General features: G+C 65.9%; 56 protein-coding genes and 3 pseudogenes (2 of these 59 only partly in view). 26 read left to right on the forward strand and 33 right to left on the reverse strand.

The window, feature by feature from the left end; genetic code table 11:
• From ACFC4D_RS22310 to ACFC4D_RS22325, 4 genes and pseudogenes are all read right to left on the reverse strand, one after another.
• Positions 1-180 (reverse strand): annotated as a pseudogene (locus ACFC4D_RS22310) (DJ-1/PfpI family protein); its annotated part reaches 210 nt to the left of the window's first position; the annotation flags it as partial.
• Positions 181-218: 38 nt separating this feature from the next.
• Complete coding sequence (locus ACFC4D_RS22315) at positions 219-1,097, reverse strand: alpha/beta fold hydrolase (protein ID WP_376066090.1); 879 nt, start codon at positions 1,095-1,097, stop codon at positions 219-221.
• 237 nt (positions 1,098-1,334) lie between these two features.
• Entirely contained in the window at positions 1,335-1,622 is a 288-nt protein-coding gene (locus ACFC4D_RS22320) for a hypothetical protein (protein WP_376066092.1), read from the reverse strand.
• A 96-nt stretch (positions 1,623-1,718) separates the two neighbouring features.
• Positions 1,719-1,904, reverse strand: a complete 186-nt coding sequence (locus tag ACFC4D_RS22325; RefSeq protein WP_376066093.1) for a hypothetical protein — start codon at positions 1,902-1,904, stop codon at positions 1,719-1,721.
• A 446-nt stretch (positions 1,905-2,350) separates the two neighbouring features.
• Between ACFC4D_RS22325 and ACFC4D_RS22330 the strand changes: the two genes are divergently transcribed.
• The gene (locus ACFC4D_RS22330) at positions 2,351-3,442 is read left to right on the forward strand and encodes a serine hydrolase domain-containing protein (protein WP_376066516.1); all 1,092 of its coding nucleotides are present in this window, start codon (positions 2,351-2,353) and stop codon (positions 3,440-3,442) included.
• 5 nt (positions 3,443-3,447) lie between these two features.
• Here the strand turns inward: ACFC4D_RS22330 and ACFC4D_RS22335 are convergent, their stop codons facing one another.
• Positions 3,448-7,386 carry a hypothetical protein gene (locus ACFC4D_RS22335; protein ID WP_376066096.1) on the reverse strand — a complete coding sequence of 1,313 codons (3,939 nt, stop codon included), beginning with the start codon at positions 7,384-7,386 and terminating at the stop codon, positions 3,448-3,450.
• A 459-nt stretch (positions 7,387-7,845) separates the two neighbouring features.
• On the opposite strand from ACFC4D_RS22335, the gene ACFC4D_RS22340 reads away from it, so the two are divergent.
• From ACFC4D_RS22340 to ACFC4D_RS22350, 3 genes are all read left to right on the forward strand, one after another.
• Positions 7,846-9,507, forward strand: a complete 1,662-nt coding sequence (locus ACFC4D_RS22340) for a hypothetical protein (RefSeq protein WP_376066098.1) — start codon at positions 7,846-7,848, stop codon at positions 9,505-9,507.
• A 1,041-nt stretch (positions 9,508-10,548) separates the two neighbouring features.
• Entirely contained in the window at positions 10,549-10,785 is a 237-nt protein-coding gene (locus ACFC4D_RS22345; RefSeq protein ID WP_376066100.1) for a hypothetical protein, read from the forward strand.
• A gap of 136 nt (positions 10,786-10,921) precedes the next feature.
• Positions 10,922-11,215: a BON domain-containing protein gene (locus tag ACFC4D_RS22350; RefSeq protein ID WP_376066102.1), complete on the forward strand. Its 294-nt coding sequence runs from the start codon at positions 10,922-10,924 to the stop codon at positions 11,213-11,215.
• On the opposite strand, the gene ACFC4D_RS22355 is transcribed toward ACFC4D_RS22350, so the two are convergent.
• Together ACFC4D_RS22355 and ACFC4D_RS22360 are read right to left on the reverse strand one after the other, a co-directional pair.
• A complete protein-coding gene (locus tag ACFC4D_RS22355) occupies positions 11,209-11,421 on the reverse strand; it encodes a hypothetical protein (RefSeq protein ID WP_376066104.1) in 213 nt (70 codons plus the stop codon). The two genes, ACFC4D_RS22350 and ACFC4D_RS22355, sit on opposite strands and share 7 nt — an antisense overlap.
• A gap of 468 nt (positions 11,422-11,889) precedes the next feature.
• A complete protein-coding gene (locus tag ACFC4D_RS22360) occupies positions 11,890-12,048 on the reverse strand; it encodes a hypothetical protein (RefSeq protein WP_376066105.1) in 159 nt (52 codons plus the stop codon).
• Between the two features lie 365 nt (positions 12,049-12,413).
• Between ACFC4D_RS22360 and ACFC4D_RS22365 the strand changes: the two genes are divergently transcribed.
• From ACFC4D_RS22365 to ACFC4D_RS22380, 4 genes are all read left to right on the forward strand, one after another.
• Positions 12,414-13,103, forward strand: a complete 690-nt coding sequence (locus ACFC4D_RS22365) for a DUF3159 domain-containing protein (RefSeq protein WP_376066107.1) — start codon at positions 12,414-12,416, stop codon at positions 13,101-13,103.
• On the forward strand, positions 13,100-13,447 hold the full coding sequence (locus ACFC4D_RS22370) for a YidH family protein (RefSeq protein WP_376066110.1): 348 nt from the start codon (positions 13,100-13,102) through the stop codon (positions 13,445-13,447). Before ACFC4D_RS22365 ends, ACFC4D_RS22370 begins: the two co-directional genes overlap by 4 nt.
• 2 nt (positions 13,448-13,449) lie before the next feature.
• Positions 13,450-13,761, forward strand: a complete 312-nt coding sequence (locus ACFC4D_RS22375; RefSeq protein ID WP_376066113.1) for a DUF202 domain-containing protein — start codon at positions 13,450-13,452, stop codon at positions 13,759-13,761.
• 80 nt (positions 13,762-13,841) lie between these two features.
• Positions 13,842-15,746 carry an alkyl/aryl-sulfatase gene (locus tag ACFC4D_RS22380; RefSeq protein WP_376066116.1) on the forward strand — a complete coding sequence of 635 codons (1,905 nt, stop codon included), beginning with the start codon at positions 13,842-13,844 and terminating at the stop codon, positions 15,744-15,746.
• A gap of 25 nt (positions 15,747-15,771) precedes the next feature.
• On the opposite strand, the gene ACFC4D_RS22385 is transcribed toward ACFC4D_RS22380, so the two are convergent.
• Positions 15,772-16,533 (reverse strand): hypothetical protein, encoded by a 762-nt coding sequence (locus ACFC4D_RS22385; RefSeq protein ID WP_376066118.1) that lies wholly within the window; start codon positions 16,531-16,533, stop codon positions 15,772-15,774.
• A gap of 131 nt (positions 16,534-16,664) precedes the next feature.
• Between ACFC4D_RS22385 and ACFC4D_RS22390 the strand changes: the two genes are divergently transcribed.
• From ACFC4D_RS22390 to ACFC4D_RS22410, 5 genes are all read left to right on the forward strand, one after another.
• Positions 16,665-17,750 (forward strand): Lrp/AsnC family transcriptional regulator, encoded by a 1,086-nt coding sequence (locus ACFC4D_RS22390; RefSeq protein ID WP_376066121.1) that lies wholly within the window; start codon positions 16,665-16,667, stop codon positions 17,748-17,750.
• Between the two features lie 478 nt (positions 17,751-18,228).
• Entirely contained in the window at positions 18,229-18,534 is a 306-nt protein-coding gene (locus tag ACFC4D_RS22395) for a hypothetical protein (protein WP_376066124.1), read from the forward strand.
• Positions 18,535-19,226: 692 nt separating this feature from the next.
• Positions 19,227-19,388: a hypothetical protein gene (locus tag ACFC4D_RS22400; protein ID WP_376066127.1), complete on the forward strand. Its 162-nt coding sequence runs from the start codon at positions 19,227-19,229 to the stop codon at positions 19,386-19,388.
• Positions 19,385-20,572 (forward strand): MFS transporter, encoded by a 1,188-nt coding sequence (locus ACFC4D_RS22405; RefSeq protein WP_376066130.1) that lies wholly within the window; start codon positions 19,385-19,387, stop codon positions 20,570-20,572. The genes ACFC4D_RS22400 and ACFC4D_RS22405 overlap by 4 nt, the downstream gene beginning before the upstream one ends.
• Before the next feature lie 402 nt (positions 20,573-20,974).
• The gene (locus ACFC4D_RS22410; protein WP_376066132.1) at positions 20,975-21,262 is read left to right on the forward strand and encodes a hypothetical protein; all 288 of its coding nucleotides are present in this window, start codon (positions 20,975-20,977) and stop codon (positions 21,260-21,262) included.
• 656 nt (positions 21,263-21,918) lie between these two features.
• On the opposite strand, the gene ACFC4D_RS22415 is transcribed toward ACFC4D_RS22410, so the two are convergent.
• From ACFC4D_RS22415 to ACFC4D_RS22425, 3 genes are read right to left on the reverse strand one after another with little or no spacing between them, the layout of a single operon-like run.
• Complete coding sequence (locus ACFC4D_RS22415; protein WP_376066134.1) at positions 21,919-22,425, reverse strand: carboxymuconolactone decarboxylase family protein; 507 nt, start codon at positions 22,423-22,425, stop codon at positions 21,919-21,921.
• A gap of 35 nt (positions 22,426-22,460) precedes the next feature.
• Entirely contained in the window at positions 22,461-22,904 is a 444-nt protein-coding gene (locus tag ACFC4D_RS22420; protein ID WP_376066135.1) for a DoxX family protein, read from the reverse strand.
• 28 nt (positions 22,905-22,932) lie between these two features.
• Positions 22,933-24,105 (reverse strand): serine hydrolase domain-containing protein, encoded by a 1,173-nt coding sequence (locus tag ACFC4D_RS22425; protein WP_376066138.1) that lies wholly within the window; start codon positions 24,103-24,105, stop codon positions 22,933-22,935.
• 209 nt (positions 24,106-24,314) lie between these two features.
• On the opposite strand from ACFC4D_RS22425, the gene ACFC4D_RS22430 reads away from it, so the two are divergent.
• Complete coding sequence (locus tag ACFC4D_RS22430; protein WP_376066139.1) at positions 24,315-25,196, forward strand: sigma-70 family RNA polymerase sigma factor; 882 nt, start codon at positions 24,315-24,317, stop codon at positions 25,194-25,196.
• 85 nt (positions 25,197-25,281) lie between these two features.
• Here the strand turns inward: ACFC4D_RS22430 and ACFC4D_RS22435 are convergent, their stop codons facing one another.
• The 4 genes from ACFC4D_RS22435 to ACFC4D_RS22450 form a co-directional block, all read right to left on the reverse strand.
• Positions 25,282-25,452 carry a hypothetical protein gene (locus tag ACFC4D_RS22435; RefSeq protein WP_376066142.1) on the reverse strand — a complete coding sequence of 57 codons (171 nt, stop codon included), beginning with the start codon at positions 25,450-25,452 and terminating at the stop codon, positions 25,282-25,284.
• 89 nt (positions 25,453-25,541) lie between these two features.
• Positions 25,542-26,981 (reverse strand): short-chain fatty acid transporter, encoded by a 1,440-nt coding sequence (locus ACFC4D_RS22440; RefSeq protein WP_376066144.1) that lies wholly within the window; start codon positions 26,979-26,981, stop codon positions 25,542-25,544.
• Positions 26,982-27,060: 79 nt separating this feature from the next.
• A complete protein-coding gene (locus ACFC4D_RS22445; RefSeq protein WP_376066147.1) occupies positions 27,061-28,014 on the reverse strand; it encodes a pyridoxal-phosphate dependent enzyme in 954 nt (317 codons plus the stop codon).
• A gap of 55 nt (positions 28,015-28,069) precedes the next feature.
• On the reverse strand, positions 28,070-28,648 hold the full coding sequence (locus tag ACFC4D_RS22450; RefSeq protein WP_376066149.1) for a carboxymuconolactone decarboxylase family protein: 579 nt from the start codon (positions 28,646-28,648) through the stop codon (positions 28,070-28,072).
• 71 nt (positions 28,649-28,719) lie between these two features.
• Here ACFC4D_RS22450 and ACFC4D_RS22455 point away from each other — a divergent pair, with 71 nt between their 5' ends.
• The 5 genes from ACFC4D_RS22455 (at position 28,720) to ACFC4D_RS22475 (ending at position 35,254) form a co-directional block, all read left to right on the forward strand.
• The gene (locus ACFC4D_RS22455) at positions 28,720-31,698 is read left to right on the forward strand and encodes a BTAD domain-containing putative transcriptional regulator (protein WP_376066152.1); all 2,979 of its coding nucleotides are present in this window, start codon (positions 28,720-28,722) and stop codon (positions 31,696-31,698) included.
• Positions 31,699-31,970: 272 nt separating this feature from the next.
• Entirely contained in the window at positions 31,971-32,480 is a 510-nt protein-coding gene (locus ACFC4D_RS22460) for a carboxymuconolactone decarboxylase family protein (protein ID WP_376066153.1), read from the forward strand.
• 135 nt (positions 32,481-32,615) lie between these two features.
• Positions 32,616-32,963 carry a DoxX family protein gene (locus ACFC4D_RS22465; protein WP_376066155.1) on the forward strand — a complete coding sequence of 116 codons (348 nt, stop codon included), beginning with the start codon at positions 32,616-32,618 and terminating at the stop codon, positions 32,961-32,963.
• A 94-nt stretch (positions 32,964-33,057) separates the two neighbouring features.
• A complete protein-coding gene (locus tag ACFC4D_RS22470) occupies positions 33,058-34,071 on the forward strand; it encodes a hypothetical protein (protein WP_376066158.1) in 1,014 nt (337 codons plus the stop codon).
• A gap of 79 nt (positions 34,072-34,150) precedes the next feature.
• Positions 34,151-35,254 carry an FAD-dependent monooxygenase gene (locus tag ACFC4D_RS22475; protein ID WP_376066159.1) on the forward strand — a complete coding sequence of 368 codons (1,104 nt, stop codon included), beginning with the start codon at positions 34,151-34,153 and terminating at the stop codon, positions 35,252-35,254.
• Between the two features lie 144 nt (positions 35,255-35,398).
• On the opposite strand, the gene ACFC4D_RS22480 is transcribed toward ACFC4D_RS22475, so the two are convergent.
• Both ACFC4D_RS22480 and ACFC4D_RS22485 read right to left on the reverse strand, forming a co-directional pair.
• Positions 35,399-35,815 carry a DoxX family protein gene (locus ACFC4D_RS22480; protein ID WP_376066162.1) on the reverse strand — a complete coding sequence of 139 codons (417 nt, stop codon included), beginning with the start codon at positions 35,813-35,815 and terminating at the stop codon, positions 35,399-35,401.
• A gap of 74 nt (positions 35,816-35,889) precedes the next feature.
• Positions 35,890-36,228, reverse strand: coding sequence for a VOC family protein (locus ACFC4D_RS22485; RefSeq protein ID WP_376066164.1), 339 nt, complete (start codon positions 36,226-36,228; stop codon positions 35,890-35,892).
• An 83-nt stretch (positions 36,229-36,311) separates the two neighbouring features.
• Here ACFC4D_RS22485 and ACFC4D_RS22490 point away from each other — a divergent pair, with 83 nt between their 5' ends.
• The 3 genes from ACFC4D_RS22490 to ACFC4D_RS22500 all read left to right on the forward strand — a co-directional run bounded on the left by ACFC4D_RS22490 (position 36,312) and on the right by ACFC4D_RS22500 (position 37,702).
• Positions 36,312-37,157: a sigma-70 family RNA polymerase sigma factor gene (locus tag ACFC4D_RS22490; protein WP_376066166.1), complete on the forward strand. Its 846-nt coding sequence runs from the start codon at positions 36,312-36,314 to the stop codon at positions 37,155-37,157.
• A 93-nt stretch (positions 37,158-37,250) separates the two neighbouring features.
• Entirely contained in the window at positions 37,251-37,400 is a 150-nt protein-coding gene (locus tag ACFC4D_RS22495) for a hypothetical protein (protein ID WP_376066167.1), read from the forward strand.
• A complete protein-coding gene (locus ACFC4D_RS22500) occupies positions 37,400-37,702 on the forward strand; it encodes a DoxX family protein (RefSeq protein ID WP_376066519.1) in 303 nt (100 codons plus the stop codon). The genes ACFC4D_RS22495 and ACFC4D_RS22500 overlap by 1 nt, the downstream gene beginning before the upstream one ends.
• An 809-nt stretch (positions 37,703-38,511) precedes the next feature.
• Here ACFC4D_RS22500 and ACFC4D_RS22505 read toward each other — a convergent pair.
• The 5 genes and pseudogenes from ACFC4D_RS22505 to ACFC4D_RS22525 all read right to left on the reverse strand — a co-directional run bounded on the left by ACFC4D_RS22505 (position 38,512) and on the right by ACFC4D_RS22525 (position 45,290).
• Positions 38,512-39,549 carry a hypothetical protein gene (locus ACFC4D_RS22505; RefSeq protein WP_376066169.1) on the reverse strand — a complete coding sequence of 346 codons (1,038 nt, stop codon included), beginning with the start codon at positions 39,547-39,549 and terminating at the stop codon, positions 38,512-38,514.
• A gap of 284 nt (positions 39,550-39,833) precedes the next feature.
• Positions 39,834-41,358 (reverse strand): annotated as a pseudogene (locus ACFC4D_RS22510) (ISL3 family transposase).
• Between the two features lie 520 nt (positions 41,359-41,878).
• Complete coding sequence (locus ACFC4D_RS22515; protein WP_376066521.1) at positions 41,879-42,523, reverse strand: response regulator; 645 nt, start codon at positions 42,521-42,523, stop codon at positions 41,879-41,881.
• Complete coding sequence (locus ACFC4D_RS22520; protein WP_376066170.1) at positions 42,514-43,731, reverse strand: sensor histidine kinase; 1,218 nt, start codon at positions 43,729-43,731, stop codon at positions 42,514-42,516. Before ACFC4D_RS22520 ends, ACFC4D_RS22515 begins: the two co-directional genes overlap by 10 nt.
• A gap of 59 nt (positions 43,732-43,790) precedes the next feature.
• On the reverse strand, positions 43,791-45,290 hold the full coding sequence (locus ACFC4D_RS22525) for a nitrilase-related carbon-nitrogen hydrolase (RefSeq protein WP_376066173.1): 1,500 nt from the start codon (positions 45,288-45,290) through the stop codon (positions 43,791-43,793).
• Between the two features lie 164 nt (positions 45,291-45,454).
• Here ACFC4D_RS22525 and ACFC4D_RS22530 point away from each other — a divergent pair, with 164 nt between their 5' ends.
• Positions 45,455-45,661 (forward strand): hypothetical protein, encoded by a 207-nt coding sequence (locus ACFC4D_RS22530; protein ID WP_376066174.1) that lies wholly within the window; start codon positions 45,455-45,457, stop codon positions 45,659-45,661.
• A gap of 42 nt (positions 45,662-45,703) precedes the next feature.
• Here the strand turns inward: ACFC4D_RS22530 and ACFC4D_RS22535 are convergent.
• Positions 45,704-45,877, reverse strand: a pseudogene (locus tag ACFC4D_RS22535) (IS481 family transposase); the annotation flags it as partial.
• A gap of 4 nt (positions 45,878-45,881) precedes the next feature.
• Here ACFC4D_RS22535 and ACFC4D_RS22540 point away from each other — a divergent pair.
• Together ACFC4D_RS22540 and ACFC4D_RS22545 are read left to right on the forward strand one after the other, a co-directional pair.
• Positions 45,882-46,370, forward strand: a complete 489-nt coding sequence (locus ACFC4D_RS22540) for a helix-turn-helix domain-containing protein (protein WP_376066177.1) — start codon at positions 45,882-45,884, stop codon at positions 46,368-46,370.
• A 72-nt stretch (positions 46,371-46,442) separates the two neighbouring features.
• Positions 46,443-46,844 carry a GNAT family N-acetyltransferase gene (locus ACFC4D_RS22545; protein ID WP_376066180.1) on the forward strand — a complete coding sequence of 134 codons (402 nt, stop codon included), beginning with the start codon at positions 46,443-46,445 and terminating at the stop codon, positions 46,842-46,844.
• A 224-nt stretch (positions 46,845-47,068) separates the two neighbouring features.
• Here ACFC4D_RS22545 and ACFC4D_RS22550 read toward each other — a convergent pair whose 3' ends face one another.
• A complete protein-coding gene (locus tag ACFC4D_RS22550; protein ID WP_376066183.1) occupies positions 47,069-47,533 on the reverse strand; it encodes a hypothetical protein in 465 nt (154 codons plus the stop codon).
• Positions 47,534-47,788: 255 nt separating this feature from the next.
• Between ACFC4D_RS22550 and ACFC4D_RS22555 the strand changes: the two genes are divergently transcribed.
• Positions 47,789-48,112, forward strand: a complete 324-nt coding sequence (locus ACFC4D_RS22555) for a glycosyltransferase family 2 protein (protein ID WP_376066185.1) — start codon at positions 47,789-47,791, stop codon at positions 48,110-48,112.
• A gap of 12 nt (positions 48,113-48,124) precedes the next feature.
• Here the strand turns inward: ACFC4D_RS22555 and ACFC4D_RS22560 are convergent, their stop codons facing one another.
• The 9 genes from ACFC4D_RS22560 to ACFC4D_RS22600 form a co-directional block, all read right to left on the reverse strand.
• The gene (locus tag ACFC4D_RS22560; protein ID WP_376066187.1) at positions 48,125-48,799 is read right to left on the reverse strand and encodes a sensor domain-containing protein; all 675 of its coding nucleotides are present in this window, start codon (positions 48,797-48,799) and stop codon (positions 48,125-48,127) included.
• A gap of 265 nt (positions 48,800-49,064) precedes the next feature.
• Entirely contained in the window at positions 49,065-49,295 is a 231-nt protein-coding gene (locus tag ACFC4D_RS22565; RefSeq protein WP_376066190.1) for a hypothetical protein, read from the reverse strand.
• 78 nt (positions 49,296-49,373) lie between these two features.
• On the reverse strand, positions 49,374-49,850 hold the full coding sequence (locus ACFC4D_RS22570; protein WP_376066524.1) for a carboxymuconolactone decarboxylase family protein: 477 nt from the start codon (positions 49,848-49,850) through the stop codon (positions 49,374-49,376).
• A 1-nt stretch (position 49,851) separates the two neighbouring features.
• Positions 49,852-50,295 carry a DoxX family protein gene (locus ACFC4D_RS22575; protein WP_376066193.1) on the reverse strand — a complete coding sequence of 148 codons (444 nt, stop codon included), beginning with the start codon at positions 50,293-50,295 and terminating at the stop codon, positions 49,852-49,854.
• A 271-nt stretch (positions 50,296-50,566) separates the two neighbouring features.
• Entirely contained in the window at positions 50,567-52,126 is a 1,560-nt protein-coding gene (locus ACFC4D_RS22580) for a bifunctional 3-(3-hydroxy-phenyl)propionate/3-hydroxycinnamic acid hydroxylase (RefSeq protein WP_376066195.1), read from the reverse strand.
• A complete protein-coding gene (locus ACFC4D_RS22585; RefSeq protein ID WP_376066198.1) occupies positions 52,123-52,479 on the reverse strand; it encodes a DoxX family protein in 357 nt (118 codons plus the stop codon). The genes ACFC4D_RS22580 and ACFC4D_RS22585 overlap by 4 nt, the downstream gene beginning before the upstream one ends.
• Positions 52,476-54,392, reverse strand: coding sequence for an acyl-CoA synthetase (locus tag ACFC4D_RS22590; protein ID WP_376066201.1), 1,917 nt, complete (start codon positions 54,390-54,392; stop codon positions 52,476-52,478). Before ACFC4D_RS22590 ends, ACFC4D_RS22585 begins: the two co-directional genes overlap by 4 nt.
• Positions 54,389-55,327, reverse strand: coding sequence for a fumarylacetoacetate hydrolase family protein (locus tag ACFC4D_RS22595; RefSeq protein WP_376066203.1), 939 nt, complete (start codon positions 55,325-55,327; stop codon positions 54,389-54,391). The genes ACFC4D_RS22590 and ACFC4D_RS22595 overlap by 4 nt, the downstream gene beginning before the upstream one ends.
• Positions 55,324-56,288 carry the 3' portion of a VOC family protein gene (locus tag ACFC4D_RS22600; RefSeq protein ID WP_376066205.1) on the reverse strand. It continues 169 nt past the right edge of the window, so 965 of the gene's 1,134 nt are visible here — the last part of the coding sequence; its start codon lies beyond the right edge, outside the window — the gene reads right to left on this strand; the stop codon is at positions 55,324-55,326. Before ACFC4D_RS22600 ends, ACFC4D_RS22595 begins: the two co-directional genes overlap by 4 nt.

A 56,288-nucleotide genomic window follows, 5' to 3' on the forward strand; every position in this document is an offset into this window, starting at 1 on the left:
GCTCGCTAGTTCCGGACGCGCCCCGGCGGTGATCACATGCCACCACAGCTCCGGTGGCAGCTGGTCGGCCGACCGCTCGGCGATACCGTTGAGGAGGGCGAACACATCCATCGGCCCGGCCAGTTCGGAAATCTGCATGCCTTGGAAGACAACGAAAACGATGGTGCGAGGCGCCGACATCTCGCCATCATCGCAGTGGATGCGGTCGGCTGCCACGGTCAATGACTGATTGATTCCGCCGCGCTGCGGGTTGTGTGGCGGTCGAGGAACGGGATCATGAGTGCGGCGACACGGTCGGGAAACTGAGCGTGCGGATAGTGACCGGCCTGATCCACCACGGCGACCTCGCCCAGCCCGGCGGGCAGTGCGGCGACGATCCTGTTGCCCTCGTCCTCGGGATTCGGGTAGTCCGGATCCTCCGATCCCATGATTACCAATGCCGGACAACGGACTTCGGCAATCCGTGCCTGCGCATCCGCCGGTGAGGTCTTGCCGGTCTTGCGGAATTCCGCCCACCGGCCGGGCTGCCGGAGCAGGTCCCGCAATTGCTGGAGCTGCTGCTCGAAGTCGGCGGGTTTGCTCGGGTATGCCACGCCCCCGAGGTAGCGGAACCACAGCGAAGGCGAGTTGAACAGCTGCGTACCGATCAACTGCGCCATCCCGCGCCGATAACGACGGATCGTCCACAACGCACCGAGATCGAGCCCGTAAGTCAGGGTGAACGGATTGATCTCGACGATCGCCGACACCAGTTCCGGCGCCTCGGCGGCCGCGATGGTAGCCGACCCACCGGCCAGCGAATGCCCGACGATCACCGCCGGACCCCCGAAATGCCTTACTACACCGAGGATGTCGAGCGCGACATCGGTGCGGCTGATGGCGACCTTACCCGTCACCGACACCCAGCCCATGCTGGATTCACCATGCCCGCGCATATCCATGTTCACCACCCGATACCCTGCCGCCACCAAAGGCCCGACCAGATACCGGAAGTCCTGACGCCGACACCCCATGCCATGCACCAGCACCACCAGCGGACCGACCCCATCCACATCACACGCGATCTGCCCACCTTCGAGAGCCACGAACTCGGTCATTTGCCAATCCCTCCAAGCGATTTCGATCCCTGCCGCCGATGACGACATGCCGGAATTGAACGCCGCAAACCGTCCCCGGACGAGGCCCCTGGCCGGACCGATCAGCGGTCTGGCCGATCCAATCAGTCACTGACCATGGCCCTTCTTGCCAGTGGTACGGAAGTAGCAGCCGCCGTAGTCGGGCCTGTTCGGACAGCGCACCCACGCAGCCATGGAGGACGGTGAGGGCACCTGCCGCTAGTGCTCGGACACGCCGAGATTCTCGGCGTCGACAGCGGCTATTCCTGCCACGTTGCCGATCGCCGAGACCAGATTGCTCTTGGTGCTTGCGTACGGCACCGAGCCGGACAGCGTGACGATTCCCGTTGTGCCGTCGAATGTGATCTCCACATCGGACACATCGATCTGTTGGGAAGCAACATGAAATTTGAGGGCTCGAGCGAGTGCGGCGTTAGCCTGCGGACCTCTCAGCTTCGCAAAACTATCGATCTCGCCATCATCATTGGTGAAGTTGTACGAGGACATGGTCTTGTCTCCAGGCGTGCAGCGGATGTCTACAAGTCGTGCGCCCGAGGTTGTTACGGCGCCCCGGAACCGTGGCGATCGCCGGCCGGTGGCGGCCTACGAAGTCGAGGTGTGCGGTGCTCGGGCTTTGCGTTGTTCTGCGCGCAGAGCCCGGACGAAGACCACCACCACGGCCACCCCGAGAACCGCGAGCCCACCCAACGCACTGCCCGCGGCCCAACTCGCGAGCATGCTGAGCACCAGCACCGCGATACCGATCCAGGACGAACGCAGTCGTCTCATGACCAATCTCCCTCCACCCCTGTGGTTCTCGTGTTGAGACTAGCCGCGGGCCACACCGACCGACCAGCCATCGCGTGAGATCTCGCAAGCGCGGCCCCGATCGGTGATATTTGCGATCCAGATGCACAGACGTGCCCGAGTGCACCGATGCCACCGATTCCCCTTCCGCCAATTCGGTGGTGGCTCATTCAAGACCGCAGTGAGCCGATCACTGCCGAGAATCTCCGATCTCGGGCGGTGGTCGACGGCGAGCCAGGCGGACCGTCGGCCGCAAAGGGAATCTTGGCGTGCAGATTCGTGTGGTTCGTTGTGCCACTGCCGTATTCGCGTTTCGAGCGGAATTTCGCTGGCAAACATGACAATTCAGTATCCACCGGTGCGACGGCAATGCGTTCGGCGGGGGCACCAGGTGCGAAGATCAGCCTGTGAAGCGAGCCTTGGCCGGGATGGCAATCGTGGTGAGTGTGTGTGCGGCAGGGACGAATTCAGCCCACGCGGAACCGGTGGATGACGCGGTGCAGGTGCTGCGAGCCGCCCTCGGTGAGGGAGTGGGCGGGTTGGGGTATCCGGGGGCGATCGGGTTGCTTCGACGTGGGGACAAGGTCGTACGCGTGGGGGTAGGGGTGGGTGATCTCACCGCCGGAACCGCAGCGGATCCGGATGCACCGGTACGCATCGGGAGCATCACGAAAATGTTCGTGGCCACTGTTCTGCTGCAACTGATCGGCGAAGGCAAGGTGTCCCTCGATGACACCGTGGAGCGGTGGCTGCCCGGACTCGTGCAAGGAAACGGCCATGCGGGAGAACGGATTCAGGTGCGGCATCTGCTTGAGAACACCTCCGGAATGGTGAGCTATGACCAGGATCCGGTGTTCTCGGCGATGTATGCGGCCGATGTGGACCAGTATCGGGTGTGGGAGCCGCGCGAGCTGGTGGCGATCTCCACCGCGTTACCTCCGTATGCCGCCCCGGGAGTCAAGCAGGTGTACTCGAACACCGACTTCGTCCTGGCCGCAATGGTGATCGAAGCGGCCACCGGACACAGTGTCGAAACGGAAATCCAGTCGCGGATCGTGACGCCATTGGGGTTGCGGCACACCTTCTTTCCGCGCTCGCCGGAGGTCGGGCCCGACTGGATGCGCGGGTACTTTCTCGTGCGGGATGTGTCGGTATCGAACCCGACAATCCATGGTGCTGCCGGGGCGATGGTGTCCACCCTCGATGATCTGGCAGTGTTCGCAGGCGCTCAGCAGGATGGCCGACTGCTCGCGCCGGCGCAACTATCGCTGTTGCGCAGCACCTTTCACGAGCAGGGGCGCGATACCGGATTCGCGATGGGGATCTATCGCTGGGACAGCCCCTGCGGGCCGGTATGGCTGAAATACGGTGCTGTACTGGGGTATTTCAGCGCCGTGGCTACCTCGAGCTCAGGGGACAAACAGGTGGTATTGGTCGCGAACGAGTACCACCTGCTGTCGGATTCGCCGAGCGTTCTCCACCTGGCGGCTGCCCTGGAGCGGGTGTTCTGCACGTTCTGAGCCGGTCAGCACGGCGGATCGTACGCCCGGCCCGGCACATAGGTGTGCCATACCTCGGGGGTGAGAACATCGCGCGTCACCTGACAGATGCGTTCGACCGCGGTCGCGGGATTGAGGTCCAGTACCAGCAATTGGCTGAGCAGGCCGACCCCCACCACGAGCCCGCGCGCGGGGACCATCCCCGCGAACAACATCCCGGTGACGACTCCAGGATCCACGAGCGATGGCCCGATCGCGGTGGGATTGGATCGATCCCGCGTGTTGTAGAGGCGGATGCTCCCATCCGAGCCACTGATCACCATCAGTCGCCCATCGGGGGTCATATCGGCGTTGGTGACCGTGACGCCGTCGGGCGGAGCGATAGCACCGAGCTTGGTGACATTGTTGTGATCGCTGACATCCCAGAGCTGAATGGCCTTGCGGGTCACCGTGATCACGGTGCGCTGATCGTAGGGCAACGCGCCTTTGTAGATCGGTGCGGAGGGATCGCTCGGAACCCGCAGAATCTCCCGCTGCCGAGACGAGTCGGTGATCTCCCATACCTTGGCGACAGCCTCGAGCTCACCGGCCGCACTGCGATCTTGCCCGCCGGACAGAAGCAGACTCCCGTCGCTGTTCGATACCGTGCCGAGGGATTTCTCGGTAAACAGGGGTTCGGAGATCGGGGTGCCGAGCAGGCGTGGTTGTTCTGGGTTCGTGATATCCCAATACTGCACCCTGGTCACGTTGAAGATCGCGTCGTCACGAAACCGAATGTCGACGGTGACCAGGCGGGAGCCTTCCAGGAAACTCGCCGAGGAAGCCTCGGGGAATTCATGCAGGATCCGGTATCTGGCCGGGTCGGAGATATCGATGAGTTGCACGGGTTGTCGGCGGCCCTGTGGCGTGGCCACGATCATGCGGCCGTCGGCACTGATTTCTCCGGAACCGCCGGGCATGGTTCCGAGCTGGCGAGGCGTGGTGGGGTCCGACATATCCCAGACGCGCAGTTCGTTGCCGTCCCAGCCGGTGATCATGCGCTGTCCCGCGGAATCGAACATCGAGGGGATCAGATCGGTGGTCAATCCGCCCACGAAACCCGGTGCGGGTGACCAATATTGGACGATTCCGCTGGCATCACCGGCGATCAGATGCCGCCCGTCGACGGTGAACGTCAGCGACCGTGATCCGCTCAGACAGATGCCGGACGGGTCCAGGCACGTGTTCATGCCGTTGCGCAGAGCAGGCCCGAGTGCGACCGGGCGCGCCGGATCGGCGACGTTCCACAGCCGGGCGCCATCGTCGGTGCCGATCGCGAGCCTGCGCGCATCCGGGCTGAAGGCGAGCGACCACAGACCCGAGCGCACCGACAGTGAGACGGACGGTCCTAACGCCTTGGGTCCGGTATCGGTGAGCGACCACAACCGCACGCGGGCTTCGGTGAGCATGCCCATATCGATGGGGGTGCCACCATGTCCGATGGCCACGGTGGCACCGTCGGGGCTGAAGGCGACCGCGTCGACCCGGTGTGCGGTGTCCTCGACGGGAATCGCGACGGGCGCGGCGGGGCGATCGAGCTGCCACACCAGCACCGACGAGCTGACACCAGCGGCCGTGGTCGGTATGAACTGCGTTGGGCCGCCGGCGTCATTGCTTGCTGTGACGAGGCGATTGCCGCTGGGAGAGAAGGCCAGTGAGTGCACCGGGGCAGGAGTGTTCAGGACCTCGCGCCGGATCGGGGTGGCCGGGGTGGCCAGGTTCCACAGGGTGACGGTGTGGTCAGCGCTGGCGGCGGCCAGGATGCGCCGGTCAGGGCTGTATGCCAGGCGCAGGGGTCCCGTCCCGCTGGCGAAGGTGGGACCGAGCGGTTCGGGGCGTGCCGGATCGCTGATGTTCCAGAGCCGAATGAGTCCCGAATCCGTTCCCACCGCCAGGATTTCACCACTGATGAAGGTGACCGCGGTGATGGCGGCGTCGGCCTTCGGAAACGTCACCACCTCTCGCGGTTCGCTTGCGGCAGTCCAGAGTTTGACGGTGTGGTCCGCACCGGCCGAGGCGATCAGTGCTCCACGCGGATCGATCGCAACATCATTGACCAAGTCCTGGTGCCCGCGTAGGGGCATGGCCAGGGGCACTGTTTGCGTGCGCAGTATTCGTGTTTCGATGGCGGGATCGTCGGGGCGTAGCTGGTCGGCGACCAGTACCAACTGGGCGGCGAGCGAAGGGTTGGTGGTGTTCACACCGTCAGCGGCGGTGAGGATGTCCGCGACGAGTCTGTCGGTTTCGCGTTGGGCGGTGAGCCTGCTCTGAAAGTAGGCAAGTGAGGACAACGCGAGCAGAACCACCACCGCCGCAACCGCGGATCCGCGCAGCAGCAGTTCCCGTCGCCGGCTTCGCTGATGGGCAGCGGTAGCTGCGGTCAGGAATGCGCGGGCGGTCGGGGTGATCGGTGCGTGCTCGGTGTGTTCGAGCAGCACGGCCAGCCGAGGCCGGGGATACAGCAGGAGCGGATCGTGTTGCGCGTCAGCCCATTCCGTGGCATCGATTTCGAGTCGCTGGCGGTCGAGATGGGCAGCGCGGTCCTGCTCGATCAGCTCACGCAGCAGCGGCCAGACGTCGAGCACGATCTCATGGGTGAACGCCACCGAGGTCTCGTCCATGGTAAGTAGGCGACTGTGCACCAGCGTGTCGAGTGCGGCGCGAACCTCGGCCCGGTCGATGTCGGGGATCTCGGTGATCGCCCGGACTCGACGCGTGTCCCTGCCGTCATGTCCGACATTGACCAGCGAGTACAGAATCGCCGTGGCAGCGTGATGCTGTGCGGGATCGAGTGAGCGCCAGGCATGGTCGGCGGTCGCGGTGACCGATCCGGAGATGCCGCCGACCGCGCGGTACCCGGTGAAGGTGAGTACCCGGCCCTTTCGCTGTTCCCAGGTGGCGGCCATGACGTGGGACAGCAGCGGCAGCAAGCCCGCACTGTACTGGTGATCGTGGCGCCCGTAGTTCATGTCGCCCAGTTCACGGATCACCAGCTCGCGCAGTCCGGGTTCCAGTGTGAGCCCGCACATCTCGGCCGGCCGGTCGATCGCCTGCTCGAGTTCGTCTCGGGTCATCGGTCCCAGCGGATAGGTTCGCGTACCCAACGCGGTGAGCAGGATCGGGTGTTCCATGCACTGGGCGTAGAAGTCGGCGCGGATCGCGAGCAGAACCGTGACCGGTGGTGTTCCGGCGGTGGGTTCGGTGAGTGCGCGCAGGGCATCGATGTAGGCGACGCGGTCGGATTCGGTGGTGACCGCGCTGAACAGTTCCTCGAATTGGTCGATGACCAGCAGCCGCCGCTCACTGTCCCAAGCCAGTGTGCGCAGGGTGTCGCGGGTGGACCGTGCCGGGCTCAGCACCTGCGTCTGCCAGTGCTCAGCGGTGAGGACCGGGATCAGGCCCGCCTGCACCAGAGAGGACTTGCCCGCCCCGGACGCTCCGACCAACGCCACGATTCCGGGGCCCGCCGTGACGAGTTCGGCCAGCTCGACGATCGCGGCGTCGCGGCCTGCGAACAGCGCGGTATCCGCGCCGGTGTACTGCGTCAAACCTGGATAGGGGCACTTATCCGTGTCTGTGGAAGCAGTGACTGCTCGTTCGGCCACACACGATTTCCACAGGCTCCGCCATCTGCCGATCTGCAGCAGATTCGCATCAACCCCCGCGTCCTTGGGCACCTTGTCGATCAAGACCAACAGCACGCGATGCAGCGGATCCCATTTGGCCGGAACGTTTCTCCCTGACCGCCAGTCACTGATCCGCTGCTCGGAGACCTCGTACTGGCGCGAATCCTTCGGAAAGCGAGTGTTGGCCGTTGCCGCCAGCTGCTTGAGCGTCGGATTGCCCGCCGCGAGATAGAGCTGGCGGAGCCGTTCGGCGAACAATACCCGCGAGGACCGTCCCGCCCCTGTGGTCGTGGAACCCACTACACCCCTTGGTTTTACGAAGTGCCAAGCCTAGAACATTCGCGCCCGATCCGGCTCGGGCGGGACCTATTCCTCCGTTCCGGAGAACTCACATCCCTTGCGTGAGCTGCGAATTCGACCGATTCCGCAGGACAGCAGCTCGATCGCGACGCGGGCTTCTTCCTACAGTTCGCCCATGCCTACCGGACCCGGAAATCAGGCTCCGCGCGGGTCCGGAACTGGTGGAACAGAGCCAGGAAAGAGGTTGTGCGCGTGAAGGCTTCGATGACTCCCCCGCACCAGGACACCCCAGTGAGCGAGACGGGGACTCGGCTGTTCGTGCCACCGGCCCCTCTGGGGTGGGAGTTCATTGCCCCCACGCCGCCGTCGGCATCGCCGCTGCTGAACCACCGCCCACAGTTGACACCTGCGCGGGCCCCCATCGCGGGGGCCGCGGCAGGCTGGTTTATCGCCGTGCTGATGACGTGGTTCTGCTGGCCTCCGGCGTGGGGCAAGCACGTCTATCCCCCGGACCCCGGGGAACCGAACTACGAAGGATTGTTCGTCGCCCTGCCGGCCGTGCCGCTGGTACTGATGTACGGCATCTATGGGATCCGCCTGATGCTCTTCCGGCGGCAGCGGAAGGCGAACAAGGCCCTTTTCGAGTCCGCGCACCAGCACTGGGTACAACAGGTTGCCGCCCATGATCGCGCCGAATATCAGCGCGTTCTGCGCGCCCGGGTGTGGTTCCCGGTCTGTCCGACCAACGGCACGGCACGGCTCGACGTGTTCGGTGGGACCCCACGGGGGTGGTCGGCGATGGTGACGACGATGTGCGCTCCGTTGCGCACCACCGGTGGGCGGGCACTGATCCTGGACTTCGACAACCATCGCATCGCGACCGACCTCGAATCGCGCACTCACGCTGGCGGGCACTCGGTACACGCAGTCGCGTTCTCGGACACCACCACTCGCGTGGACAACGGTGATGTGAACACACGGAAACCACACATCGGCGAAGACCACCTGCTATATGGGCTCTCGGGTAAGGAGGTCGCGGACCTGGTGTCGGATGCGATGTATTCGCTGCGCGGATCGGTCCCGAACCCCGGAATCGGAACCCACAGTGCGAGTTTGGGCCTGGTCCAGGCGGTGTGTGAACGCCTCGAGGCTCCGATCACCTTCGCACGTATCGACGCCGGACTCGGTGTGCTGCTCGAGACCTACGATCCGCAGTCGCAGAACCTGCTCTCGGACAACGAATTCGCGCGGCTGACCACCCACGCGCACACAGTCGGCGGAACCGAGATGATCACCGATGAACTGCATCTGCTGGCTGAATTGACCGGGCTCGCCACCGGCCGATCATCGGCCGCAGAGCCCGCTGATGCGACGTCCGCGACGCTGTGGCCACCGGCCGGGCTCGCGATCGTGGCGAACGAGGTCACCGATCTCCGCCGCAAGAACTTCCTGGACCTGTTGGTGTTCCATCGGCTGCTACACGACATGCGACTCCAGGCCACCCCGGTCTCGTACCTGGGCAACCGGGTGGACCCCGATGTCATCGTCGTCGCGGGTGTGGCGAGCCTTCAGGTGAGCGATCTCGATGCCTTGTCCAGCCAGGCTCGTCGTCTCGGAGTTCGGCTGGTGTTGCTGATAGAGCGCCTGCGCGAGGATCTGCGCGCCTTTCTCGGTGGTCCGGACAGCGTCACCTGTTTCATGCAGTTGGGCAACCCGCACGAGGCCGCAGTCGCCGCCGAATTCATCGGTGCGGGAGTCACGTTCGTGTTGTCCGAGCTCACCGAACAGGTCGGCACATCCCACGGCACGAGCACCGGCGTGTCCCACAACCAGAGTGGGCCGGCACCGACACAGATCAATAATCTCGTCAATCCTGCACCGGCAGCGGCGGGTTGGGGCAGTGCGGTACCGACAAGCTATTCCCTGAGAGAGTCCAAGGACACCGGTCGGACAACCAGCCGCGTCCATGAATATCTGGTCGAACCTACTGTTATGCAAAGCCTTCCACCGACGGTGTTCGTGATGGTGGAATCGGGCACGCAGGGGCGGCGGGTGGCCGTCGCGGACTGCGACCCGGCGACAGTGCTGCGCGATGGTGTCGCGCTGAGTCCGCACATCTGAGGATCGCTCTGCCTCCAGAAGCCCCCTGCCGAGGTCGAGACGGGCGGTCGATCCGGCCTTCGTTCCCCGGACCGGAGAACTCGAATCATGGCCTCTAGCAGCGGTTTCGTGGGTCCGACGGCGCGATTCGCTTTCGCCGCCGCAGCATTGACGACTTCACTGGGACCCGCAGCTCGACACCCCACGGGGGTCGGACCGGCCGGAGAAAACACCCACGTGCTGGGAGCGACGTATCCGCTGTCCGGGGTCTGCACGCACGAGCGGATCGCTCACAGCGTGTGTCGGCGCCGGGGCAGCGCGCTCAGCACGAGATCACAGGGAGGAATGGAATGTTGAAGAAATCGATCGTCGCTCGTATGGGGGGTCTGCTCGCGGGTGTGGCCGCCGTCGCGGTGGTGAGCGCGCCAACCGCACACGCAGACTATCCCACTGGCGCATGCCTGGTGGTGGATAACCAGGGTCCTTCCGCTGTGACCCTCACGGTGAGGAATCCTCCATACCAGGGACGTCAGTGGACCGTGCCCGGGCACGCTCGATGGGTCCTCCTGGCAGGCACCGAGGCGATCAAGAATCCCGATCGCAGCTGGTCCATCCAAGCCCCCCAAGGCGAATGGGGCTACAACTCGTCGGTCGAGACTGGCCGTGGGTGCAATGGCAGCTGGATCTTCACTCTGCGCTGATCCACCAGGTTCGTGCCGAAGTTCGGTTGCCGGCAGAGGTGTTGCCGAGCCGCCATCGAGGTCGACAAGGGCGGTCGATCCGGGCTTTGTTGTCCGGACCGGGGAACTCGAATCATGGCCTGTAGCAGCGGCTTCGAGCGCCGGCGGGCATGAGTCGCTTTCGCCGCTCCGGCGTTGACGACTTCACTGGGACCCGCAGCTCGACGCCTCACGGGGATCGAGCCGGCCACAGGAAACACACACGTGCTGGGAACGACATATCCGCTTTCGGGGTCTGCACGCACAAGCGGATCGCTCGCAGCGTGTATTCGGCGCCGGTGTCGGGGAGCGCGCCCAGCACGAGATCACTTGGAGGAATGGAATGTTGAAGAAGTTGAGGATGGCGGGGATCTCGGCGGCCGTGCTGATCGGCATGCCGGTGGGGATCTCCATGCTGGCTGTTGGGGCCCCGGCGAACGCGGTAACCGCCGCTGAATACTGCTATGCGAGCGGTGGCGAGGTAGTGGTGCGGTACAACCAAGAAAATGGCAATCGGTACGAGCTGTGCCAGGGCGGCAACCTCGACGGGTGGATCCTCGGGCAGCCGCTGGCGCGATAGCTGATTCTCCGGGCCGGAGTGAGAACTCGGCATCTCTCTGCCGACCATGTGCTCCGGCCCGTCGTCCCACCGAAAACCACAGGCTTCGTCGCGGAGCCGAAGCTCCCGATCCGTTGTACGCCTGGAGGGGAAGGCCATGTCCTCGTTCAACTACACCAATGACGATGGCAAGAGAGTTGATGGCGCCAACCCGAAAGGAGCGCAGGCTGATTCGAATGCCATAGTCGCTCGAGCCCTCAAATTTCATGTTGCTTCCCAGCACATCGATGTGTCCGATGTGGAGATCGCATTCGACGGCGCAACAGGAATCGTCACGCTGTCCGGTTCGGTGCCCTACGCAAGCACCAAGAACAATCTGGTGTGGGCGATCGGCAACGTGGCAGGAGTAGCTGCTGTCGACGCCAACAACCTTGACGTGTGCGTTCAATAGCGGCGGTGCCCCAACGGGGGTGACCACTCACGACTGGTCGAACCGGCAATTCCCACCGCCGGTGCGTTAGGACACGATGACCCGCCGACCAGGTTGAAGTCCCAGGCACCGCGAATGCGGCATGCCCGGTCATCGGCGTTGCGGTCGATGCCGAACTTGGTGGCCAGCTGCACCTGATCCCGGCGGCCGTGGACGGCCCGACCCACCAATACCTCGTTGTGCCCGCTGCGTAGGCGCCGGCGGTGTCCAGGAACCTAATGCCCAGCTCGAGGGCTCGGTCGATGGTGGCCACGCCGCCATCCCAATCGGCGGCGCCGTGCTCTCGCTCATCCCCATGCACCCCAGACCCATCGCGCTGACGGTAAGACCGGGCGAGCCGAGCGTGATTCGAGGGATCATGCGCGGATACTCCTCCTGCCCGGCGGACCGAGCCGATACCTCGAGGGACGAGAACGCCTCCGACACTAGGACTTTGAGTGCACTCCAAGTCAAACCGGAGGACCAGCCCCGCCCGGCCGCAACCCGTAGCCGCGACGGCGTGGTCGGAGGGTCCGGGCGAGCCAGGATCGCTCAAACCGATGGGCGTGCATCGAGGACATCGCGGTCACCGCGAGGCGACCAAGGCGGCCGCGACGAGCACACGCTCGTCGGCAGTTCAGTGCGTGTGGTCGACCTCAGATGATCTCTGCCCATGGATCTTGCGCGGTGAGGGTCAGGATCACCGCGATGAGCGCGAGCGGGCTGATCGCGACGCCGAGCATGACCGAGGAACTGGCCCACGGCTTCGCCCATGACCGAGCCCCGGGCAGTAGCTGATCGAGTACTGATTGCAATTGTTGACCATCCGTGCGGCCGATCACGCGATTGAGTCGATGGTTCGAACACACGGACTCGCGGCGAGTGATTCAGGGCACACGCGGGGAGATTCGCCTATCAGGCCATACATGCATTGCTCGCCGCTCCGGGTCTTATTACAGTGAGACTGCAATAACGGACGAACAGAAGGCGATCACCATGAATTTCCCGATCATCAATCTCGGCTCCGCGACGCTCGATCTGGCCGCCACGGTCACGCAACTGGCAGCGAACTTCACCTACCTGATGCAGTCCTGGGGCTCGATGTGAGGCCGAATCGATATCGCGAGTCGTCCACTTCGGCGACCCGTTCCATGACAGCCTTCATAGCTAGAAGATAGCTATGACTTTGGTGACTGGGGTGACTATGCACGACACCGAACAGCGATCCACAGCGGCCGAGATGTGGGGCAAGTTCCGGGCGCTGGGTGGCCCGCAGCATCTGCTCGACGGGGCGGCACCCGCGATCGGCTTCCTGCTCGGGTACGCCGCGGCGAATGCCAAGATCGGGGTGCTGGTCGCGCTCGGGGTCGCCGGACTGATCTCGCTCTACCGGCTGGTGAAGGGGGACTCGGTCAAGGTCGTGTCCGCCTCGCTTGCCGTGGTCGTGGTGTTCTCGCTGTTCGTGGGGATCACGGGCGAGGGCCGAGGGTTCTATCTGCCCGACTTGATCGTCTGCGCCGTCGCCACGCTGGCGTTCGGTCTCAGCATGCTCACCGGCCGCCCGCTCAGCCATTGGGCATGCCGCAAGCTCGGGTTGGAACGTGCCTTCGAGCACGACCCCGCCGCCCGAGTCCGGCTGCACCGCAAGGTGTCTGCGGTCTGGTTCGCGTTCTGGGCCGTGCATCTGCTGATCATGGTGCCGCTGTATGTGGCCAACAAGGTCGTGGTGCTCGGCACCGTGGCCCTGGTGCTCGGAAAACCCGCGCTGGTGGTCATGCTCGCGGTCACGTGGCTGTGGGTGCGCCACCGCCCACGCGACCGAGTCCTGTCACCTTCGGGCGCGATGGCGGACGATCGGGTGATCTCGTGACCTCCGAAGCGGCGGACGCGCCGACCGTTCCGGTCGACTACCGCTTCACCCTCGCCAATGAGCGCACCTTTCTGGCGTGGATCCGTACGGCGCTGGGCTTGCTGGCCGGTGGTGTCGCGGTGCACACGCTCGTGCAGCCGTTTCACCACGCCGGTGTGCGGCGGGCGCTGGCGACCAGTTGCATCGCGCTCGCGATCATCGTCTCGCTCGGCGCCCTCCGGCACTGGAAGGGGATCCGGGACGCGATGAATCGCGGTGCGCCACTGCGGGAGACGCGCATGGTGCCCATCCTGGCCTTCGGCATCGCGGCGGTATCGGTATTCGCCGCAGTAGCGGTGTTGTGACCGTGACCGCACCCACCTTCGCGGAGGAGCGGACCGCGCTGTCGTGGCGGCGGACCGCGGTGGCGGCGATGGGCACCGCGGCCCTGTTCGTCCATCACGCGGTCGCCACCAGCTGGCACGGTGCGAGCGCGGCACCGCTGGGCGCGGCCGTCACCCTGATGGCCTTGACGCTCATCGCAATCCAGCGCAGTCGGGCACTCGCGGGCGGCAGCGACAGTGACGGCGCACAGCACATCGCCCTCGCCACATCGGCGGTCACTGGAGTGGGAATCGTCGCCCTCGTGATCGCCCTGACCTACCCGTCGATTCGATAGGCCCGTTGCCCAGTAGACCCGTTGGCCCAGTACGGAAGTGACGATCGCCGGGAAGCTCTCGGCGGGACAGGAGACACGTAGTGAGCACCTCGACCGACCCGAGTCAGTACATCCTCGACCAGCAGCAACGCGCGAGCGCGGAGCTGCCCTTCGCCGACACCACCGATCAGCAGGACGCCGATCGCGGATTCCTGGCCGCGCTCGAACCCGGGGTCGTACAGGACGCCGACGGGAATGTGGTGTGGGACAACGACTCCTACGCGTTCCTCAACGGGTCGTGCCCGGCATCGGTGCACCCGAGCCTGTGGCGACAGTCCGGGCTCAACATCCGCCAGGGTCTCTACGAGGTCACCGAGGGGATCTATCAGATCCGCGGACTCGACCTGTCGAACATGACCCTGATCGAAGGCACGACCGGGGTGATCGTCATCGACCCGCTGATCTCCGCCGAGACCGCCAAGGCTGGACTCGACCTCTACCGCGCGCACCGCGGCGACAAGCCGGTGACCGGATTGATCTACACCCATTCCCATGTCGATCATTTCGGTGGGGCTCTGGGCGTGACCACGCAGGACGATGTGGACGCGGGCCGCTGCCCGGTCATCGCGCCCGCCGGATTCCTCGAACACGCTGTCGCCGAAAACGTCTACGCCGGAACCGCTATGGCGCGCCGCGCCGCCTACATGTACGGCGCGGCCCTGCCCCGCGGCCCGAAGGGACAGGTGGGCGCCGGCCTGGGCCAGACGACCTCGACCGGCACCGTCACCCTCATCGCTCCGACGCTCGACATCACCGCCACCGGCCAGCAGGAGACGGTCGACGGCGTGCGCATCGTCTTCCAGATCACCCCCGGCACCGAAGCGCCCTCGGAGATGAATTTCTACTTCCCCGACCACCGGGCACTGTGCATGGCCGAGAACGCCACCCACACCCTGCACAATCTGCTGACCCTGCGCGGTGCGCTGGTGCGCGACCCGCACGTGTGGTCGCAGTATCTGACCGAGTCGATCAATCTGTTCGGCTACGACTCCGATGTCGTATTCGCCTCACACCACTGGCCGACCTGGGGCACCGAACGGTTGGTGGAATACCTTGCCCAGCAACGAGATCTGTACGCCTACCTGCACGATCAGACACTGCGCAAACTCAATCAGGGTTATGTCGGTTCCGAGATCGCCGAGACCATCGAACTACCGCCCGCCATCGCCGGGGCATGGCACACGCACGGCTACTACGGGTCGGTCAGCCACAACGTGAAAGCGATCTACCAGCGCTACATGGGCTGGTTCGACGGCAACCCCGCGCACCTGTGGGAGCATCCGCCGGTCGAATCCGCTACCCGGCATGTGGAATTCATGGGCGGCGCCGAGGACGTGCTGCGCAAAGCACGTATCGCGTTCGACAACGGCGACTACCGCTGGGTCGCCCAGGTGGTCAACTATGTCATCTTCGCCGACCCGACCAACCACGCGGCGAAAACCCTGCTGGCCAGCACCTACGACCAGCTCGGCTACGGCGCGGAGAACGCCACCTGGCGCAACTTCTTCCTCATGGGCGCCTACGAGCTGCGCAACGGCAGTGTCGGCACTCCCACCAAGGCCAGTTCACCGACCATGATGGCCGCGCTGACCGTCGAGCAGGTCTTCGACGCCCTGTCGCTGCGCCTGGATGGGCCGAAGGCTTGGCACGAAAAGGCGCTCAGCGACTGGACTTTCACCGACGAGAACCGCACCCACCGCCTGGAACTACGCAACGGGGTACTCATCCACTTCGACCACCCGGGAGGCGACAAGCTGCCGCCCGCCGAGGTGACCTTCACCCTCACTCGCGCCACCCTCATCGGTGTCCTGCTCGGCGGCCGAGACCTCGGCGACGCCGTGCGGTCCGGTGCGATCACCATCGCCGGTGACGCCCAGAGCTTCGTCAAACTGGCGGGCCTGTTCGATCAACCCGATCCGGGTTTCGCCATCGTCACCCCGGAGTAGCCCAGCAATGACGCTTCATCCCGCCTCAGGGCTTGGGAGCCGAGGGCGCGGTGGCCGGATCCTGGCAGTACAGGGCCGGCCCCGTGCACGGCGAGAGAATGGTCGAGAAGTATTGGAACGCAGACCAAGCCAGGATCGGGCCGCCGACGGTGATCAGGCCACCGACCGCCCCGATCGGGCCCAAGGTGCCCATACCCACCAGGCAGCCGATCGCCGCACCCGGCAGCAGGCCCGTGAGCAGGGTGGCGACACCGACCGCCGTCGCACCGACAGCCGCACCGAGCAGGCATCCCGCGCCGCCGCCGACAATCGCACCCAGCACCGCGCTGGTCACGCTGCCGATGCCCGCCCTCTGGCCCAGGGCGAGCAACGCCTGCTGGTCACGGATATTGAAGGATTCGGCCACAGAGTCCAGCTTCGAGGCCGGCACCACGTCCGCGGGGCCCACCGCATCGACCACCGCGACACCGTTCGCGCGTGCCGGTGTGAGAGTGGCGGTGTCACCGTCGATGCGCAGATCGATCGGGTACGCGGTCGCGTCCATCCGGTACGACAACGGAATCGAGGCCGCCACAACACCGCCGGCATCCGTGATCAGCAGTTGACCGTCGGCGGCCGACAACCGCGCTCCGGGCGCGCTCAGTACAGCGGAGTCTCCGGACCTGTTCACCGTGTAGTGGATCGCTGCCGCTTCGACCGAATCCGGTGTGGCAGTGGCGGATCCGGCGCCCAGGCCGACGGCGGCGATGACCGGCAATGCGACAACGGTGAGAGTCCGAGACCTCATGCGATGACCTTCCTATGTGCTGCCGGTCACCTTCGTTCCGACCGGCTGCGACTATGGTGCGCATCACATCGACGCCGGTCCGCAATCTGCAGCAAAGAGAAAAACGACGCCAGTGATATGCGGGAATTGAGATGCGAGAACCACACAGCCAGCTAGACGAACTCGATTACCTGCTGATCACCGCGCTGCAAGTCGCGCCCCGAGCGGACTGGCAGGCCATCGGCGACGCTCTCGGCATCGACGCCACCACCGCCGCGCGGCGCTGGAGCCGCCTCGAACAGGCGGGCAACGCCTGGATGGCTTGTCGCGCGACGCGACTCGAGGACCGCGGTGTGCAGGCGGCCTTGATCGAGGTCGACTGCGCACCCGACCGCGTTCACGAGATCGCGCGGATCATCGGCAACGACTCACATGTGCTCAACCTCGAACACGTCTCCGGTCGCCGCAGCATGCTGGTGACCGCGATCGTGGCAGACCTGGCACAACTGGCCCGCTACCGAGACCTGCGACTGGCCCGAATCCCGGGGGTGGTCGGCCTCAGCGCGGACATTCTGGTGGTCGTCCACTCCTCCCCCGGTCAATGGCGGTTGGACCGAGTCGACGAATCCAAGCTGAAACGGGCGAACCAGCCGGATCGGACCCGACCCGATCACCTGCCGACCCGCGCTATCCAGCCGCGCGATATGGAGTTGGCGCGCGCGATCTCCGATGATCCCCGCGCCTCGCTGTCGCGCCTCGCCACGCGCACCGGGCTGTCCACGCCCACCGTGCGACGACGGCTGGCGGCCATCGAAGCGGACGGCGCGCTCACCTACCGGATCGAAGTCGCGCGCGTGGTATCCGGCTGGCCGATCGGCGCCCACCTTTGGTGCGCGACCGGCCCCGCAGACACCACCCGGATAGCACGAGAACTCGCACAGCTCAGGGAAACTCGCCTCTGCGCCGAACTGACCGGCACCCACAACCTACTGCTGCAGGTGTGGCTGCGCTCGGTCGCCGACCTCGCCGACTTCGAAAAACGCCTCGCCGACCGATTCCCCGCACTCACCATCGCCGACCGCGCCGTCACCATGTGGCCGGTCAAACTCGGCGGCCACCTGCTCGACCCCCAGGGCCGCCACCTGCGCGGTGTACCACTGCGACTCTGGGAAGACACCGAATTCAACGCACACGAACTCGACACGGTCACACGCTTGGCCAGCCCATCACTCGGCTGACCGATCCCAACACACCGAAACCCCCTACCCCACCACAAGCCGGTAAAACCACTCCGGCTCATACCCCTGAACGACCGACATGTCGCCCGAGCGTTCGTACGAAGATCGGCCAGGAGGCGCGCCCGATGGTCGCTTTACCCCACCCTCCGCGTTCGAGTGATCCTGCGCGGATCCTCCTCCTGCCCGGCGGACCGGGCCGATACCTCGAGGGACAAGAACTCCTCCGACACCAGGACGTTGAGTTGCACTCCAAGTCAAGCCGAAGGACCAGCCCGCCCGGCCACAACCCGTAGCCGCGAAGACAGCGTGATCGGAAGGTCCGGCTCAGCAAGGTTCACTCAAACCGACACGCCTGGTCCGTACGGGCCGGAAGGTGGTGTGACCCCAGGAGATATCGGATGTTGATGAGTCATGGATCGAGATAGGCTGATCGCCGATTTCGCCACGATCGCTGGCACAGCGGAGAAAGGTGCCCCTAGTGCATGACAGAGAGCGCATCGTCGGTGAGCTGCGAGCCCGGGCTGAAAGCGGACAGTCTCCAGCTGAAGTGGGCACGTGGCTGGTGGGAGAGGTGGGGTCAACCCCCAACATTCAGCTCGCCACCTATCTGTTTCATGCCTTCGAAATCTCCTTGAAGTCTCTCAAAGAGTCGTCGATCTGGGTTGGCCTCGGACGCGGCGGCACGATGACAGATGCTGAACTCAACCAACTGTTCAGCCCACTCGTTCCTCGATCCGCCGACCGCGAACTGACGCAGAACCCGGACGGCTCCTGGAGTAACTGACGGTTCTTTCGGCGCCAGTGGCTATCGTGAGGCCGACCTCAGATCGCCGCTGCCGGTTGATCTTCCGCTGCTTCGCGCTCGATCGTTCGGTCAGCGCGGTATGCGGTGCGGGTTCAGGCGGTTATCGCAACACTTGGTCGAGTGCTTCTGATGGTGTGCGGAATCCGAGGGTCTGTCTGGGTCGTCGGTTGAGTTCATCGGCGATGGTGCCGAGGTCGTGCTGGGTGTAGTGGCGTGGGTCGGTGGCGACCGCGCAATCCAGCCCGAGGTCGAAGCCCGGTTGTTTGCTTACGCTCCTGTGCGATGTAGTCACCGAAGGTGCGGATGCGGCGCTGACGGTTGTCTTGACAGCCGACATCGCTCGGGTTCTCCGCTTTCTCTTCGACCGAGCGCGGAGTCACCCGTGAGTCGACCGTCTGCCCGCGCACCTCGACCACGGATCGACGGCGCGTAGACGGCACCGGAGTCCGCTTGCCGGACAGTGATTCTCGGACTCCCCGAGGGTGGTACCCGTGTTTCCAATCGGCACGATGTCGGATCTGGAGCTGCGAGCAGAGTTCGCGCCAGCGAATCCGAACCTCACAGTCGCGTCAGTAATAGTCGCCGTGGCGGTAGTCCCTGGACGGGAAGATTTCACCCGGCGCGCTCGATTCACCTATCAGTTGATACGTCGAACTCGACTGGGGGACTTCATGACCACCGCCGAAATCACGTCCACTACCACCGATCCGCTGGGTCTCGCCGAGAAGACGGCGCTCGTCCTGGGTGCCGACAACATCACCGAATGCCTCACCTTCGGGCGGATCTCCGGCCGCAACGCGGCAGCCGAACCGATCGCCGCGAGGTGGTCATGACCGACGTCGACGCGCGACGAACCCTCACCGCGCGCGAACGCGCGACCAAGGTCGCGATGTACATCGGCGCGGGCATGGGACCGCTGGGAGGGACCGTCGTCTCGCCCATGCTGCCGAACATCGCGCACTCCTTGCATTCGACCACCTCCGGCGCCGCGACATCACTGACCGCATACTTCGTCCCTTTCGCCGCCGCCCAACTCGTATCGGGCACACTCGGCGAACGGTGGGGCCGGCGCCGTACCGCACGTCTGGCCTTCCTGGCCTACGCGCTCGGAGCGCTGATCTGCGCGATCGCCCCGAACCTCACCCTGTTCATGATCGCCCGCGTCGCGATGGGCACCGCCAACGCCTTCACCACCCCGCTGCTGCTGGCCGCACTGGCCGACCTCGTACCCGCCGCCCGCCTGAGCCGAGCGGTCGGGCTGTTCTCCAGCTGCCTCGCCGCCGGGCAATCCTTCGCCCCACTCGTGGGAGGACTGGCCGCGGCCCGCGGCTGGCAATGGGCATTCGTGGTCGTCGCGGTGGTCGCGCTCGCGCTGGCGACACTGCCGCCCGCAGGAGATCCACGCCCCGGCGTCGACGCGCCCCCGTTCCGCCGCCTGTTCACCCCCACGATCGGCTTCCTGTCACTCGGGGCATTCATGTCGTACTTCGGTGCCTCCTCGATTCCCTTCCTCGTCGCGCTCTACGCCGAAAACCAGCTCCACATCGGCCAATCCAGCACCGGCGCACTGCTGTTGGGATTCGGCCTGGCCGGACTGCTACTGGGCACATTGTGGGGACGCCTCACCGACCGCTTCGGCGCCGTGCCCTGCGGTGTCATCGCCACCGCGGTGACCGCGGTGTTCGTTGCCCTGGTCGGATTCAGCCACGGCCCCGCCCAACTGGCACTGCTGTGGACACTGGCCGGATGCGGCGCGTCGATGATCGTCGTCGTCATCCAAAACCTCACCGTGCGAACACAACCCGACAACCGTGCCGGCGCACTCTCGGTCGTGTCCGCGCTGCGCTTCAGCGGCGCGGCCCTGTCGCCCGTACTGCTGCTACCCATCTACACCCACACACCCTCGGGCGCATTCCTCACCGCCGCAATCGCGGTGCTCATCACCGCACCGAGCCTGCTGCTCATGCCCCGCCCGAACACCAGCACCCGCCCCGCGCTGCTGAAGGAATCAGCATGACCGCCAACACCCAAAACCGCGGCGCCAGGACGCCGCGAGCTCGGTCCGAGTGAGTTCGTCGGCACAGACTCGATACCGACCTCCGGAAGCCTGCGTCGAGGTCGGGAAGGGTGGTCGATTCGGCCTTCGTTCCCCGGACCGGAGAACTCGAATCATGGCCTGTAGCAGCAGTTTCGCGGGCTTGGGGGGATGAGTCGCTTTCGCCGTCGCAGCGTTGACGACTTCACTGGGACCTGCGGTTCGACGCCCCACGGGGATCGGGCCGGACGAAGGAAACACCCCCGTGCTGGGAACGGCGTATCCGCTGTCCGGGGGCTGCACGCACGAGCGGATCGCTCGCGACGTGTGCGCGGCGCCGATGTCGCGGAGCGCGCTCAGCACGAGATCATCGGGAGGAATGAAATGTTGCAGAAGTTGATGACGGCGGGGCCCGCAGCGTGGTCTGGTCGAAACGACAAGGGGGAGAAGACGATGAGAATCTTCATGAGCACCGCCGTGATCGGTGCCGTCGCTGCGGCGGTCATCGGATCGGGCGCGTCGGCGTCCGCGTCGGCGACACCGATCGTGCATACCCCATGTCCTCGCAGCGAGGCGATGCACCCGACGTGGGATGTGAACACCGGCAAACCGGTTATCTGCGTCAACACCGGCGTCAGTGGGTTCATGTGGGTGCCCGACGCCACCCGCTGATCCAAGGTCTGCGCGGGTTTGCGCGGCCGTGACGCACTCGTAGCGGGAAGTCCGATACCGCGAACTCCTAGCCAATCGCGGCCAGCGATCTCCATGATCTCTGGTGCGCCGGGGCTCGCGTACCGCGCCTCGATGTCTTGGCAACGAGGCTGCCAGTAGAGTGCGTTCCGCCGACCTCGGATCGGCTCAGTCCGTGGATCTTCCGAGGGAACGCCCTCATTGTTCAGGTGCGCCGGTGGCTGTCACCAGGCCACCGGCGACCGCTCGCATCCAGAGGGTGTGATGCCATTCGTTGGCGTCGGGTTCCGGCTTGGTTGTCACTGCGGGATTGGGCCCAGTTTCGATGAGATGCAGCAGAGTCCACGCGAGGCCGTAAAACAATCGTCCGGTCCAAGACATGGACCAGCGCGGCTTCCTCGCCGGTGACCGGACCGGTTATCGCTTCGAGCTGGGCCTGGCGGTACGAGATTTGATCCTCGCTGGCAACGGAATCCGGTAGGGCGCCCGCGGCGACTTCAACTGTCACACCGTCAGCGTGCCGGATCCGACATCAGCCGATGACAACGTGAACCATTCGGCATGTGGGCTCGCACCACGCCTGCAGGGCCGGGAGCCGAGACCACAGCACCCGACCCTGCCGCCAGGCGGTCGAGCCGTTAGGCCTGCACCGAGGTCCACTGTTCGGCAGGTGCGCGCCCGGGTATCGGCTTGCCGATAAGTGCCAGCGGCACAAAGAAATTCACCTGGCCGATGACCATCGCCAATGTGGCCAGGGCGGCGTGGTCGTAGTGCTCGGCAGCATGGGCGTAGAGGTCGTCGGGAACCCGCTCCCCCTGCGCCGCCGGTTGCAGAACCGCCTCAACCAAGGCCAGCGCGGCCCGCTCGGGTTCGGTGAAGTACGGAGCATCGCGCCATGTCGCGACCGCGGCGATGCGTTCTTCGGTGTCGCCGGCCGAACGCAGCGTGCCCGTGTGCAAGATCGCCAGGTATGTGCTGCCGACGATTTGACCGGCTCGCAGCTGGACCAAACCGATCGTGGTGCGTGGGATCGCTCCGTTGCCGGTGGCCTTGAACAGCGCGGCGCCGACCTCACCGAGCGCCGGGACGAGCTGTTGCGGGTTGGGCAGTCGCGAGCCGATTTCCGGGGATGTTGTGGTTGCCATGATGAATTTCCTTCTCTTGTAGTGAATTTCGGAGGTCAGCAGTACCGGAGGCGCTCATCCGCGTATGTCGCGCGCACGGCGGATCCGCGGGAGATCGCTTGCGGCAGCCAGGCGCGGGCGGCAAAGGTCGAGGCCGCGAACAGCACCGGCATCGCCCATCTGTCGGGGCCGTCACCGGCCGCCAGATGTGAGACGGCGGCGCCGCCGTAGACGAAAACCAGTCCGGCGTAAGCCCATTCCTTCGCCGGGGAATGCCCCGGGGTCAAGATGGTGGCCAATGCGGCGGTTTTCGCGGCACCGAGGATGGTGGCGAAGTACATCGGATAGCCCAGGTGGTCGAAAGTGTCACGGACATACGGGATTCGGGCGAGGTCCCAATAGGCGCCGACCGCGGTTTCGGCCAGCACGGCGGTCACGGGGACCCAGCGTGCGAGCCGTACTCCGCGTGAACGCGCCAATGAGGAAATGCGAGTGGGCATGAAGTGCTCCTGGAGTGTGGAAGGGATATCAGGCAGACACGGCGAAGCGCGCGGCGGTCGCGGCGCGGTGCAACGCGGCGGCCAGGCGAGCGTTCTCCGGGGCGTTGAACGCGAACGCGGCACGGCGGCGGGTGTATCCGTAGGTCAGACCGCTGTGCGGGTCGGCGAATCCGTCCGAACCGGCCGAACCGGTGTGGCCGAACGCGTGCGCGCCGAGAAACGGATACAGCAGAGCCTTGGCCTCGAACCCCAGCGCGTAGGGGGCACTATCACCACGCACCAGATCAGCACCGCTGGAGTGGATGGCCGAGATGATGGCGATGGTGTCCAGTGACAGCAAGGGCTCCCGGTCATCGATTCCGGTGATGGCCGCGGCGTACATCGCCGCGATGCCGTGGGCGCTGCCGACACCACCGACCGACCCCTGGCCCAGGCGGCGTACCGCGGCGTCGTTCGGCAATGCCATCACATTGGCGGCGGTGAAACCGCGAGCGTTCAGGTTGTAGGAGATCCCCGCGACGCTGTGCGAACTGGGGGAATTCGCGGCGAAAGCGGCGTTCATCTCCGGGGTCGCCCGCCACGGCAGGATCGGCCGGTAACGATGGTCGAACTCAGCCGGCAGCCCGAGATAGACGTCGAGATCGTAGGGAATTCGGATGCGCTGCTCGAACAGTTGCTGGATTCCGGTGCCGGTGATCGCGCGCACCACCTCCCCCACGATGGCGTGGGTGACGAAACCGCCGTAGCCGTGCGCAGTGCCCGGTTCGAAATACGGCCGTTGCCCGATCAACCGCTCGGCGATGACGCGTTCATCGGCGAGTTCGGCGACGGTGAATCCGCCGTCGACGCCGACGATCCCGGAGCGATGGACCAGTACATCCCGCACCGTGATGCGCTCTTTGCCCGCAGCGGCGAAGCGCGGCCAATAGTGTGCGACCGGCCGGTCGACATCGAGTGCACCGTCCTGGATCAACAGAGCCACCACCAACGCCGCGGCACCCTTGGTCGTGGAATGGAGGCCGGTCAGGGTGGTGCCCGAAATCCCTTGTCCCGCCCACAGATCCACCACTTTGCGGCCGCGGACGAAGGCAGCGAGTTGCGCGCCCGATTCGCCATCCTCCTCGGCGACCACGGCGGCGAACTCCGCGCGCACGTCCCCGAATCCGGCGGCGACGGTGCCGCCGACCTCGATCGTGTTCACAATGACGTCCTCTCGACAAGCAGTACCCGCGGACTCGCACCGATCCGGTGCTCATCGGCTGCGACAGCCGCGGAATGTGTTCTGCTGCCCTGACGTTCGGCACGAGCAGAACGTGACTCCCGTCCTCGATCCCTGCCGACGACGCGGTGCGAGGTCACACTTCCCGGTGCTGCGTCGTCAGGGAGGTGGGACACGATCGAGGAGGAACCGTGCGCGATGCACAGCTGCTGGCCGACAAGTTCGAAGAAGACCGCACGCATCTGCGAGCGGTCGCCTATCGAATGCTGGGTTCGACTACCGACGCCGAAGACGCGGTGCAGGAAGCATGGCTGCGCTTGGCGCGCACCGACACCGCCGCGATCGACAACCTCGGCGGCTGGCTCACCACCGTCGTCGGACGGGTCTGCCTGGACATGCTGCGCTCGCGCAAGACCCGCAACGAGGAACCGCTCGACACCGACCGGCTGCCCGATCCGGTGATCACGAGCGACACCACGCCCGACCCCGAACACGAAGCGCTACTTGCTGATTCGGTAGGCACGGCACTCCTTGTCGTGCTCGAATCACTGAGCCCGGCCGAGCGACTCGCGTTCGTTCTGCATGACATGTTCGCCCTGCCGTATGAACAGATCGCTCCCATCGTCGACCGCACGCCGCAGACCGCCAAGAAACTGGCCAGCCAAGCCCGCCGCCGCGTCCAGGGCGCCACACCCGGCCCGGGCGCGGACCTACCGCGAGGGCGCCGGGTCGTCGACGCGTTCCTCACCGCCGCACGCGGCGGCGATTTCGATGAACTCCTGCGCCTGCTCGACCCGGACGTGGTGCTGCGCGCCGACGCCGGCGAGGCGATGCGGGTGATTCGCGGCGTAGCCGCAGTCGGCGCACAAGCGGAAACCTTCCAGCGCATGGCAACGCTGTGCATGGTCCATCCCGTCCTGGTCAACGGTCACGCCGGACTCGTCAACACCCTGAACGGCAACCTTTTCTCGATTATCGGTTTCACCATCACCGACGATCGCATCATCGGCATCGATATTCTGTCCGACCGCGAGCGACTCAGCACGATGGATCTCAGCGTCATTCTCCGATGACCCTCGACACCAACAGCCCCGCTGCCAGGCGGCTTACCGCGCGGACGAACTCGAGGCGCCGGTTCGACGAGGCACCTGCATACCGCTAGCCGTAGAGCCGAGTGAAGTCCTGCCCCGGATCGACATTGGGGACCGTGTAATCCGACGAGCTCCCCTCGACATGGGTCACCTCGACCGTCGGCTCGGGTTCGGGAGGCAGCGTGCGCCACTTGGCGCGTGGATCATCGTCCTTCGTGTGATCATCGCTTGTCGACATGATGCTCCCCCTCGATCGTGTCATCGCTCGTCGGCGACGAATTCTCCTGCTGCCGTAGAGTTTACGCCAGGTAGCCTTCGGTGACGCGCTCACGGATTCACGGGAAGGATCGGCGGGACATAGTCGAAGGTTGTGCCCAGCAATCGAACCAGCAGCAGCACCACCGGCAAGTGAATCACGAACTGCAGCACCGTGAATCCCATGAGATCACGTGCCCGTAGGCGTAGTACCGCCAGCAACGGCACCATGAAGAACGGGTTGATGAGGTTCGGCAGCGCCTCGGCCACGTTGTAAATCTGCACCGTCCAGCCGAGATTCATCCCGAGATCGGTCGATGACTGCATGACGAACGGGGCCTCCACCAGCCATTTCCCACCTCCCGACGGGATGAAAATGCCCAGAACAACGGTATAGAGGGCGATCACGACGGCGAAGTTCCCACCACCGCCGATATGGGTGAAGAACGCCGCCAGATGTTCGGAAAGGGTAAGGCCGCCCCGCCCTCTCGCTTTGGAGAGAATGGCCGCTATCGCCGCGTAGAACGGGTACTGGACGAGAATCCCGGCTGTGACAGGTACCGCGAGCGACACAGCCTGGAGAAACTTTCGCGGCGTTCCGTGCAATGCCAGGCCGAGCATCAGGGATACGAGCAGATAGCAGTTGAGGCTGCTGACGACCGTGAGCACCGGTTTGCTGGTCAATTGGGAGACCAGCCAGCCCGCGGTCAACAGGCAAACCAGGATCGGCAGGACACGGCTGTACTCGAGCCATTCGCCCGGACGCGAGCGCGGAGCGATCTCGGCGGGCTCATCGTCGAGATCGATACGCAGTTGTTCCGCGGTCTCGATCGAGGCGCCCTTGGGAGCGGAGAAGTACGCGATCGTCACGGTCAGGGCCATCAGCACCGCGCACATGAGCAACGACTGCCAGGTGAAGATAGTGAGGCCGAAGTCGAGCACGCCGGTGATCTTCAGCAGCGCCGGTGGCAGCGAAGTACCCGTGGCCTGCAGCTGCGCCGCCGAGGACGAGATGCCCAGCGCCCATACCGAGCCGATTCCCATGAAGGCCGCCGCGCCGAGCGCACGGTAGTCCACCCGCAGGTCGGCCCGGCGGGCAATGGCGCGGGCCAGCAGACCCCCGAATACCAAACTCAGCGCCCAGTTCAGGATGGAAACCGACATCGACAGCAGCGCAACGAAACTCACCGCGCCCGCCGCGGTGCGCGGTACGGCGGCCAGCCGGTCGATGAGCCGAGTGACCGGTGGCGAGGTGGCCAGAACGTATCCGGTCAACACCACCATGGCCATCTGCAGCGTGAACGCGGTCAGATCCCAGAAGCCGTCACCGAACGCATCGACCACGGTCTTGGGCGTCGAACCGTTGACCAAGGCCGCGACAGCCACGAGGATCAGCCCCGCGAGTGCGATGACGTACGCGTCCGGAAACCATTTCTCCGTCCACCGGGCGAGCACCTGCGCGATGCGCGCGAGTCCCTTCTCGGAGTTGGTGTCTACTGCGGGAGTCGCCATCGGGGTGTTCCTTCGTTCTTCAACACACGTCGAGCGTCACTGTGACGCCCTGCCGCGCAGGGATCGACTCGCTATGCGGTCAGCGGGCGAGGTCGGCGGGATCGGTATTCGCCCCGCACAGCACGATCCCGACGCGTTCGCCGGGCCGAGGCCGGTAAGCGCCGGTGAGCAGGGCTGCCAGTGCGGTGGCCGACCCATGCTCGACGGCGAGGCGATGGTGCCGCCACAGCTGGCGGCGGGCGTCGATGATCGCCTCATCGCTCACCACGACCGAGCGGGTGTCGATGCTCTTCGCCCAGGCCAGAGCGGAGGGCGAGATCCGGGGAGCGCCGAGGGAATCGGAAGCGACCGAATCGATCTCGACAGTGCGCACCGTGTCCGCGGCGAGGGCGGCATGCAGGGCCTGGCTGCCCTTCGGTTCGGCCCCGACCACCCGGATGCTCAATTTCTCCGCGACAGCGGCGATTCCGGAGAACATCCCGCCCGCACCGACCGCGCAGACCACGGTGTCCAGGTTCGCTCGCGCGGCGGCGAGCTCGAGCAGGATGGTGCCCGCTCCCGCCGAGGTCAAGGCTTCGTCGTAGACATAGGCCTCGATGGCGCCGCTCTCATCCTGAAATCGTCGTGCCGCGTCTCGGGCGTCGGCCCTCGTCGCGCCTGTCATCCGCACCTGGGCGCCCAGCTCACGCAACCGCCGCACCGTCGCCGCGGATGCCGACCGGCTCACGAACGCCGTCGCGGGCACGCCGAATCGGTTTGCGGCCCAGGCGAATCCGATGGCGGCGTTGCCCTCGGTGGCCGAGACGATGCCCGCGTGCGGCATGCGATCGGCCTCCAGTAGCGCGGCTACCAGGTTCGCCGCGCCCCTGGCCTTGAACGAGCCGGAGTGCTGCAGGAATTCCAGGGCCAGGCTGACGCCGCCGCCCGGGGCGAGTTCGGCGTCGGCCTCGATCACCGTGAGCGGCCGGACGATTCCCGCTATGCGCCGGGCGGCCGCGGTGACGTCGTCGAATACCGGGGTCCGCGAACCCATCACCCCGAACTCCTCCTCATACCCGACCGCACGGTCTGCGGGCCGAGCGAGAATATCAGCGCTCGACGTCGACCTCACCACCCCGCTCGAAATGCCGCACCAGCGGCCAGTCGATCGGCACGCGCCCGGCCAGCGACAGGTAGGAGTCGAACACCGCCAGCGCTATCTCGGCCACCACATCGATGAATTCGGCGTCCGAGAGCGCGGCGCGGGCCGCGGCCACCTCCTCATCGGTCACCGCACCCCGGCGGCGAACCAGTGCCGCCGCCCAGGCCAATACCTCGGCCTGTTTCGGATCGGACGCCGAACCGGAACGGGCGTCGGACATCGCCTGGTCACTCAACCCGCCAACTCGTGCGGCGAGGAAACTGTGTGCCGAGAGCACATAGTCGCAGCCGTGTTCCTGAGCCAGTAGCAGGCCCAGGCGAGTGCGGGTATCGGGGTCCAATGCGCTTTCGGTGCACAGGGAATCGGCGAGAGCGAGATAGCCGCGCATCGCGGCGGGACTGTTGGCCAGCGCCTTGGCGATATTCGGCGTGATGCCGAACAGGCGCTGGGCGGTGTCGAACAAGGTTCGTGTCACGCCGGTGGCGGCCTCGGGCTCGAGCAGCGGCAGCGGCGGTAGCTCGGTCATGAGGCCAGGATGATCGCGGACGTTGATACTTTTGCGATGCGTCCGCGATGGGTGTTGGATGTGACACGACAATGGACGTACGTTTTTCGATTCTCGGGCCGGTCGAGATAAGTATTGGCGGCCAAGCGGCGACTCTCGCGCCGCGCCACCGCGGGGTACTGGCGTACCTGCTGCTCAATGTCGATCGCGTCTGCACGATCGAACGCCTCATCGAGGCGGTCTGGGGTCTGGACGAACCCGATACCGCCCGCGCCCAGATCCACGCCGCGCTCACCTCGATCCGGCGGGTGCTGCGCAAGGCCGAGGCGGCGCAGACAATCCAGACCCACGCAGCCGGATACATCGCGCGTCCGGGGCCGAATCAGTTCGATCTCACCGATTTCACCGTGCACGTCGCCGCCGCCGAGCAGGCGGTCGAGCCCGCCGACGCGGTCGCGGAACTGCGTGCGGGACTGGCACTGTGGCGCGGTGACGCGCTGGGCGACCTGACCGCCGCCTATGTCGTCAACGCCCGCGCCCGGCTGCATGAGCAGCGGCTCGCCGCCATCGAACGACTAATGGACCTGGAATTGTCGCTGGGCCGGCACCAGCAGTTACTCGATGAACTCATCGCCCAGGTCGCCGAGAATCCGTTGCGGGAGCGGCTCACCGGCCAGTTGGTGCTGGCGCTGTATCGCTCGGGCCGCCAGCGTGACGCGCTGGCCACTGCCCGAGCGCTGCGCACCGCCCTGGTCGAAGATCACGGGCTCGATCCGGGACCGGCGTTCAGCGATCTGGAACAGGCTGTGCTGCGGGGAGATTCGGCACTGCTGCTGCCCGCTGCTCCCAAACCGCATCGCCCCGAGCCGCCGCAACCAGCTCCGCAATCGGCACCGACTCGCCCGACCAGTGCATCGCCATCGCCGCACACCGGCCCGACCGCGGCCTCCTCCGCACCGGAAACGCCACCGACCACCGCGAATTTCCTGCCCTACGATATTCCCGACTTCGAGGGCCGCGCGGCCGAGTTGGATCGACTGGGCACACCCGATCAGCGCGGTCCGGGCGGCATCGTCGCCATCGACGGCATGGCGGGAGTGGGCAAGACCGCGTTGGCGGTCCACGCCGCTCACCGTCTCACCGACCGGTATCCCGACGGACAACTGTTCGTCGACCTGCAGGCCTATGCGGCCGACCGCGCCGCCGTCGCCCCGGCCGCCGCGCTGGAAATACTGTTGCGCCAGTTGGGAATCCCCGCCGATCGCATCCCGCTCGACGAGGGCGAGCGCAGCGCGCTCTGGCGCAAGGAACTGGCGGGCCGCGCGATCGTCGCGGTCCTGGACAACGCCGCCGACGCCGATCACGTGCGCCCACTGCTGCCCGCCACCACCGGCAGCCTGATCCTGATCACCAGCCGCCGCAGGATGATCGACCTCGATGGCGTGCACGCGGTATCGATCCCGGTACTGCCGCCGGGCGATGCCATCGGACTGTTCGAACGGATCGTCGGCGCACGGGCCGCGGCCGAGCCGGTGGCGGCGCTGGATGTGTTGCAGCTGTGCGGATTTCTCCCACTGGCGGTTCGGATCGCCGCGGCCCGGCTGGTGCACCGCCCGCAGTGGAGTGTGGGCTACATGGCCGATCGACTGCGCGACGAACGGCGGCGGCTGGTCGAGCTGGCCACCACCGAACGTGGTGTGGCAGCGGCCTTCGCACTGTCCTACGGGCAGCTCGCCCCCGCGCATCAGCGCCTGTTCCGGCTCCTGGGCCTGCATCCCGGCCGTGACATCGACCCGGCCGCCGCGGCCGCGCTCGCCGATCTGCCGCACGCCTACGACGCCGAACCACTGCTCGAGGAGCTGCTGGACGTGCACGTCGTCACACAGCACGAACCCGGGCGCTACCTGTTGCACGACCTGCTGCGCGCTCACGCGGCCGCGATGGTGACCGTCGACGAATCCGATACCGCGCGGCAGGCCGCACTCTCGCGGCTGTCCGATCACTATCTGCATACGGCCCGGGCGGCGGTGGATCTGCTGTTTCCGCACAGCGCGTCCGACCGCCACCCATTGCCGCCGGCCACGGATCCGATCACCGCAGTGGACGGTCCCGACCGTGCGGTGCGCTGGTTGCACGCCGAGCGCGCCAATCTCATGGCGGTGATCGTGCATGCCGCGGATCATGATCGGCCCGAGTTCGTGCGCGATGCGGCGGTGACACTGCGCCCGTACCTCGACGGATACTTCCACCACACCGATGCGGCCCGGCTGCACGCGGTCGCCCTGGTGGCGGGGCGCAGACTGGGTGATCGCTCCGGCGAGGCGCGGGCACTGGCGGACCTGGGCTGGACGCACTGGCGACGAGGCGAATACGCCGACGCGACAAGATATTCCGAACACGCGCTGGCCGTCGCCCGGGCGAACGGGGACCGATTCGAGGAAGCACGCGCGCTGAACACCCTCGGCAATGTCCGTTGGCGCCAACGCGAGCCCGACGCGGCGCGCGACTACTTCCGCGATGCACTCTGGATCACCCGCGAAATCGGAAACCGCGGTGGCGAGGCACATGTGCTGGGGAATCTCGCGTTGGTCCTCGGGCAGGACCACCACACCGAGGCCCTCGACCATCTCGAGCGCGCACTGGATCTGCACCGTCAGGTCGGCAACACCCGTGGTGAGGCATTGGTGCTGAACAAGATCGGCACACTGTATCGCTGGTGTGGACAACCGGATCGAGCCCGCGAACACCACGGCCGGGCACTCGAGTTGTACCGCTCGCTCGGTACCCACGGCGACGAGGCCGCGGCCTGGAATGGGCTGGGACATACCGCCCGCGCAGGTGGCGATGCGGCACAGGCGATCTCCGAACACGGCACCGCACTCGAACGCGCGGTGCAGACCGGGAACGTGCCCGAAGAAGCCGACGCGCACGAAGGGCTGGCCCGCGCATATCTGCTGTGCGGGCAGCGGGATCAGGCCCGCGAGCACGCCGAATCGGCGCTGCGGCACTATCGGGCACTCGGCCTTCCCGAGGCCGAGGGTGTGCGAGACCTGCTAGCCGAAATGTCTTGAGCGTCAACCGAAATACCATCGCGTCGTCGCAGGTGCGATAACCGCCGGACCTCACGGCCTCCGATGTGAATCCGGCTGCGGGCAGCTCACATCGCCGAGGCCATAGCGAACGCATCGGCGAAGTATCGATTCGGCACGGGACGCTGTGACGGTGCGAATCGCGAACCGACTCCCCGCCGATCCGGCGAACCCTACGGTCGCGTTTCCGCCGCCCGGATCAACGCATCCGGGCGCCGCATACCGAAACACACCCGACTGGAACAGGATTCACCATGACCACCACCGCACCGCAGCCGACCGGCTCGCGACTACGCAACCCGGCACAGCTGGTCCCGGAGATGGGCGCGGTCGTCGGGGCGCTGTTCAAGGCCACCGGCAACGGCTCGGTACCGCAGACCACGATCAGCCTGATCCAGTTGCGGGCCGGGCAGATCGTCGGCAGCACCTACCTCGTGCTGTTGCATGTGGGCAGCTTGAGCAAAGCCGGCGAGTCCGGCGAGCGCATCGCGGCCGTGGCCACCTGGCAGGACGCCCCCTGCTTCACCGAGGCCGAACGCGCCGCGCTCGCCCTGGTCGAAGCAGTCCTGCAGCCTCACGCCCAGGGCGAGCGGGTGTCCGACGAGCTGTACGCACACGCGAGTGCCCACTACGACGACAAGGCCCTGGCCACCCTCGCGATGGCGATCGGGCAGGTGAACTTCTTCGTCCCGGTAGCCCTGATCGGCAAGCCGATCCCCGGGGTCGCCCCGGCCGCACAGTGGACACCCGTTGCGGCACAGTAAATCCCACCTCTGAGAACCCGGCCCGATCGACTGCCCCTGGCTGACAGGGGTGTCGATAGGTGTGCCCTGTCATTCCCCCACCGCATGTGGGATCGATTCCCGGACAAGGGAATTGCGTAGCTATCAGGAGAGAAAATGCATATCGCGTACGTTACCGTCACCATTATCGCCGCCGCCTGGGTTGGCTTCTCGGCGTTCTCGCTGTTGCGGCGAGCGACGTTCGTGACCGATCCACTGGTGGAATACGGTGTGCCACAGAGCTGGTGGACCGCGCTGGGCCTACTCAAAGCCGCCGGCGCGATCGGAATGATCGTCGGGCTGTTCATTCCGCTGATCGGTATCGCCGCCGCGATCGGACTGATCCTCTATTTCGCGGGCGCGGTGATCACCATCCTGCGTGCGCGCTCGTACAAGACGGTCGCCTTCCCCCTGTTGTATCTCGCCCCGGTCGCCGTGGCATTGGGATTGGGTGCCGCGGCCTGAGCATCCGGGCCGCCGCGCGCGGCCCGAGATGTCCACCACCACCGCCGGTTCGCGTGGCGAACCGGCCCAGCATCGACCTGTTCGAGGAACAACTATGACCCCGCAAACATCGGTCGACGGCGACGCGCCTGCGTCGCCCTGGTCGACGGTAGCGCGAACGATCGCTTTGCTCACCGTGCTCACCAGCGTATTGCTCACCGTCTTCGCCTGGCCCGCGGCACGGTCATTGATCCACGATGTGCCACTGGTCGTCGCCGGTCCCCCAGCGTTGCGCGCACATGCGCGCGCCACGCTCGATGAACGCCTGCCCGGCGGCTTCGACATCATCGAAGTCGCCGACACCGCGACCGCTGAACACCTCGTCCGCGACCGCACGGCATTGGGCGCAATCGATCTCAGCTCCGGCACCCCGCAGGTGAGCATCGCCTCTGCCGCCGGTCCCGCGGTGGCACAGGCCCTGCAGGGTCTGGCGTCCCATCTCGGTCAGACCGGAACCGGCGTTCCGGTCCGCGATCTGGCCGCACTGCCCGCCGATGATCCGCGCGGTGCGGGCCTGGCCACGGGCACCCTGCCGCTCGCCATGGGCGGCCTGCTCGCCGCGGTGCTACTGATCAAACTCGTCCGGGGAAGGATCCGCCGGGCCGTCGGTGCGGTCGCCTCCGCGGTGACCGCCGCTCTGGCCGCCGCCGCCATTCTGCAGTTCTGGCTCGGCTCGTTGAGCGGTTCCTATCTGGCCAACACCGGTGCGATCGCGCTGACCATAGCGGCCATCGCGTCGACCGCCCTGGGACTCGAATCCGTGGTCGGATCCAAGGGAATCGGGATCACGGCCCTCGTCATGCTGCTGATCGGCAACGCGGTCTCCGGCGCGGCGACCGCGCCCGAGATGCTGCCGCGCTGGGCCGGGACGCTCGGGCAGCTGCTGCCACCAGGCGCCGGTAGTCGGCTAGTGCGGTCCACCGCGTTCTTCGACGGCCGCGGCGTCACGCATGCGGTAGTCGTTCTGGCCGTGTGGATCTCGCTCGGTGCGGCTCTGTACCTGGTCGGCGTCCTGCGACAACAGCCCCGTGCGCACACCGAGCCGGTAGCGGCGCCAGTGCCCGTGTAGGTCACGACCCGGCTGCGTGCCGGGCTGGTTCCGTTCGATTCACATGCCGGTCCCACCGGTGAAAAGGAAAGGAAACGACATGTCGAGAGCGGTCATCGTCGGCGGCGGTATCGGCGGGCTCGCGACAGCCATCGCATTGGCGCGGCGCGGCTGGGAGGTCGAGGTGCTGGAGCGCTCGACGCGGATCGAGGAGGTCGGCGCCGGATTATCGCTGTGGCCCAACGCACTTCGCGCCCTGGCCGCGCTGGGTCTCGACGAGACCGTGGGCGCCCGGGCGCGGGAAGAAGAGTCGGCCGGAATTCGCGACAGCAAGGGACGCTGGCTTTCCCGCACCGACACCGAGGCCATCCGAGCGCGCTACGGCAGTCCGGTCATGATCCATCGATCCGATCTGCTGGAGATTCTGCGCGCCGCCGTCCCGAATAACGCAGTGCGCTCCGGCATTTCGGTGACAGCGGTGCAGGCCGACGGAACCGTCGCACACTCGGCGGGAACCTCGGCCGGAGATCTGGTCGTGGGCGCGGACGGTATCCACAGCGTGGTCCGGCGTGCGGTCTGCGGTGCGATCGAGCCCCGCTACAGCGGATACACCGCATGGCGAGTGGTCGTCACTCCCACCGCCCCGGTCAGCGATATGGGCGAAAGCTGGGGTAGGGGCGAGCGTTTCGGCTACAGCACCCTTCCCGACGGCCGGGTCTACTGCTTCGCCACCGCCGATATGCCCGCGGGAACTCCGGGCGGCGGACTGGCCGAACTGCGCGCCCGGTTCGGGTCCTGGCACGACCCCATCCCCGCCCTGCTGGACGCAGTCGACGACACGGCGATCCTCAAACACGACCTCTACGATTTGCCGCCCCTGAAAACCTATGTGGCAGGCCGAATCGCACTGATCGGTGACGCCGCGCACGCCATGACACCGAACCTGGGTCAGGGTGCCTGCCAGGCATTGGAAGATGCGGTGGTGTTGGCGCACATCGCCACCGCCGATGGCGACCTGACGGACTACGACCGCCAGCGCAGACCCCGAACCCAAATGATTCTCAAGCGCTCCCGGCTGATCGGCGCGGTCGGCCAACTCTCCTCCCCCGCAGCAGTACTGGCGCGCAACGCGCTACTGCGTCTGGCCCCGCCGTCGGCCCAGTTCAACTCACTCGCCCCAGTCCTCGATTGGGAATGCTGCTGACCTGGACCGTCGAAGGAGTGTGGGCAACACGGGTCAGACCGCCGGGCCACACCTCGGCTGACTGATGCGATGTCAGCCGTTGTAGATCTCATTAACTGGGGCTGGTACCGCAACTGCGGTACCAGCCCCACTGTCGTTTTCGGGTTACGACCAATGTCCGGGCTGAACGACGTCCATCCAGTGAGTCGGCCAGGTGGCGAGAGCGACGATCGCCAGTACGACCAAGTGCACCGGCGCCGCGACGCTCTCCTTGGGTCCGTGGTGGTTGATGATGTGGGTGACTACGGCGCCGGTCAGCACAAGTATCAGCACCGTCGCGCCGAGGAATCGCGCCTGGTGGTACGGGATCACCAGTAGCAGCGCACACACGCCCTCGATCGCGCCGACGACGAACCGGAACCACGCGGGCCAACCCCAGTCCGCGAACTTGATCGAGTACGCGGGCCCGAAAAACGTTGGCCCAGGCCAAAACTTGGTCACCGCTCCCATCAGGAACTCGAGGGCGAGGAACCAGAGCAAGCCGGTCGCGACCCATCCGGGCCAGGTGTGCGCAATAGTCATACCGCCATGACCACCCCGAAAGCCGAAGTGTGACACGTCCAGCGACGGCACTGCACGCACCGCGAATTCCGTTGTCACGGTTGCAGCAATCCCACCGGATTGCCGTCCGCATCGGCCAGCGTGGCGATCAACCGGCCGCCGCCGACATCGCGCGGCTCGGTCCGCACCACGGCGCCCGCGGCCACCATGGCGGCGATCTGCTTGTCGATGTCCTCGACATGCCAGTAGCCGATCGGGCCGGTCATCCCCTGCTTCGCGCCATTGGGGTCGAGGGCGATGTCCTGTCCGGCGGCCCGATAACCCACGTAGTAGGGAGTGTCGGTAGTGGGTTCGCCGAGCAGCGCTCCGTAGAACGCCTTCGCCTTGACCAGATCGGTGACGGGGTACACGATGGTCTGCAGTCCTGCGGTCATGATTCGCTCCCTGGTTCGCGGTGCTGTTCGGGTTGTTCGCTCCGTTCATCTACCTGACCGGCGAAATCGGGAGAGTGTGACAGATGGACGAGATTTTTCTCGCGCGACGCTTCGAGGAGTACCGAACCCACCTGCTCGCGGTCGCCTACCGGATACTCGGTTCCGGCAGCGAGGCCGACGACGCGCTACAGGAAGCCTGGTTGCGGCTGAGTCGCTCGGATGCCGAGGAGATCGAAAACCTCGGCGCCTGGTTGACCACGGTGGTGGCACGGGTCTGCCTGACGATGCTGCACTCGCGCAAGACTCGTCGCGAGGAGCCTCTGGACGACCATGAGCCGGAAGAGCTCGTGGCCGGCCCGGAACACGAAGTGGTACTTGGTGATTCGATCGGGCTGGCGTTGCTCGTGGTGCTGGACGAGCTTTCGCCACCGGAGCGGCTCTCCTTCGTGTTGCACGACATGTTCGCCGTCCCGTTCGACGAGATAGCCCCGATCGTCGGCAGAACTCCTACCGCGGCAAGGCAATTGGCCAGTCGCGCGCGCCGAAGGGTGCAGGGCGCACGAGCTGTCGCAGATCGCGATCGCCAACGCGAGGTGGTGGATGCCTTCCTGGCCGCCTCGCGCGGCGGCGATTTCGCGGCGCTGCTCACCCTGCTCGATCCAGACGTGGTGCTGCGGGTCGACGCCGCCGCGGTGGCCACCGGCGCTTCGACCGCATTCGGTGCACGCGCCGTCGCCGAAACCTTCTCCGGCCGAGCCAAAGCCGCCGAAATCGCGCTCGTCGACGGTCGCGCCGGACTGGTCTGGGTGGTCGGCGGCACACCGCGGGTGGTCTTCGATTTCACAGTATCCAACGGCCGCATCGTCGCCATCGACCTACTCGCCGACACCAACACCATCGACCTGATCGGGCTGCAGCTGCAGCCGTGATCCCCCGCGTCGTCACACTCCGGCCGCCGCGCCGGTCATGGGAGATGACGGCGCGGCCATCCCGGTCGCGCCGCGGACGCAGGGAGAACTGTCATGCGGATGAACCATGCCCGCCGGATCGGTTACTGGGCCACCACTGTGGTGCTCGGCTTCGTATGGATATCGGGCGGTGTCGCCGACCTGATCCACCGCGGCGGCACCGAGGGTGGCATGGTCGCCCTCGGATATACCCCACCTACGTGATGACGATCCTGGGCTTCTGGAAGATCATGGGCGCACTGGCCATTCTGACCCCCGGATTCCGTTTGGTGAAGGAATGGGCCTATGCCGGAACGTTTTTCGAGCTGACCGGCGCCTTCGCCTCCCATCTCGCCATGGGATCACCGGTGAGCCATCTGATCTACACCGGCGCCTTCGCCCTGTGCGCGGTAGCCTCGTGGGCCCTTCGCCCCGCCGACCGCATGCTCGACATTCCCGGACTACGCCGCTTGCGCCCCGATAATCACGCATCGGTGCCCACATCGGGTGAGTTCGTCGGGTCGTAACCGAGCAGGAAGGACCGACGGCGACGAGGTTCAGTCTGGAGAACTGACGTCTGTGTCGATCGCGGAGTGCTTGTGCGCGGACAACCGGCCTCTAGCGTCCGACTCAGCAACCACGGGAAATCCGGCCGCACCTATTCCCCGTAGCGGCTGCCGCGGTATCCAGGACAGGTCCGAATTCGCGGCCGACGCAGTCAACGACCCGACCGCAGCCAAGATTCCGAACATTCTGGACCAGCATGGATGATCGATACAACAGAGGCCACGTCGATCGTTCGAACGAGCGAGGGATACCGACCAACGGGCGAGATCACATGGGAAATGCGACCCTCTGGGTTATGAGCCAACGGGAAACAGTCCCGCAAGTGCCTGGACGTACTGCCCTGTCGCATGTTGGCAGGTCAAAGGGGTTTCAGTCGTCCATAGCGTCCGGATGGTCCCGCCCGGTCCGATGGGTTCCGCCACGTCGTGATGCCAAATCTGATGCCAAATTCCTACCGATGACCAGAACTTTCGCAATCATGACAGCCCCCAACCGATCGCCCCGAACGCTCGCTGTTTACCTTCGGCATCCCAACACAGATGGTGGGCACACCTATCGCGGTATTGCATGGCGCGGCGGAATTCGGTCCCGTACAGGCCCCACACGCGGCAGGAAACCACGTCTGTCCGCTGCGGACGCAACCTACAGCGGTGGCACCTATATCCGGCGCGGACGACGACCGCGGCTTGGCCCCTCTGTTCCCGGTAGATCGCGCCCTCGCCTTCGTCTGGAGCGCTCTTCGTGTTCCGGCGGCGGTATAGCTTTCGGCTCAGTTGCGGATGCCAAAGAGGCATTCTGCCTCCTGTTCCGGATTGAAGTCCGGACCGAGGCTGTTCTCATCGATGACGATCAAACCAGACGGTAAGTCAGCAGCTGCGAGCTCCTGCACTCCCGACAAGGTCAAGCTGCAGACATTGCAGCAGAAGAGGCCGGGCACCATCTCAATTTCCCATCCCGAGTGATACACGACGCTGAGCTCATCATCCGAATAGATGCCGTTTTCCCTGCGCGATGACAGATCGAGCCCGCCTGCCAGTCGGCCCTCACACCCGCATTCTGGGCAACTCCAGCTGATACTCAAGCTGCCTAGGGCATCCCGATCGAGTACGTAAGGTGCCGCCTGCTCCAGTGACTGGACAGTCGTGGTGAAGACATCCTCGCCCAGCTGGTCCAGCAACATGGTGAACTTTCTCTGTGCGCGTGCACGTTTCGCATCGACAGTGTGCTGGACCTCGGAACGGCCCTGGTCGACAAGTGCGGTGATATTGCGACGGTGGTCACCGTAGAACTCTGCCACGTCATGATCGAGTTTCTCCAGGAAGACATTGCACAGCGTCAGTGCATCGATGAGTACGTAGCGCGAAGTCGAGGATGCAGCCACATGTAGAGCTCCGTTACGCACGTCCACCATCCGATTACGGCGCTTGGCGTCCAGCGGCAGTGCGCCGATCACTGCCTCAAGTCGGCCGAGAAGCAGTTTGAGCCCTACCGTTCGGAGTTTCGGTTCGGCCAACGAAGGAGCCGTAGCCAGCTTCACCAGACTTGCCTCAGCCTCTGGCAGGAAAGGCACCAGTAGGACCGGGTTCTCTTGCCACAGAACAGCTTTGCCCAGATGCTCGACCGCTAAAGGCGCGAGTACGGCAACCTTTGCATAGTTCTCGTCAGTCCATGCGTCCATCGCGTCGCCCATCCATGCAGCAGCAGTCTGAATCAGTTGCGCAACATCACACTGACGCGCCTCGTTCAGTCGATCGGTCGAGTCCGCAGAATGGGCCGACCGTGAGGATCGTGGGTCATCTTCGGGCATAGGCGCCATCGTCTCACCGCTCGGCGGTGCTGAAAACCGAGATTCTCGAAGACAACTCACTTCAACGGTCCGGCGCCACTGAGCCTATCGCTGGTCGTTGAACCGTCGCCGAACTGGACGAGGCCGTCGACGCGCTGGACCAATTGCCGCGCGGGCCGTCAAACTGAGGCCATCGCCCTGTCGAATCAAGCTCTCGCCAGGGAAAAGCGAATCCAAGGAAACGGTCTCTCGGGGACTGTAAGAACAACGGCTCTGTCCCACTTTCGGTGGTGACGGATAACTGGCTATGCCAACAGGATTCGGTGGCGGAGTAGCTGGAAGCCAGCCCTGCCATACATCTGCCGCTTGATCAGCTTCGTTTTCGTGTTCACGCCCTCGATCGGGCCGCTGCTGTAGGGAAGGGTGAGGCCGGCGACCGCGGCGTCGTGGTCTTGATCGAGACCGGTCAGGAAGGGTTCGAGTTCGGGCAGTCCGGCGTCGCGGACCTGCTTCATCCAGCAGTCGAGCTCGCTGCCGCGGCGGTTGCTCATGATTTGGGCGAACTCGTGCACGAGCCCCGCAAGAGCTGTCATCTCGGGGCAGGTGGCGAGGAGTTCGTCGAGATGGGTGCGACGCTCAGCGGGCAGCTCGGCGGGGCGGGTCATGATCCAGCTGGTGAGTCGTTTGGGCGAGGGGCCGATCCGGTCACTGATGTGACGGCCCTGGTTGATGTACTTGTAGAGCAGGTTCAAGCTTCCGGTGTAGCCGAGAGCTTTCAGCTCCTCGAACAGGTGCAGGACCGGCGCGCCGGGATCGGCGGCGCGACGAGCGCGTAGGTGATCGCGGTAGGGATCGACCAGACAGGCCCGATATTGGGGTGGGCGGCGCATCCGGTCGGGTTCTGGCACTCGGGCATATCGCTTGACGGTGTTGAGCGCCAAGCCAAGTCGGCGCGCACAGTCGAGAAGACCGACACCTTGGTCGAGCAGATTATGGATGGCATTCCAGCGCTCGATGGTGGATTGCTCGCGTGTGAGCTGCTGGCGCTTGGGTCCGTGCTTGGCCCAGCAGGCGCTGTGGGCGACAACGGCTTTCCACCACGCGGCCCAGTCCGTTCCACAGATGCCAGCGGTCGGATGCCTGCACCGCTTCGGGCAGCGCGCGGCGGGCGCCTTCGTTATCGCCGGTGGAGCCATCACGGACGATGATCTCGACACCGGGATGCTCACACAGCCAAGCCCGCAACGAGTCGGACTTGCGATCAGGCAGCACGTCGATACGTTCGCGGGTGGCAGCGTCGATCAGCACACTGGCGTAGCTTTGGCCTCGGCGCAACGCGAAATCGTCCACGCCCAACACTTTCGGCACCGGCCGCTCCGGCAGCGGGATACGCAGTAGCGTCCGGATCGCGGTGTGACGGGATAACCGGCACGCCATCTCCGACAGCAGCCGGACGCTGGCCCGTCCGGCCAGCTCACGCACCACCGACCGCACCTGGTAGGTCATCCGTGTGGTGCGGCGCTGATAGCGATCCAGAACACCAGGAACCTGCTCTCGAAATGTTTTGCAGCAGTTCACCGTCAGACACACCAGGCGGCGAACCCGGACCTGCAGCACCACCGACCGGTTGTCGAGCGGAACGTCGACCACGGTCCGGTGATGGTAGGCATGCAGCCGCGCAGAGTCCGTCCCGCAGCCAGGACAAGCGGCCGGGCCACCGGGAGTCCTCGCCCGCACCAAGACCCGCTCACCCTCATCGACGACATCCTCGACCACCAATGGCCACAACCCTGAAAAGACCACGGCAGCAGGCACATTCACCTCACGCACCGCAACATCGTGCCGTCACCGACGCACAGCCACCACCGAAAGAGGGACAGAGCCGTTATCTGGACAGACCCGTACTGAGGTGCGGTCGACGACCGAGCTGTGTAGTCGCGCATTACCTGACGGTCTCATTGTGCGGGGACGGTGAATCGTCCGCCGTGTCGCGCTGGCCAGCGCGGCCTTGCCGGCTCGAATGCGTAGCGCCACCACGGTTTCTCGCAGCTCTTTCGAGTCGGCGGACCGACCCGCACGACAGCGGCTACGCGATCGAGGGCTCGAAGGTGATACCGATGAGTTCCTCTGATTGTTGCCAGAACTTCTGTGCGAGTTCGGGATTCGACGCGGCATGGGAACGCCCCACCAAGGTGCTGCTACCTGCGGGTGCGTGGGATCGCGGCGACTATCCCCGAGCGGTCCGATCAGCAAGCCAATCGGCGCCGCAGAGGCAGGGCGGGTGGTCGTCCAACGGTTCGGCCCCAAGGCCCCAGGAACCGGGATCGGCCAACCCTGTGGCCCTCGTTGGTTATCGGTCGAGATGAGCGATGACGGCTAGGACGCGGCGATTGTCATCTTCGGACTCTGGGAGGTGGAGCTTGGCGAAGATTGCGGCAATGTGTTTGGTGACCGCGCTGGCGGAAATGGTCAAGTGGCGGGCGATCGCGGCGTTCGAGCGGCCGGCGGCGATCAGGCTCAGCACTTCGCGTTCGCGAGGACTGAGGTCGGAGGTGCGGCCGCGTGCATCACCTCGGGTCAGCAGTTTGGCGACGACCTGCGGATCCATCACGGTGCCGCCGCGGGCCACGGATTCGACTGCGCCGATGAACTGTTCGGCATTGGACACCCTGTCCTTGAGCAGATAGCCGACCGCGCCGACGCCGTCGGCGAGCAGCTCGCGCGCGTAGAGCTGTTCGACGTACTGGGACAAAACCAGCACCGGGAAGCCGGGGCGCTTGCGGCGGGCGTCGATGGCGGCCTGCAGGCCCTCGTCGGTGAACGACGGCGGAAGCCGTACGTCGACCACCGCGACATCGGGCCGGTCCTCGTCCAGCGCTTTGCGCAGGGACGGTCCGTTGTCGACGGCGGCCACCACGGTGTACCCGTGCTCGGTGAGCAGGCGGATCAGTGCGTCGCGAATGAGGAACAGGTCCTCAGCGACGACTACTCGGATCGGATCGCGCACGGCACCTCCAGATGTGCGTGGGTCGGGCCGCCGGTCGGGCTGTCGATCGCGATGGTGCCGTCGAAGACTGCCAATCTGCTTCGAATGCCGCGCAGCCCAGTGCCGTTGGCCGGATCCGCGCCGCCTACGCCGTCGTCGACGACATCGCAGCTCAGCACCCCGTTGCCGTAGCCGAGCGTAACCCGCACAGTTGCTGTGCCAGCATGCTTGCCGATATTGGCGAACAATTCGTTGACCGCGAAGTAGACTGCCGATTCGACCGGCGGCGCCGGTCTTCCGGTCAGACTGGAAGACAGGTCAGCGTCGAGCAGCGAATCCAAGGCCAGTGCACGAATCGCGTCGGCGATCCCACGGTCAGCCAGCACCGGCGGGTGCACGCCACGTACCAGCTCACGCAGCTCCTCCAGTGCCTGCGACGAGGCGTCCCGCGCCGCGACCACCAACTGTCGTGCCGCGTCGGGATCCTCGTCGAACAGTCGCTCGGCATTGCCCAGACTCATGCCCAGCGCGACCAGCCGAGCTTGAGCGCCGTCGTGCAGGTCGCGCTCAATTCGGCGCAATTCCGCGGCCTGTGTGTCGATACTGTCCGCACGCGTGTCCACCAAGGTTTCGACTCGTTGTTCGAGCCGGGTGGTCCGCGACGGCCCGAGTAGCGCGCTCATCCAACGAGCGCGCAGGCGCAGAACTTTCGGCCCGAGATAGAGACCGAGCGCGATCAACCCGAGCCCGACCGGAACAGCAACCAGTGCGGCGGTCGTCGAGGTCACGTGGATGGGGCCGTAGGAGTTGGTGCCACCGGCACGCGCATTGGCCCGCCACACCCATGGCTGCACCGCCGCGCCGTAGAGTCCGTACAACGGCATGCCCAACGCCAGGACCGCCGCCCACGTTCCGGCGATCGGGTCGAGGATCGCCCAGAGGACGTCGCGCCACGTGGTGCGCGCCTTCAGTAGCGCGACCGCGCCGGTTTCGTCGCCGTACGGCCGCTCGATGTGTACCCCGAGCCGGGCCGCGAGTCGCCGGGCAGTGTCGGCGACCTTTCTCATCAGCGCGACCGCCGGTGGGAACAGATATCGTCCGATGCCGACCGCCATGAGCACCGCGCTCACCAGAACCAGTGCGGCCGTGCCGATTCCGACGATCGAAAGGCAGATCATGGACAGCGCGAGCACCAGTGTCGCCAGGCTCGCCCGCATCGATGTCTCCTTCTTCCGCGCCGGTGGCTTCTTCGCGCCATCATCCGAAGATCCCATGATCATCCTCGCTGTCTGATCTGACGAAAAACCACCAGCACAACTGCGCCGGCCAGGCCCGCGACACACAGCCACGCGAACAGGTCACCGACCACGCCGTAGACCGTCCAGGTTCCCCGCGTCGGCACGGATACGACCATGGTCTGTTGTCCGGTGCTGAAGTAGTTCGTCCTGGCCAGGCCGACGCCATACGGGTCGACCGTGATGGCGATGCCATTGCTGGTCTGTCGGACGAGGCTGTATCCGTTCTCGACCGCACGGAAGACCGCGTTCGCGGAGTGGGTGTGCTCGATGCCTTTCCAGTCGTTGGCGGGAACGAACATGATGTCGGCACGGGTGCGCAGCGTCTCAGGAAAGTCGGCGTCGAAGCAGATGACGTTGGTGAGCCGTCCATATGGTGTCGTCGACACCGGTGCGATTCCGTCGCCAGGTCGCAGGCTTTCCATGCCGGGCACCGGATGCGCCTTGTCGTAGGTCGACAGCACCTGCCCATCCGGTGCCACGAGCACTGCGATATCGCGTGAGCGCGGCTGCTGTTGACCGTCGCGGATCACAGCGATACCCATGTCGAGATAGATCTGCGTGTCCCGGGCCAACTCCCGCGCCGTGCGCAGGAATTCGGGATAGTCCTCCTCGAGCACGACCGCGGCGGTCTCGGACCATGCGACGACCTTCGCGCCACCCTCGGCCTCGACCCGGCTGCGGGTGAACAGATCTTCGTTGAGAACCGCGAATGCCCGGCGCAGCACCGGCTTCTGCTCGGGCAACACCTCCGGGGTGTGGAAGTTGTTGATCTCGTGCATCCGTTCCTCGGCCGAGCGCGAGACACTGATCCCGGCGATGCGCACCAGATTCGGTGCGTCAGACGCCGTGGCCAACCGCAGTCCCCCGCCTAAGAGCACGAGCATCAATACCGAGACGTAAGAAATCGTGATGGTCCGGACCGACAGCCATTGCCACCGATGTTCCATCACGGCGTTCGCGACCGGCGCCAACCATGCCATCAGAAAGCTGATCCCGTAGACCCCGGTAACCGAAACCAATTGCAACAAAGGCAGATTCGCTGACTGCGTTCCGGCCAAGGGTCCGAATACCGTCCCGAATGGACTGACCACCGCCACCAGGAACTCGATCGCCACCCGCGCCGCGGGGAAGACCAGCGTCGCCAGGATCGGATTCCCCCGCTGGAACATCAGCCTGTCGATCAGGAATGGAACGCAGAGAAGCACATTCAGGATCGCGCACCCGAACAGGATCGGCAGAACCCCGGAACTTCCTGCAGCGGCGACGAAGACCGCCGCGGCGACCGCCGCGGCCACTGCCACCCAGACGAATCCGCCAAGCACGCTCGAGCCCCGGGTGAATCGCATCAAGGCGATGGAGAACAGCCACCCCGCGATCGGAATCGCCCATTCACCGCTCATGCCGAACAGCCCGAGCGCAACACCAGCCACCAACCAGAGGTACTTCCACCGACCGGTGGCGAACGATATGTTTGCCATAACTCGCAGCCTCCCTGATCACCCGGCCCCGTCCATTGCGGCTGAGTCCCCAGTTGACCTGTAGTTTTCTCCACCGCTGATCGGTGCGATCACCGTCACGGGAGTTATTTGGCGGCAGCGCCGACGACCCGCGTCTGTTCGGACTGTTCGACCAACCGGGTTCGGTGGCCGGCCAGCAGGTCGAAATCCTGCGGGAAGGCCAGCGCGCGGGAGTGTTTCGAGACTTCGACCCCGCCGTCATGGTGATGGCGATCCGCGGCTCTCTCGATGCCACCATTGCCCGCGCGTCCGTCGACCCCACTTTCGACACCGCCGCCGCTGCCCGTGAACTCGCTGCGATCTTCGACCGCGCAATCGGAAAAGACACATGACAGTGACCCGCCCTACACTCGCTGCACCCGACCTCACCGATCGCCGGTGACTCGAGCTCCGTTGTCGGTCAACACTTCCGAGGGAACGCCGTAGCGGCGCATGGCCTCGGTGAAAGCCGCGCAGCCCACGCGCCCGAACGGTGCCGTCAGCATTGCGGCGACCACGACGAAGCGAAAGTGGTCGTCGATGCCGGTCAGCATTTTGCATTCGCGGGGTCTGATGTGCGACCAGCCTGCCCGCAACTGGACCGTGGCGTCTTTGGCCGCGGAAGTCCACACTTCCAGGGCAACACTCGCCAGCCGGTTCACCCTGCTGGTAGGCCAGCCGCCGATGGCCTTCCTCGCTGCGGTGAGACCCGAACGTGCAGCTGAGATCCTGCGTGAGTCAGGCTGCGCGACAATGGGATTCATTGCGCGCCAAGTCGGCTACGGCAACTCTTTCGCCCTGAGCGTCGCGTTCAAACCGCGTTATGGTCTGCCTCCCAGCGACTATCGCAAGGCATTCCAGCGCGTCTCCCGAACACCCTTCAGCCCCGCCCCGTTCATCAGTCCGGCCGGGACGGGGGCCCCACTCTGTACAGGGAGCGCCGGTTCGAAAGCGCCCGCTCCCCATCAGGAAGAGCGAATCCCGCCTTACGCGGCTCCCCGCTACTCCAAGCCCGAGACCGGGATGTCTTTCGGGAGTTCGGCGGCGGGCGTATCGCGTTGATCGCCGAAAGCACATAGCGTTTCTGCCGTGGACCTTCTTCTACGGCGTGCCGAGGACTCGGACGCTGCCGCGGTGGCCGAGCTGTGGTTGCGATCCTTCGCCGTGGCGTTGTCGACGGTGCGTCGAGCCCATGACGACGATAACGTTCGGCGATGGTTCGCCGATGTTGTTGTCCCACAGCGCGAGACGTGGGTGGCGGTTGTCGATGGTGTGGTGTGCGGACTGCTGGTACTGAGCGACGCGGAGCTGGAGCAGCTCTATCTGGAGCCGGCCTGGCGGGGACGGGGACTCGGAGATCAGTTCATCGAGCTGGCCAAGACTCGGCGACCGAACGGATTGGAACTCTGGACGTTCCAGGTCAACGAATCGGCACAGCGATTCTATGTGCGACACGGGTTCGTCGAGGTCGAGCGGACCGATGGTCTGCGCAATGAGGAGCGAGAACCTGATGCCCGCTTTGTCTGGCGCCCCTGAGATATCCGGTGTGGCTGGCCCAGCGTGCATGCTCGGCCAGCCACACCGCCGCGTGGGCGTGTGTCCAGGCTTATCGATCGTTGCTCAGCCGACGTTCAAGAATCTCTCGTACAGGTTCCTGCGGTTCAGGGCTTCCGACGCAGCGATCGCGGCGAAAGCGGCTGTCCAGCACCAGAATCCGACCCTGGACGATCAGCCATTATCGTTGGGCGTACGAGTCGGGCTCAGTCCGCGGCGATGATTTCGTAGTAGCTGAAGGAATGCCCCTTGGACCGGCAGGAGATGCTGCCGTGGAACCCTCCCTCACACGTGGCGCCGGCATAGCTGATCGAGGGACCCCACTGACCATGTCCGGTCGCGACATCGGAAAGGTTCGGATTGCCGCCGGGCAGCGTGTGCGGAGTTCCGGAGTCGAAGCCCGGATGCGCGGGTGCCCACCCGACATCGATGACGACCGCGTGCACCGGGATCAGCATCGGCAAAGTGATCCCAGCGATTTTCATCGACATCTGCTTGGGGGAGGTGTCGCAGCCGACAGTGCCATCAGCGCCGATAGAGCATTGGAACGAACCGGAATTCATGGCGAAATAGACGGTACTGTCCTCGGCGCGTGCAGGAGCGATCGACAACAGCGGCACCACCGCCCCGGCGACACCCGCAACAAGCGCAGCTTTTACATGACGAATCATCCATTCTCCCTTGGCTATTGACCGGGTCAGACCAGAACCCGTGGGACACGTGATTGCCGTGCCATATTCGCACAACCGTAGGGGCCGGCCTGGAGACTCCCTCCCTCAGGCGCGGGAAGGCTGAATCCAGTCATGGGAAAGGCCATGCCCCGCAACGATCTCGGCAGGTTTCGCCAGCTCGGTCGGCTCGATCGCATAGTTCCGGAGTCGGCCGGGTGAGATACTGCCCACCGCCCCAATTCACCAAGGTCCGCAATGTTTTCCAGCAATCAGCCGCAGTCTCGTCCACTTTTGTCCGTCGTCATTCCGGCGCTGAACGAAGAGGCATCGATCGTTCGTAGTCTGGACCGTCTGGTCGTCCAGGAATCCATCGACGAGATCATCGTCGTCGACAACGGCAGCGCCGATGCCACTCGCCGAACGGGCGGCGACCACCTGCTCGACCATCCCAAGGTTATCCTCATCGAGGAGTCCGCCCGCGGTGTGGCGTTCGCCCGCAACCTCGGATTCGACAAGGCGGGAGGTGATTTCATCGCCCGCACCGACGCCGATACCCTGGCCGAGCCGGACTGGGAGTGAAGCGATCCGCACCTACCTGACCGAGCACCCCGACACGGCGGCCCTTACCGTGGTCGGATCCTGAATGCGCCCCTGCATGACAGCGAACCGGGACAGCAGGGTCTGCGCGAAACTGGCTTGCAGTGCGGCACTGCCCCGCTGGACGGCGTACACCGTGAATAGCGCCAGGACACCGACGATCGTATTGAAGACTGTCCGGTTGTAGGCGGTGTCCGCGCCCATGATCGTCTCTGTGACGATGTCGTGGCTGTCGCCATAGGGAATGAATTTGCCCCAGTACCAGTAGGTCAACCCACCCAGCGCCATTGCCCACCACACGATCGGCAGCGCGAAGGTGACGATCGCGATCGGGAGATTGACCACGGCGTACAACAGATCCAACCAACTCTGCCCCTGTCCGATCGGTGTGGTGACCCGACGGAACCACCCCGCGCCTTCCGGTGGCCCGGCGTATCGGGGCCGTGGTGCCACCACCCCCGTCAACCGCACAAGGCGTATGCGCTCGAGGTCGGCGAAACCGCGCGCGAGCGGCAATGTCAGCGCGAGCAGCGGAATACCCACGAAGATCACCGCGGTTCCGATGCTCGCCGCGAAAAGGGATACAAGGAGGCTGAAACTGACCAATGCGAGGGGCAATCCCGAGAACGTGTACGCAAAGTCGAGGCCCAAGCGGCGGATGATCGTCACGCAGGCAACGCTAGTGTCGCACCCAGCAACCCCCCATCCAACCGCGGTAAGGGGTCGGGCTACCCCTGGAGAGGGACATGGTCCTCACTACACGCTGCGAGACCACGCGACTGGCGGCAGGCATCGACGAGGTGAGATGGCCTGTGCGAGAACGGGTCTGCAGGATGGATCAGGCAGTCATGTCCAGGCTTGCTGACGAGCTCACCGGGATATCGTGACGGGAGGCAATCCCCGCCCACACGTACGAATGCGCGACCGCTGCTGGTCAGAGGCCGTAGCGGGCGGCGGTGCCGCGCTCGAACCAGTCCGTGTCGAGCGAACGGCCTGCTCCGAGTTGAGACGGGGCCAGTGGATGGGTGGTGGCGATGTCGGCCACGGCATCGGGGCTCAGTGGGTCGAGTTCGTCGATGTAGCCGTGCGCCATTCCGCGCTCGTCGAACCCAGACAACAACGGCTGCGTCCTGTACTGCTCTGAAAAACGCTGCAGCTCAGACACTTCTGCGTCTTCGTCATCAGCGCCGGTGTCGGTGTCGTCGTCGGTGAGGAGGTTTCGAGGAACTGTTGAACGAGGTCGTCACCAATCCGACCCAGGGACTGCTCCCCCGCGCGATCTGACCCGGCATACCTCGCGGGGCCACTGAATCCGAGCTGATCGAGCCCGAAGCCGTTGCCATCCAGCAACTTTCGATCCGGGCCGTAACGCACACAGCACGACCGCACCTCCCTCGACATCCACTCGCATGGTCGATTCGAGGGAGGAGCAACCGGGAACCGAGACCAGCACCCAACCCCGCTCGAGTTCGGTGAAGTACGGAGCATCACGCCACGTCGCGACCGCGGCGATGCGCTCCTCGGTGTCGCCGGCCGAACGCAGAATGCCGGTGTGCAACAGGACCAGGTAGCTACTGCCGACGATCTGACCGGCTCGCAACTGGACCAAACCGATTGTGGTGCGCGCGATTGCCTCGTTGCCGTTGGCTTTGAACAGCGCGGCTCCGACCTCACCGAGCGCCGGGACCAGCTGTTGCGGGTTGGGCAGTCGCGAGCCGATTTCAGGGGACGTACCGGAGGTGCTCGTCCGCGTATGTCATACGCACGGCGGATCCGCGGGAGATCGCTTGCGGCAGCCAGGCACGGGCGGCAAAGGTCGAGGCCGCGAACAGCACCGGCATCGCCCATCTGTCGGGGCCATCGCCGGCCGCCAGATGGGAGGCGGCAGCGCCGCCGTAGACGAAAACCAGTCCGGCGTAGGCCCATTCCTTCGCCGGGGAATGCCCCGGGGTCAGGATGCTGGCCAGTGCCGCGGTTTTCGCGACACCGAGGATGGTGGCGAAGTACATCGGATAGCCCAGGTGATCGAAAGTCACACGGACATAAGGGATTCGGGCCAAGTCCCAGTAGGCGCCGACCGCGGTCTCGGACAGCACGGCGGTCACCGGAACCCAGCGCGCGAGCCGCAGGGCGCGCGAACGCCTGGTCGTCGACGCATTCCTCACCGCCGCACGCGGCGGCGATTTCGGCGAACTCCCGCGCCTGCTCGACCCCGACGTGGTGCTGCGCGCCGACGGTGGCGAGACGATGCGTGGCCGCGGTCAGCGCACAAGCGGAAACCTTCCAAACCGCCGCGCCACCCGTTCCTCGGCTGCCTGGCCAGGATGGAGATCTCGCCAGTCGGCAACCAACTCCGTCCGCTCGGCACGATAGTCGGTTGCCGCCAATCGGCGCACGGGCATCAACAGATCGCGATCTGTGCGCATGGGGCGCGCATCAATCAGCGGCTTTCGGGGTTGCCGGACCGATCTGCGCCGGAGGCAGACTCGGCGCGAAGCGCGGCAATGACGGATACAGATCCGACAGGGTTCTCCCAGAGGTCTGCACGGTGCCGTCGGGGCGGACGAGCACGGCATCGGCGCGACCGCCGCGGAGCCAACGGTGCAAGGCGGTGCCCGGCACGGCATGCAACACCACCCCGCCGCGCTGTTCAACGGTCGCCTCCTCCACCGGTGAGGTGGCCGATGTGGTGATGACGGCGTAGCGCCCGGCGATGAGGTCGTCGACCCGACGCCCGTCGGCCAGCCGTTCGTTCGGGACCAGCCGTCCGGCCACACCTCGCCGCAGCGGCGGTGCGGTCACCAGGGCGGAGCGGTGCAGCGGTGGCGACTCTCCGCTGATGATCGTCCGGGTCAGCCCGGGCAGCCGGTGCAGTCGCGGAGCGAGCAGGGCGCGCAGTCGATTGCCCAGTTCGCCGCCCTCGGTCATGGTCAGCCCGGTCAGTTTGGCCAGCCGGATCATCATGTGCGCGTGCGGTTTCCGCTCGATTTCGTAGGTGCCGAGCACCGACTCCGGGAGCTCGCCGCGCAGCACCCCGGCCAGCTTCCAGCTGAGGTTGGCGGCATCGCGCACGCCCGCTCCCATGCCCTGCCCGATGAACGGCGGGGTGAGGTGAGCGGCGTCGCCGAGCAGGAACACCCGCCCCGCACGCCACCGGTCGGCCAATTGCGCACGGAAGGTGTACTCCGCCACCCGAACCAGCTCCAAGCCTTCGCGGTCGGCGTCGGCCAGCCAGGGGGCCAGCAGCGGCCCCAAGCGGTCGAGATCACGGAAGTCGTCGGCGGATTCGCCTGGCAGCAAACGGAATTCCCACCGGTGCCGCGTCGTGCCGATACGCATGTACGTCGCGGCTCGGCGCGGGTCGCACACCTGATGCACCCCGCCCCAATGCCCAGGATCGACGGTGGTCGCGAGGTCGACGACGAGCCAGCGCTGCTCGAATCGCAAGTCCCGCATGCGCGCGCCGATCGCGGTGCGCACCAGGCTGTTCGCGCCGTCGCAACCCAAAACGTAGCGGGCACGTACCGACTCGGTCGCGCCGGTCGCGCGGTCGTCGACATCGACTCGGACACAGTCCCTCTCGACTGCCAGCCCGGTGACTTCCACGCCGCCGCGCAGTGAGACGGCCCGGTACCGCCCCAGATTGGCCCGCAACAGCGCCTCCAGCTCCGGCTGGTCGAACAGGTTGGCTTCGGGGAATCCATTGCGGCCCCCGGCCGGATCGCGGTCGAATTGCGCCAGCACCCGATGCCGCGGATCCACCAGACGCAACCCCAGGGCGGGCCGGGCGATCGCGTCGAACACCGCGCCGATGCCCAGACGTTCCACGATCCGCCGGATCTCACCGTCGAGATGCACGGCGCGCGGCTGCGGGTAGACGCCCTCCCACCGCTCGAGGACCAGCGATTCGATGCCGTACTGGGCCAGCAGCGTGGCCGCGGTGAGCCCGGACGGGCCCGCTCCGACGATCACCACCGGAAGCGTCGGCGGAGTCATCGGGACCCACCGGTCAACGTGGCCACGTACGCCGCGGCGAGCAGAGCCGTACCGGCCGCGGGCGCGATCTCGGTTGTGCCGTCGCCGTTTCGGAGATGGCTGGCGACCGCACCGGTCATCAACAGCACCAGCCCGGCCCCGGCCGCACGGCCGATCGCCGGGCGGACCGATCCCAGTAGCACCCCACCGGCCGCGACGAGCTCGACCGCGCCGATGCCGCGATAAGCGGTGGTGGAGTATCCGAGATGCGCCGCACGTTCGCGCATCGACGCGACCGCCGCGACCTTGGCCGTGCCGAGGGACAGGAATTCGGCCGCCAGCACGCCACCGAGCACTTTCGTCACGGTTTTCATTGCCGCACTTCGATTCTCGACTCGATCGCGTAGCGGCTCAGGATCGCCTCGACCGCGGATCGGTCGGCGTCGGGGTCCAGCGCGACGGTGGCGATTATCGCGCCGTCCTGGCCCGCGGCGGCGATACCGGCCACACCGGTGGTCTCGGCGAGCGCGTCGAGCAGTTCGCGGCGGGTGGCATCAGCGCGCAGGCCCAGCTTGTAGGGCTTTCCGACATCGGTGACGGGCAGTGCGTCCAGGATGGTGATTGTCTTGGGCGCGGCGGCGCGTTCGTGCACCCGCTCGGCCGCCCACGCCACCAGCCCGTCCGCGGTGACCTCGGCGCCCGCGGTGAGCGCGACATAGGCGACCGGGACCTCGCCGGCGTGTACGTCCGGGCGGCCCACCGCTCCGGCCGCGCTCACCTGCGGGTGGCTCAGCAGGGCGTCCTCGATGCTCGCGGGATCGATGTTGTGGCCGCCGCGAATGATGAGATCCTTTGCGCGACCGTGCAGATGGATGAATCCCGCATCGTCGATATGGGCCAGGTCGCCGGTGCTCAGCCAGCCGTCGACCACGGTGCCCAGTGCGTCGAGGCGGTGACCGCGTTCGTCACGACCCGTCACGTATCCGGCGAAGACGGTGGGGCCACTGATGACCAGCACACCGGTCTCCCCGGCGGGCAGTGTCTGCCACACCCCGTCGTCAGCCGTGCGAACGACCGCGACGTGTTGATAGGGCATGCGCTGCCCGACCGCGCCCGGCCGCGGAGCATCGGGGAAGCTGCGCGCGGTGGCACACGTCGCCTCGGTGAGGCCGTACCCCTCCACCAGCGTGACCCCGGTGTGCAGCTCGAAGTTCTCGCGCACCGCGAGCGGCAGCGGCGACGCGCCGACCATCGCGTAGCGCAGGCTGCTGATGTCGGTGTCGATCGGACATTGGGCCAATACCGCGTACACCGTCGGCACCGCGCTCATCGCGGCAATCCGGTAGTGCGCCACGATCTTCCAGAACTCCGCGTAGAGCGTGAAGTCCCGGTATCCCAGCGGACCGGCCCACACCACCGGCTGACCGCGGAACAGCGGTGCGAGCAGCGTGACGACCAGCGCGTTGACGTGGAACAGCGGCAACGCGGCGAAGACCACCGAGCTGTCGTCGAGCATCGAGTTGGCGGCGATCATCCACGCATTGGCCACCTCACCGGAATGGCGGTGCGCCGCCAGCTTCGGCACTCCTGTCGTGCCGCCGGTGTGGAACAGCGCCGCCAAATCCGATGTGGTCGGCGGCTCTCCGTGAAAATGGCTCGAATCCGCGTCGGCGGCAAGGGTATCGAGATAGCCGATCCGGAGGCCGTCGATGCCGGGCAGGGTCGGCGGCGGCCCCGGGGCCGCCGTCGGACGCAATACCAGCAGGGCATCCACCAGCCCGCGCGCCGCGAGTTCGCGTGCGGCGGTCCAGGTGTCGGGTGCGAGTTCCGGACCGGCGGCGATCAGGACCCGAGCGCCCGAGCGGCGCAGCAGTTCGGCGATGTGCTCGGGTGACAGGCCGCCATTGATCGGCGCGGCGATGCCCGCCAGCTGTGCGGCGAGGGTGGCCGGGATCAGCTCGGCGCAGTTGGGTGCGATCAGCGCCACCCCATCGGTGCGCCGCACACCCAGCTCGTGCAGCAGGTTCGCGTACCTGTGCACGTCGGCGAGCAGCTCGGAGTAGGTGCGCCGCAACGGCTCTCGCCACCGCGCCGCATCGGGCAGCACGGTGACCGCGGTGCGCTCTGGCCACCGCGTCGCCGCGCGGGCGAGCAGGGCGTAGGTCGATTCGGGCAGGCCGCGCGCCTCGAGCGGCACCGCTTCGATGGCGGCCAGATCCTGCGGGGAGGTGTACCGGGGCCAGAGCAGGTCCTCTGCCGAGTTCGCGAGAGTCGTGTTCTCGGTCATCGGGCGTACCTCACGACGGTCCGCTGGCGGCCCAGGTCGAGGGTGCCGTCGTCGGTGCCGATCGCGGCCTCGACCACGTCCCCGTCCTTCAGGTACTTCGGATTCTTGGCTTGGCCTTGGAAGAACATCTTCCACTTGATTTTCGGCGGCAGCAGCGAGCCGACGATCTCCACCGGTTTGGGCGGGGCACTGAGCGCGGTGCCGATCGGGGTGCCGGTGAGCAGCAGGTCCCCGGCGTCCATGCGCTGGAAGCGGGTCAGCGCGCGCAGCGTCTCGACCGGGCGGTAGATCATGTCCGCGACCGTCATGTCCTGGCGCAGCTGGCCATTGACCCACAGCCGCAACCGCAGATCCTCGAACCGCTTCAGCTCATCGGCGTCCAGCAGCACCAGCGCCGGGCCGACTGGGGTGAAGGTCGGATACGACTTCGCCTCGTAGAACTGGGTTTTCGGCAGCTGCACATCGCGCGCAGAGACGTCGTTCGTGACCACCAAGCCCGCGACATAATCCGCGAGGTTCTCCGGCGAGACCTCCGAGCCGACCGGCATGTCACGGCCGAACACCAGGCCGATCTCCACCTCATAGTCGAGCAGCCGCACATGCGCGGGCCGGACGACCTCGTCGTGGGGTCCGCTGATCGATCCGGATGCCTTGCGGAAGAACGTCAGCGGCACCGTCTCCGGATCCATGCCCGAATCCTTCACGTGCGAGGCGAAATTCGTCATCTGCGCCACCACCCGGCACGGCGCGGTCACCGGTGAGATCAGCGAAAGGCTTTCCACTGCGGCGGTTTCCGTGCCGGACGCGGCTGCGGTGATCGCCGCACGATCGGCGAGCAGTTCCCGCGTGGTCGTCGCGGTGGTATCGATGCGGGCGGCACCGGCGGGTGTGCGCACCCACCAGGCGTCGGCGGTGCGCAGGATCGATGTGCTCATGAATTGGCCACTTTCAACAGGCCGCGCAGGCGGCGGATATCGAATTCGTTGTCCTCGCGCAGCGCGTCGACGATCGAGCGCAATTCGCGCAGCGATTCGGCTCCGGGCGCGATGCCGAGGAAGTCCTTGGTCACGGGCGGGCCCCATTGCGCCAGACCGGAAGCGCTCATCGGCGCCCAGCCCGGCTCGAGGGTGCAATCGAACATGTCTCCGTCGCTGAAGTGTTCGACCAGGAACCCGTCGGGATCGCGCCAGTAGTCGAAGATCTGACTGCCCTGGATATGGCGGCCGATCCCCCACGATCGGCGATAGCCCTGCTCGTGCAGGTACTCACCGCCTGCGGCGAGCGCGTCAAGGTCGGCGACCTGATAGGCGGAGTGCACGTACCGGTTCGACGGCCCGAGCGTCAGCGCGAGCGTGTGATGGTCGGCCGGTGTCGAACCCCGGTCGCAGCGAATGAAACTCATGACCGGACCGCGCTCGCGCTGGCCCGGGTAATAGAGGAAGTCACTGACGATCAGACCCAGGTTCCGCAGATACCAGTCGAGGGTTTCGCGGTATCTCCTCGACTGGATCACCACGTGTCCGAGCCTGCGCACGCGCGCGGGTGCGCGCAGCGGTCGTTGCGTGGCGTTGACCCGGTTCACCTCGTGTCCGAAGTTGAAGACGTGGGGCTGCTGCGTCGGCAACGATTCCAATTCGTGGGTCTCGGCGACCACGCGCACCCGCAGCGAACTCGGATCCACGAGGTCGACCGTCAGTCCGCCCAGCGATTCCGGTAGCGGCTCGGCGCGCACGCCGGTCGCGGCGGCCAGCCGGAGCAGATCGGCGGAGTCGGCCGCGCGAAAGGCCGGACCGACGAAGCGCGAGCGACCACCACGCCGGATGAGTACACACGGCGCGCCCGGATCGGTCCCGCGCAACTGCAACTCCTCGGCCGTGCGCACCGCGGTCGCGAATC

It is taken from the genome of Nocardia sp. NPDC056000 (assembly GCF_042269265.1).
Taxonomy (GTDB): domain Bacteria; phylum Actinomycetota; class Actinomycetes; order Mycobacteriales; family Mycobacteriaceae; genus Nocardia.

Coding starts and splice junctions, on each gene's coding strand:
- ACFC4D_RS22315 (WP_376066090.1), bottom strand. CDS start 1,097: ATGACCGAGTTCGTGGCTCTCGAAGGTGGGCAGATCGCGTGTGATGTG.
- ACFC4D_RS22320 (WP_376066092.1), bottom strand. CDS start 1,622: ATGTCCTCGTACAACTTCACCAATGATGATGGCGAGATCGATAGTTTT.
- ACFC4D_RS22325 (WP_376066093.1), bottom strand. CDS start 1,904: ATGAGACGACTGCGTTCGTCCTGGATCGGTATCGCGGTGCTGGTGCTC.
- ACFC4D_RS22330 (WP_376066516.1), top strand. CDS start 2,351: ATGGCAATCGTGGTGAGTGTGTGTGCGGCAGGGACGAATTCAGCCCAC.
- ACFC4D_RS22340 (WP_376066098.1), top strand. CDS start 7,846: ATGACGTGGTTCTGCTGGCCTCCGGCGTGGGGCAAGCACGTCTATCCC.
- ACFC4D_RS22345 (WP_376066100.1), top strand. CDS start 10,549: ATGTTGAAGAAGTTGAGGATGGCGGGGATCTCGGCGGCCGTGCTGATC.
- ACFC4D_RS22350 (WP_376066102.1), top strand. CDS start 10,922: ATGTCCTCGTTCAACTACACCAATGACGATGGCAAGAGAGTTGATGGC.
- ACFC4D_RS22365 (WP_376066107.1), top strand. CDS start 12,414: ATGACTTTGGTGACTGGGGTGACTATGCACGACACCGAACAGCGATCC.
- ACFC4D_RS22385 (WP_376066118.1), bottom strand. CDS start 16,533: ATGAGGTCTCGGACTCTCACCGTTGTCGCATTGCCGGTCATCGCCGCC.
- ACFC4D_RS22390 (WP_376066121.1), top strand. CDS start 16,665: ATGCGAGAACCACACAGCCAGCTAGACGAACTCGATTACCTGCTGATC.
- ACFC4D_RS22400 (WP_376066127.1), top strand. CDS start 19,227: ATGACCACCGCCGAAATCACGTCCACTACCACCGATCCGCTGGGTCTC.
- ACFC4D_RS22405 (WP_376066130.1), top strand. CDS start 19,385: ATGACCGACGTCGACGCGCGACGAACCCTCACCGCGCGCGAACGCGCG.
- ACFC4D_RS22410 (WP_376066132.1), top strand. CDS start 20,975: ATGTTGCAGAAGTTGATGACGGCGGGGCCCGCAGCGTGGTCTGGTCGA.
- ACFC4D_RS22415 (WP_376066134.1), bottom strand. CDS start 22,425: ATGGCAACCACAACATCCCCGGAAATCGGCTCGCGACTGCCCAACCCG.
- ACFC4D_RS22420 (WP_376066135.1), bottom strand. CDS start 22,904: ATGCCCACTCGCATTTCCTCATTGGCGCGTTCACGCGGAGTACGGCTC.
- ACFC4D_RS22435 (WP_376066142.1), bottom strand. CDS start 25,452: ATGTCGACAAGCGATGATCACACGAAGGACGATGATCCACGCGCCAAG.
- ACFC4D_RS22440 (WP_376066144.1), bottom strand. CDS start 26,981: ATGGCGACTCCCGCAGTAGACACCAACTCCGAGAAGGGACTCGCGCGC.
- ACFC4D_RS22445 (WP_376066147.1), bottom strand. CDS start 28,014: ATGGGTTCGCGGACCCCGGTATTCGACGACGTCACCGCGGCCGCCCGG.
- ACFC4D_RS22450 (WP_376066149.1), bottom strand. CDS start 28,648: ATGACCGAGCTACCGCCGCTGCCGCTGCTCGAGCCCGAGGCCGCCACC.
- ACFC4D_RS22455 (WP_376066152.1), top strand. CDS start 28,720: ATGGACGTACGTTTTTCGATTCTCGGGCCGGTCGAGATAAGTATTGGC.
- ACFC4D_RS22460 (WP_376066153.1), top strand. CDS start 31,971: ATGACCACCACCGCACCGCAGCCGACCGGCTCGCGACTACGCAACCCG.
- ACFC4D_RS22465 (WP_376066155.1), top strand. CDS start 32,616: ATGCATATCGCGTACGTTACCGTCACCATTATCGCCGCCGCCTGGGTT.
- ACFC4D_RS22470 (WP_376066158.1), top strand. CDS start 33,058: ATGACCCCGCAAACATCGGTCGACGGCGACGCGCCTGCGTCGCCCTGG.
- ACFC4D_RS22475 (WP_376066159.1), top strand. CDS start 34,151: ATGTCGAGAGCGGTCATCGTCGGCGGCGGTATCGGCGGGCTCGCGACA.
- ACFC4D_RS22480 (WP_376066162.1), bottom strand. CDS start 35,815: ATGACTATTGCGCACACCTGGCCCGGATGGGTCGCGACCGGCTTGCTC.
- ACFC4D_RS22485 (WP_376066164.1), bottom strand. CDS start 36,228: ATGACCGCAGGACTGCAGACCATCGTGTACCCCGTCACCGATCTGGTC.
- ACFC4D_RS22490 (WP_376066166.1), top strand. CDS start 36,312: ATGGACGAGATTTTTCTCGCGCGACGCTTCGAGGAGTACCGAACCCAC.
- ACFC4D_RS22495 (WP_376066167.1), top strand. CDS start 37,251: ATGCGGATGAACCATGCCCGCCGGATCGGTTACTGGGCCACCACTGTG.
- ACFC4D_RS22500 (WP_376066519.1), top strand. CDS start 37,400: ATGACGATCCTGGGCTTCTGGAAGATCATGGGCGCACTGGCCATTCTG.
- ACFC4D_RS22505 (WP_376066169.1), bottom strand. CDS start 39,549: ATGCCCGAAGATGACCCACGATCCTCACGGTCGGCCCATTCTGCGGAC.
- ACFC4D_RS22520 (WP_376066170.1), bottom strand. CDS start 43,731: ATGCGGGCGAGCCTGGCGACACTGGTGCTCGCGCTGTCCATGATCTGC.
- ACFC4D_RS22525 (WP_376066173.1), bottom strand. CDS start 45,290: ATGGCAAACATATCGTTCGCCACCGGTCGGTGGAAGTACCTCTGGTTG.
- ACFC4D_RS22540 (WP_376066177.1), top strand. CDS start 45,882: ATGTGCGACCAGCCTGCCCGCAACTGGACCGTGGCGTCTTTGGCCGCG.
- ACFC4D_RS22550 (WP_376066183.1), bottom strand. CDS start 47,533: ATGATTCGTCATGTAAAAGCTGCGCTTGTTGCGGGTGTCGCCGGGGCG.
- ACFC4D_RS22555 (WP_376066185.1), top strand. CDS start 47,789: ATGTTTTCCAGCAATCAGCCGCAGTCTCGTCCACTTTTGTCCGTCGTC.
- ACFC4D_RS22580 (WP_376066195.1), bottom strand. CDS start 52,126: ATGACTCCGCCGACGCTTCCGGTGGTGATCGTCGGAGCGGGCCCGTCC.
- ACFC4D_RS22585 (WP_376066198.1), bottom strand. CDS start 52,479: ATGAAAACCGTGACGAAAGTGCTCGGTGGCGTGCTGGCGGCCGAATTC.
- ACFC4D_RS22590 (WP_376066201.1), bottom strand. CDS start 54,392: ATGACCGAGAACACGACTCTCGCGAACTCGGCAGAGGACCTGCTCTGG.
- ACFC4D_RS22595 (WP_376066203.1), bottom strand. CDS start 55,327: ATGAGCACATCGATCCTGCGCACCGCCGACGCCTGGTGGGTGCGCACA.